At 45.5% G+C, this 57,671-nt stretch carries 46 protein-coding genes; 20 read left to right on the forward strand and 26 right to left on the reverse strand.

Annotation, left to right across the window (positions count from 1 at the left end; translation table 11 throughout):
* Positions 1 to 1,588 (forward strand): Calx-beta domain-containing protein (locus NDI35_RS21065; RefSeq protein WP_445314437.1); only part of this gene is annotated, 1,588 nt, incomplete at its 5' end.
* 74 nt (positions 1,589 to 1,662) lie between these two features.
* Here NDI35_RS21065 and NDI35_RS21070 read toward each other — a convergent pair.
* The 8 genes from NDI35_RS21070 to NDI35_RS21105 all read right to left on the reverse strand — a co-directional run bounded on the left by NDI35_RS21070 (position 1,663) and on the right by NDI35_RS21105 (position 10,946).
* The gene (locus NDI35_RS21070) at positions 1,663 to 2,091 is read right to left on the reverse strand and encodes a hypothetical protein (RefSeq protein ID WP_445314438.1); all 429 of its coding nucleotides are present in this window, start codon (positions 2,089 to 2,091) and stop codon (positions 1,663 to 1,665) included.
* Between the two features lie 43 nt (positions 2,092 to 2,134).
* A complete protein-coding gene (locus NDI35_RS21075) occupies positions 2,135 to 4,138 on the reverse strand; it encodes an iron uptake porin (protein WP_445314439.1) in 2,004 nt (667 codons plus the stop codon).
* A 167-nt stretch (positions 4,139 to 4,305) separates the two neighbouring features.
* Positions 4,306 to 4,440, reverse strand: a complete 135-nt coding sequence (locus NDI35_RS21080) for a hypothetical protein (protein ID WP_445314440.1) — start codon at positions 4,438 to 4,440, stop codon at positions 4,306 to 4,308.
* A gap of 250 nt (positions 4,441 to 4,690) precedes the next feature.
* Positions 4,691 to 5,893 carry a catalase family protein gene (locus NDI35_RS21085; RefSeq protein WP_445314441.1) on the reverse strand — a complete coding sequence of 401 codons (1,203 nt, stop codon included), beginning with the start codon at positions 5,891 to 5,893 and terminating at the stop codon, positions 4,691 to 4,693.
* 13 nt (positions 5,894 to 5,906) lie between these two features.
* Entirely contained in the window at positions 5,907 to 6,029 is a 123-nt protein-coding gene (locus tag NDI35_RS21090; RefSeq protein ID WP_445314442.1) for a hypothetical protein, read from the reverse strand.
* Between the two features lie 62 nt (positions 6,030 to 6,091).
* Positions 6,092 to 7,711 carry a peroxidase family protein gene (locus tag NDI35_RS21095; RefSeq protein WP_445314443.1) on the reverse strand — a complete coding sequence of 540 codons (1,620 nt, stop codon included), beginning with the start codon at positions 7,709 to 7,711 and terminating at the stop codon, positions 6,092 to 6,094.
* A gap of 111 nt (positions 7,712 to 7,822) precedes the next feature.
* Positions 7,823 to 8,866: a T6SS phospholipase effector Tle1-like catalytic domain-containing protein gene (locus NDI35_RS21100; RefSeq protein ID WP_445314444.1), complete on the reverse strand. Its 1,044-nt coding sequence runs from the start codon at positions 8,864 to 8,866 to the stop codon at positions 7,823 to 7,825.
* A 637-nt stretch (positions 8,867 to 9,503) separates the two neighbouring features.
* The gene (locus tag NDI35_RS21105; RefSeq protein ID WP_445314489.1) at positions 9,504 to 10,946 is read right to left on the reverse strand and encodes an MFS transporter; all 1,443 of its coding nucleotides are present in this window, start codon (positions 10,944 to 10,946) and stop codon (positions 9,504 to 9,506) included.
* A gap of 810 nt (positions 10,947 to 11,756) precedes the next feature.
* Here NDI35_RS21105 and cbiD point away from each other — a divergent pair.
* The 4 genes from cbiD to NDI35_RS21125 all read left to right on the forward strand — a co-directional run bounded on the left by cbiD (position 11,757) and on the right by NDI35_RS21125 (position 16,478).
* A complete protein-coding gene (gene cbiD / locus NDI35_RS21110) occupies positions 11,757 to 12,878 on the forward strand; it encodes a cobalt-precorrin-5B (C(1))-methyltransferase CbiD (protein ID WP_445314445.1) in 1,122 nt (373 codons plus the stop codon).
* A gap of 347 nt (positions 12,879 to 13,225) precedes the next feature.
* Positions 13,226 to 14,827, forward strand: coding sequence for a glutamine-hydrolyzing GMP synthase (gene guaA / locus NDI35_RS21115; protein WP_445314490.1), 1,602 nt, complete (start codon positions 13,226 to 13,228; stop codon positions 14,825 to 14,827).
* Between the two features lie 383 nt (positions 14,828 to 15,210).
* Positions 15,211 to 15,426, forward strand: coding sequence for a hypothetical protein (locus NDI35_RS21120; protein WP_006631949.1), 216 nt, complete (start codon positions 15,211 to 15,213; stop codon positions 15,424 to 15,426).
* A gap of 155 nt (positions 15,427 to 15,581) precedes the next feature.
* Positions 15,582 to 16,478: a pirin family protein gene (locus NDI35_RS21125; RefSeq protein ID WP_445314446.1), complete on the forward strand. Its 897-nt coding sequence runs from the start codon at positions 15,582 to 15,584 to the stop codon at positions 16,476 to 16,478.
* A gap of 216 nt (positions 16,479 to 16,694) precedes the next feature.
* Here NDI35_RS21125 and NDI35_RS21130 read toward each other — a convergent pair whose 3' ends face one another.
* From NDI35_RS21130 to NDI35_RS21140, 3 genes are all read right to left on the reverse strand, one after another.
* Positions 16,695 to 17,273, reverse strand: a complete 579-nt coding sequence (locus NDI35_RS21130; RefSeq protein ID WP_445314447.1) for a TIGR04376 family protein — start codon at positions 17,271 to 17,273, stop codon at positions 16,695 to 16,697.
* 335 nt (positions 17,274 to 17,608) lie between these two features.
* Positions 17,609 to 18,835, reverse strand: a complete 1,227-nt coding sequence (locus NDI35_RS21135; RefSeq protein WP_445314448.1) for a hypothetical protein — start codon at positions 18,833 to 18,835, stop codon at positions 17,609 to 17,611.
* A gap of 684 nt (positions 18,836 to 19,519) precedes the next feature.
* A complete protein-coding gene (locus NDI35_RS21140) occupies positions 19,520 to 21,442 on the reverse strand; it encodes an ABC-F family ATP-binding cassette domain-containing protein (RefSeq protein WP_445314449.1) in 1,923 nt (640 codons plus the stop codon).
* 199 nt (positions 21,443 to 21,641) lie between these two features.
* Between NDI35_RS21140 and NDI35_RS21145 the strand changes: the two genes are divergently transcribed.
* Positions 21,642 to 22,799, forward strand: coding sequence for a PIN domain-containing protein (locus tag NDI35_RS21145; RefSeq protein ID WP_445314450.1), 1,158 nt, complete (start codon positions 21,642 to 21,644; stop codon positions 22,797 to 22,799).
* Positions 22,796 to 22,921: a hypothetical protein gene (locus NDI35_RS21150; RefSeq protein WP_445314451.1), complete on the forward strand. Its 126-nt coding sequence runs from the start codon at positions 22,796 to 22,798 to the stop codon at positions 22,919 to 22,921. The genes NDI35_RS21145 and NDI35_RS21150 overlap by 4 nt, the downstream gene beginning before the upstream one ends.
* Before the next feature lie 89 nt (positions 22,922 to 23,010).
* On the opposite strand, the gene NDI35_RS21155 is transcribed toward NDI35_RS21150, so the two are convergent.
* On the reverse strand, positions 23,011 to 23,076 hold the full coding sequence (locus NDI35_RS21155; RefSeq protein ID WP_445314491.1) for a hypothetical protein: 66 nt from the start codon (positions 23,074 to 23,076) through the stop codon (positions 23,011 to 23,013).
* Positions 23,077 to 23,593: 517 nt separating this feature from the next.
* Between NDI35_RS21155 and NDI35_RS21160 the strand changes: the two genes are divergently transcribed.
* Complete coding sequence (locus tag NDI35_RS21160; RefSeq protein WP_445314452.1) at positions 23,594 to 23,965, forward strand: DUF4342 domain-containing protein; 372 nt, start codon at positions 23,594 to 23,596, stop codon at positions 23,963 to 23,965.
* 86 nt (positions 23,966 to 24,051) lie between these two features.
* Here NDI35_RS21160 and NDI35_RS21165 read toward each other — a convergent pair whose 3' ends face one another.
* From NDI35_RS21165 to NDI35_RS21175, 3 genes are all read right to left on the reverse strand, one after another.
* The gene (locus NDI35_RS21165; protein ID WP_445314453.1) at positions 24,052 to 25,383 is read right to left on the reverse strand and encodes a serine hydrolase; all 1,332 of its coding nucleotides are present in this window, start codon (positions 25,381 to 25,383) and stop codon (positions 24,052 to 24,054) included.
* A gap of 291 nt (positions 25,384 to 25,674) precedes the next feature.
* Positions 25,675 to 26,007, reverse strand: coding sequence for a hypothetical protein (locus tag NDI35_RS21170; RefSeq protein ID WP_445314454.1), 333 nt, complete (start codon positions 26,005 to 26,007; stop codon positions 25,675 to 25,677).
* A 44-nt stretch (positions 26,008 to 26,051) separates the two neighbouring features.
* The gene (locus NDI35_RS21175; protein WP_333252073.1) at positions 26,052 to 26,225 is read right to left on the reverse strand and encodes a hypothetical protein; all 174 of its coding nucleotides are present in this window, start codon (positions 26,223 to 26,225) and stop codon (positions 26,052 to 26,054) included.
* Positions 26,226 to 26,501: 276 nt separating this feature from the next.
* On the opposite strand from NDI35_RS21175, the gene NDI35_RS21180 reads away from it, so the two are divergent.
* Positions 26,502 to 28,367, forward strand: coding sequence for an AAA-like domain-containing protein (locus NDI35_RS21180; RefSeq protein ID WP_445314455.1), 1,866 nt, complete (start codon positions 26,502 to 26,504; stop codon positions 28,365 to 28,367).
* Positions 28,368 to 28,668: 301 nt separating this feature from the next.
* Entirely contained in the window at positions 28,669 to 29,268 is a 600-nt protein-coding gene (locus tag NDI35_RS21185; protein ID WP_445314456.1) for a Uma2 family endonuclease, read from the forward strand.
* Positions 29,269 to 29,281: 13 nt separating this feature from the next.
* Here the strand turns inward: NDI35_RS21185 and NDI35_RS21190 are convergent, their stop codons facing one another.
* On the reverse strand, positions 29,282 to 30,040 hold the full coding sequence (locus tag NDI35_RS21190; protein ID WP_445314457.1) for a 5-formyltetrahydrofolate cyclo-ligase: 759 nt from the start codon (positions 30,038 to 30,040) through the stop codon (positions 29,282 to 29,284).
* Between the two features lie 117 nt (positions 30,041 to 30,157).
* Between NDI35_RS21190 and NDI35_RS21195 the strand changes: the two genes are divergently transcribed.
* Positions 30,158 to 32,899 (forward strand): AAA-like domain-containing protein, encoded by a 2,742-nt coding sequence (locus tag NDI35_RS21195; RefSeq protein ID WP_445314458.1) that lies wholly within the window; start codon positions 30,158 to 30,160, stop codon positions 32,897 to 32,899.
* A gap of 72 nt (positions 32,900 to 32,971) precedes the next feature.
* On the opposite strand, the gene NDI35_RS21200 is transcribed toward NDI35_RS21195, so the two are convergent.
* The gene (locus NDI35_RS21200) at positions 32,972 to 33,436 is read right to left on the reverse strand and encodes a COP23 domain-containing protein (protein WP_445314459.1); all 465 of its coding nucleotides are present in this window, start codon (positions 33,434 to 33,436) and stop codon (positions 32,972 to 32,974) included.
* 344 nt (positions 33,437 to 33,780) lie between these two features.
* Between NDI35_RS21200 and NDI35_RS21205 the strand changes: the two genes are divergently transcribed.
* The 5 genes from NDI35_RS21205 to NDI35_RS21225 all read left to right on the forward strand — a co-directional run bounded on the left by NDI35_RS21205 (position 33,781) and on the right by NDI35_RS21225 (position 42,423).
* Positions 33,781 to 34,278 carry an HNH endonuclease gene (locus tag NDI35_RS21205; protein ID WP_006633674.1) on the forward strand — a complete coding sequence of 166 codons (498 nt, stop codon included), beginning with the start codon at positions 33,781 to 33,783 and terminating at the stop codon, positions 34,276 to 34,278.
* Between the two features lie 238 nt (positions 34,279 to 34,516).
* Positions 34,517 to 35,791: a DHH family phosphoesterase gene (locus NDI35_RS21210; RefSeq protein WP_445314460.1), complete on the forward strand. Its 1,275-nt coding sequence runs from the start codon at positions 34,517 to 34,519 to the stop codon at positions 35,789 to 35,791.
* A 1,048-nt stretch (positions 35,792 to 36,839) separates the two neighbouring features.
* Positions 36,840 to 40,481 carry a diguanylate cyclase domain-containing protein gene (locus NDI35_RS21215; protein ID WP_445314461.1) on the forward strand — a complete coding sequence of 1,214 codons (3,642 nt, stop codon included), beginning with the start codon at positions 36,840 to 36,842 and terminating at the stop codon, positions 40,479 to 40,481.
* Between the two features lie 67 nt (positions 40,482 to 40,548).
* Positions 40,549 to 41,043, forward strand: a complete 495-nt coding sequence (sixA, locus tag NDI35_RS21220) for a phosphohistidine phosphatase SixA (protein ID WP_333370599.1) — start codon at positions 40,549 to 40,551, stop codon at positions 41,041 to 41,043.
* Positions 41,044 to 41,277: 234 nt separating this feature from the next.
* Complete coding sequence (locus tag NDI35_RS21225; RefSeq protein ID WP_445314462.1) at positions 41,278 to 42,423, forward strand: citrate synthase; 1,146 nt, start codon at positions 41,278 to 41,280, stop codon at positions 42,421 to 42,423.
* 421 nt (positions 42,424 to 42,844) lie between these two features.
* On the opposite strand, the gene NDI35_RS21230 is transcribed toward NDI35_RS21225, so the two are convergent.
* From NDI35_RS21230 to NDI35_RS21245, 4 genes are all read right to left on the reverse strand, one after another.
* Positions 42,845 to 43,351: a DUF29 family protein gene (locus tag NDI35_RS21230; protein WP_445314463.1), complete on the reverse strand. Its 507-nt coding sequence runs from the start codon at positions 43,349 to 43,351 to the stop codon at positions 42,845 to 42,847.
* Between the two features lie 207 nt (positions 43,352 to 43,558).
* Positions 43,559 to 45,673, reverse strand: a complete 2,115-nt coding sequence (gene argZ / locus NDI35_RS21235; protein ID WP_445314464.1) for a bifunctional arginine dihydrolase/ornithine cyclodeaminase — start codon at positions 45,671 to 45,673, stop codon at positions 43,559 to 43,561.
* 378 nt (positions 45,674 to 46,051) lie between these two features.
* Complete coding sequence (locus NDI35_RS21240; RefSeq protein WP_445314465.1) at positions 46,052 to 49,204, reverse strand: PAS domain-containing protein; 3,153 nt, start codon at positions 49,202 to 49,204, stop codon at positions 46,052 to 46,054.
* 572 nt (positions 49,205 to 49,776) lie between these two features.
* Complete coding sequence (locus NDI35_RS21245) at positions 49,777 to 50,715, reverse strand: glycosyltransferase family 2 protein (RefSeq protein ID WP_445314466.1); 939 nt, start codon at positions 50,713 to 50,715, stop codon at positions 49,777 to 49,779.
* Positions 50,716 to 51,025: 310 nt separating this feature from the next.
* Between NDI35_RS21245 and NDI35_RS21250 the strand changes: the two genes are divergently transcribed.
* Positions 51,026 to 52,234, forward strand: a complete 1,209-nt coding sequence (locus tag NDI35_RS21250) for an argininosuccinate synthase (RefSeq protein WP_333285323.1) — start codon at positions 51,026 to 51,028, stop codon at positions 52,232 to 52,234.
* Between the two features lie 356 nt (positions 52,235 to 52,590).
* On the opposite strand, the gene NDI35_RS21255 is transcribed toward NDI35_RS21250, so the two are convergent.
* Entirely contained in the window at positions 52,591 to 54,039 is a 1,449-nt protein-coding gene (locus tag NDI35_RS21255) for a GTP-binding protein (RefSeq protein ID WP_445314467.1), read from the reverse strand.
* A gap of 175 nt (positions 54,040 to 54,214) precedes the next feature.
* On the opposite strand from NDI35_RS21255, the gene NDI35_RS21260 reads away from it, so the two are divergent.
* Positions 54,215 to 55,045, forward strand: coding sequence for a CPBP family intramembrane glutamic endopeptidase (locus NDI35_RS21260; protein WP_445314468.1), 831 nt, complete (start codon positions 54,215 to 54,217; stop codon positions 55,043 to 55,045).
* A gap of 81 nt (positions 55,046 to 55,126) precedes the next feature.
* A complete protein-coding gene (locus NDI35_RS21265; protein ID WP_445314469.1) occupies positions 55,127 to 55,501 on the forward strand; it encodes an S-layer protein in 375 nt (124 codons plus the stop codon).
* Between the two features lie 81 nt (positions 55,502 to 55,582).
* On the opposite strand, the gene NDI35_RS21270 is transcribed toward NDI35_RS21265, so the two are convergent.
* The 4 genes from NDI35_RS21270 to psbH all read right to left on the reverse strand — a co-directional run bounded on the left by NDI35_RS21270 (position 55,583) and on the right by psbH (position 57,124).
* On the reverse strand, positions 55,583 to 55,849 hold the full coding sequence (locus tag NDI35_RS21270; protein ID WP_006633689.1) for a DUF3146 family protein: 267 nt from the start codon (positions 55,847 to 55,849) through the stop codon (positions 55,583 to 55,585).
* On the reverse strand, positions 55,846 to 56,508 hold the full coding sequence (pth, locus tag NDI35_RS21275) for an aminoacyl-tRNA hydrolase (RefSeq protein WP_015176009.1): 663 nt from the start codon (positions 56,506 to 56,508) through the stop codon (positions 55,846 to 55,848). The genes NDI35_RS21270 and pth overlap by 4 nt, the downstream gene beginning before the upstream one ends.
* On the reverse strand, positions 56,509 to 56,769 hold the full coding sequence (locus tag NDI35_RS21280) for a TatA/E family twin arginine-targeting protein translocase (protein ID WP_172189683.1): 261 nt from the start codon (positions 56,767 to 56,769) through the stop codon (positions 56,509 to 56,511).
* A gap of 151 nt (positions 56,770 to 56,920) precedes the next feature.
* Positions 56,921 to 57,124: a photosystem II reaction center phosphoprotein PsbH gene (gene psbH / locus NDI35_RS21285; protein WP_015176007.1), complete on the reverse strand. Its 204-nt coding sequence runs from the start codon at positions 57,122 to 57,124 to the stop codon at positions 56,921 to 56,923.
* A 212-nt stretch (positions 57,125 to 57,336) separates the two neighbouring features.
* Between psbH and psbN the strand changes: the two genes are divergently transcribed.
* Positions 57,337 to 57,468: a photosystem II reaction center protein PsbN gene (gene psbN, locus NDI35_RS21290; RefSeq protein WP_006633693.1), complete on the forward strand. Its 132-nt coding sequence runs from the start codon at positions 57,337 to 57,339 to the stop codon at positions 57,466 to 57,468.
* The last annotated feature ends 203 nt before the right edge of the window (positions 57,469 to 57,671 follow it).

The following is a 57,671-nucleotide window of genomic DNA, read 5'->3' on the forward strand; positions in this document are numbered from 1 at the left end:
AGTTCCCGCAGGGTTCACTCGTGTTACTCCAGTTCAAGCTGTTACTGTCGTTGCTAATCAGCCCACTAACTTTGACATTGCTAATGTTCGAGTACCACCACCAAATGTCACGGGTAGTATTAGTGGTAGGAAATTTATTGATGTCAACAATGACAGGACTTTTACACCGGGAACCGATCAACCTCAGCCGAATGTCACCCTATTTTTAGATATCAATAACAACGGTCGACTGGATATTGGAGAATCACCAACTCAAACAGATAATTTAGGTGGTTATTCCTTCTCGAATTTACCCCCCGCTACCTATACTGTTCAAGAAATAGTTCCCGCAGGGTTCACTCGTGTTACTCCAGTTCAAGCTGTTACTGTCGTTGCTAATCAGCCCACTAACTTTGACATTGCTAATGTTCGAGTACCACCACCAACTGTCACTGGCAGTATTAGTGGCAGGAAATTTATTGATATCAATACTAACGGCATTCTTGATGCGGGAGAATCAGGACTGGGAGGATCTACCATTTACCTTGATCTCAACAGAAACAGCACCCTTGATACCAGTGAACCATCAACAATAACAGATGTCACAGGTTCCTATCAGTTCAATAACCTACAACCCGGTACTTACACAGTTCGGGAAGTCGAACAACCGGGTTTTGTAGCCACTCAGGTTCCTAATCCAGTTACAATTCCTCCTGGTAGGGGTTTCAATGCAGAAAATATCAATTTTGGAAATGCTCCAACAACGCCGCCCATTGGCATTCCTGGGATTTTGCAGTTTAGTAACCCCAGCTATTCAGTGAATGAAGATGGTACAACCAGTCTGGAAGTGATGGTGACTAGAACTGGAGGTAGTTTGGGAACAGTGGATGTGACTGTATTAGCGAGTGACGGCACTGCAAATGCAGGAACAGATTATAATGCTACACCGATTACTGTTTCGTTTATCGATGGGGATACCACACCCAAAACTATCCGAATTCCCATCATTAATGATTCTCTCTTTGAACCCAATGAAACTATTAATCTTTCCTTAGTTAATCCCACAAACGGAGCCACTTTAGGTGTACAGACTGCTGCAACCTTAATAATTAATCGTAGCGATAGTGGTCTCCCCTTAAATATAGATAATGTGGGTAATTTACAAAGTATTGCTAGAGATCCTTTAATTCGAGAATCGGGTTTTGACTTGTCTGCAAATGCTTTGGCAATTGTCAGTGCACAGCAAGGAGGAAGCGGTAATTTTATCGATCCTTTGATTAACCCCGGACAGGTTGCTCGTGGGATTACCTACGATGAAGGACAATCAATTATCATCAATTTAGCCAATGGATTTGATCAAAAATTCAGCTTCCGTTATGCTTCTCCATTTGCCGAGCATCAAGTAACGATTTATGATGGAGTGAATGGAACAGGAAATGTTTTAGCCTCAGTACAATTGCCTCGAACAACTGACTCTAATTTAACGCCCGGTGCTTATATTTTAGAAAGCAATCCTTCATCAAATCTGTTGTTTCAAGGGATTGGCAAATCAGTAATTCTAGGAAACCAACCTAATAAACTGGTGATCGGCGATATTACTTTTGGCTAAAGTCATTCTATTGTTTATCCTTGGAAAACTCACTTGGGGAACGCTCTGTTCCCCTTGAGTGTATGCGTAATCCCTTAATTACGTCCTCTTTGAGAGGGAATAATAACATTTGTTCGGTCAAACGTGGGAGATAAATTTAGTTGTCCAGGGCGCAACTGACCTGCTGCATTTTGTCCGTTAAACCCTACTTTTTGTAAAGAATCTACCGTTGTAGCCACTCCACCTGTCCCACTCAGGGGATCGGCAGTTCCCCCTAAAGCATCATTTAAAAATGTCTCCCTGAATCCCCTTCTTCTTCTTGCTTCTGGATCTTGTGTTTCTTCAAAAAAAGTAGGTCGGATACGTCGAGCTTGAGCAATAGTTTGAGTTTCTGAAATGGAGTGAGACGAGTTTAAACTTTCTGCTTGGCTATGTGAAGGAAAAAATCCTATTCCTCCTATGCTCAGAATCACAATAGCCAGGAAGGGATTCAGAAATTTTGAGTTGGGTAAATACTGATTCACGATTTTAATCTCCAAAACTTGTGTTCAATTGAGGACAAACTGTTTAGAACAGAAATGTTGTTCTGAGGACACCCATAAAAATTGTGTTATTATCAGCATTATGTTCAGGAGCCGTAATAACAAAGAAACCCGGAGTAACAAAAATATTATCAGATACACCCCAGCGATAAAATGTCTCAAAGTGTAGAGACGTATTTCGATCGGTTCCGTTAGGTAAATCCCGACCTGCAACTAATTTTGGGGGTTGACCAATGATGAAAGCCAATAAGTCTCCCTCACGACCAAAGGGATCGGAAATCCCGACAGAAGCCGCGTAAGTTGTTGTATTAGCATAGGCATTGCTATTAAGGAAGTTCCCCATTGTAACACCTCCCCATGCCCCCAAGGTAACTTGACGATTAATCCGCCATTGAAACGATGCACCTAGAGCATTAACCTGTATGGGTTTCTCCAAACCGCCAGAAGTATCGGCATTTAAGCTACCTGTAAAGGTATCGAGGCTGCCATTGGCAGAGTAGGCGTTAATGTAAGTTAGACCTGCTAAAGTATTGCCAGAGGGTTTAATTAAAAACTGAACTCCCAATGTACTGTGATCGGAGCCACTGATACCTTGATTAGGATCGCTGCTGTTTCTTGTTCCATAGGCAACTTGCAATCGCAGCCAATCTGTTACTAACCAATCGGCACCTGCTCCTGCATCTAAGCTACCGATTTTAAAGAGAGGACTGGCTTCACCAAATCGAGAAATAGCTCCCCGTCCCGTATCAAAGTAGGGAGAATTCGCGGTAAGTACGTTGCTAAGACTGAAGCCGACAGGTCTAGCCGTAAAGACTACGCGATTGTTAAATGCAGGAAATCTGTATTCTAATAGGTCTAAGGCGATTCTGTTATTGGTATCAGTCTGAGAAGATAGCAGGGCCATGTCACCAAATCCTGGTTTCTCAACTGTTCCGGCATAGCCTCGATTGGGCGAGTTTCCACTAACTAAGCCAATTCTTAAGCGATCTAAACCACTAAAAGATGAGACGGTTCCCACACGCACCAAATTATTAAAAACGGGTTGGTTATTACTTTGGTCTCCAGGGGGGTCGCCTCCTGTTGCTGTGGCTAACGCAAAAATGGCTTCTCCTCCCAAAACTGTAGTTGTGGAGAATCGGTTAGCTTCGAGTTCAGCAGTACGAGCTTCTAAAGTATCAACCCGACCTCGTAAGGTAGCTAATTCTGCGGCAAACTCTTCTTGCAGTCGCTGTACAACGGCTAAGTCTTCCTGGGTTATTTTATCGACAGCAGATGCACCAATCAGTTCATTTACTCGTTGCAAGCAAGCATTCAAACCCGCCGCAAACTCGTAACGAGTCATGGCTCGATTCCCTTTATAAGTGCCATCGGGATATCCGCTAATACAACCGTAGCGTTCAACTAAAGATTGTAAGGCTTGAAACGCCCAATCGGTAGGCTGTACGTCGGACAGTTGGGAAACAGATGTCACCTGACCTTGAACTTTTACAAAGTCATCTTTAACCTCCTGATGTTGTACGTCGGACGCTTGAGAAACAGATGTCTCCTGACCTTGAACTTTTACAAAGTCATCTTTAACCTCCTGATGTTGTACGTCGGACGCTTGAGAAACAGATGTCTCCTGACCTTGAACTTTTACAAAGTCATCTTTAACCTGCTGAGGCTGTACGTCGGACGCTTGAGAAACAGATGTCTCCTGACCTTGAACTTTTACAAAGTCATCTTTAACCTGCTGAGGCTGTACGTCGGACACTTGAGAAACAGATGTCTCCTGACCTTGAACTTTTACAAAGTCATCTTTAACCTGCTGAGGCTGTACGTCGGACAGTTGGGAAACAGATGTCACCTGACCTTGAACTTTTACAAAGTCATCTTTAACTTCCTCTTTGAGAGTCGGGGCAATATTTTGAGGTGCGGTTGGGGTGATCGCACTTGATGGTAATGAGTCTAGAGACTGGGCAAATGTAGTATCCTGAAACGTGAGTACAAGTAATATTGGGAAAATTGACAAAAAATACTTTATTCGCATAAACTCCTTTTCATAACATATTTTTGTAACAATATAATATGATTGATTCAGGATTTACGCAACTGGCACATGGTGATGAGTGCGTTAGCGAAGCCCTCGTACAGGATCGTCCCAACTGACTCAGGAGTGCGATCCTCTTCGAGGGCAGCGCTAACGACGGATGTGAACTATCCTAGACGGACGTTGGCGATCGGCAATAAACCTGGTTTAATCGAATTCGCGATCGCACATACGGGATTTTTGAGAAGGTGCGATCGGCAAACCAATTTTTCGCTTTGTTGATAGAAGAGTCGGGAGTTCAACTTGCTGATATACTCTTGGTTTTACTTTTAGGAAATACTCTAAGTAAATCCACCTAATTAAACCTAAGCTCGGAAGGGCTAAAAGCTGGCTTTACAAGCATTCTTCCTGCTTTATTCTTCCTTATACTTAACACCATCAAACCGTTCTAGCAATGGAATTTGTTGACCAGGGATTCCCTCAAAGTAATTAAAGCAAGACCAGTTAGTAAGGGAATTAGTTTGGTGTTCTTTTTGCAAGACATCTATTCCCTTAAAATGTTTCTTCTCCAGTTGGTTCTTGGTGGACAAGACCTCGCTTTTGAAGGCGATAATTCGCTACAACGGGGTAAACAACACCGCGTATCCGATTGATCGCACCTACTGGACGATGAACTGCTAAGCCGTTCCAGGGAGAATATCTCAGGTTTTCGTTGAAATCCGATTGTTTTTCATAATCAATAATCTGATGCTTCACGGTGAGACGACCTACTCTCAAGAAGGGTGATTCCTTTTCCTTCCAGACATTGATGCCATCGTCGATCGGCATTTTTAGGCTGGTTTGGAACTGAATGCCAAAATCCCAACAGTATTGGGCATCAGGTTTCGCCAGGGCTTGAATTAGATCGTCCCGGTAATAATTGTCTGGTTTATTGGGATCTAAACCCAAGGCTTTAGCGCGATCGACAAAAGGAATTTTAGGAATTCCCGGTCGAGATTGTTCTGGAATTATCTCGTGGGGTGGTTTGCATGAAACCGGAGTAAACCCATACTTAATTACTGCGGGATATTCGACAGGAACTAGACCAGGCTGGGAGGGATCGAAATCGGGATAGAGACCCAAAGCAGAGGGTGAACCGCTCCAATATTTGGCTGTTAGCAAACTCTTCGGAGTCCGGCTACCCGTAAGCGTTGAGACAGCTAGAAAGTGTCTGGGATGTCGTATTAGCCACTTTTTCAATGCCTCTGGTGATTCAACCAGAGCAGAAAAAAAGCCGTAGTAGTCTTTGATGGTTTGGCTCACAAATAGCTCTGAATTGTGAACAATGATATCCTGGGTTTTTAACTCGTGGCTTTGCGCGAGTCGTTCCCCTTCCACCCCCATCACTTTCAGTGATATTGAGCGCGAATCTTTTTGGTAATCAGGGTATACTTTGGTAGCCCCGTTAGCAAATCGCAACCAAACAGGATATTCTTTGGGTTTTGCTAGCAAACCTTGCTTAAGGGAAATAGCATTGAGTCGGGAAGAAGTTAACGAAGCGCGTGTGCCCAATTCCCGTTTAATCGCTTCCTCATCAAAGTCAAAAATTTCCAGAGTTCCTTTAACGCAGGCATGAGCTTTGGCGTGAGTATCTCGCAGCGCCCGCTCCTTATTGCCGTAAAGATTATCCATCCGAAGCTTGGCCTGCTCAACCAAAAGATCGTAGTATTTGCGTTCGTCCTGTTCCGGATATTCGGTAAATAACTTCTTGCTCATAAATAACCTTCGGTTAATCGCTAAAAAAGGTTCTACACAAACCGTTGCCTCTGTTAAATAGTATAGCTGCTGGTGCAATTGCTCCCGAATTGCCGTAGGCGAGCGCTTGCCAAAATATCGCCTTTTTATTCCTCATTTTTGAGGGCGCAGGTGTCTTTGCAACCCCAACTAATTTGAGTCTTAGTTGTCAGCTACAGCTTAAAGATCGAAGGAGACTTTGTACTTGGGATCGCTTGGAGGAACATTACGATTCACTAAATCAGAGACTGTTTTGGTATTTTGGATAATTTCCCAACCAACCTCGGAAAAAGTTTCCTTATTGAAGACTTTAGGCGATAACAAAGGATTAGTTAAAGCTTGCGAGAAAGCATCAATGCCAATTATCCGTGCTACTAAAGGCGGAATTGCGGAATTTTTCCGGACATCTTCAGCGTACAATCCGACAAATAGTTCAATCTTATCAACATGACCGTACAACTCTTTTAATTTCTGTTGAGCGTATTCGTCACCCGTAATTTGATTGAAATCAGTCACCCTGGGATAACCACACATTTCGCGGTAATCGTTATAACTGGCTAACTGCGCCTGCCGTCCGAGTTTAACAGATGCTAGTTCGGTAGCATCAATAAATGTATAGGGTGTTCCTGCGATATTAAAATCAGGTGTGTTAAACAAACCAATTCTAGTGCCTGGTTGGGAACAACTTTCTTCCATCAATGCACCCAACCCTTTATCGATTAACATCTGATTATTCCAGAGGGAATCGTACATGGATGTTTCTTTGCCGTCATAGGTAAAGGTTTCCGGAAGCGCACTATGCCAGCGATAGACAAAACTAAACTCAATCGCCATCCAATTTTCTCGATACCAACTTTCCTTGGTAAAAGCTTCAGGATCGGCAAAGAACCTAAAATTATAGGGCGTAATGTGGAAAATGTACTCTTCCATAATGATATTGAGAACAATCACCAGGAGAATATTTCTCGCAGTTTGGAAGAGCCTCTCATCGTCCCATTCCGGATAGCTTTTGGACAAAACATCACAAATTCGATTATGCTCCCTGATACATAAAGTGTTGAGCATGACATAGCCAATTTGGACGTTTGCCCGTTCAACTCCCATTGCAAATAGCTTGCCTTTCTTTTCGGGGGGTTGTCTTTTCTCATCATTAAGGGGTGCATGAAGACCTTCAAATTGAGGATCGATAATACCCTGCTCAGGATCTGCATAATAAAAGAGTGGATACTCTTCTTCTACGCCATCTTTTCGCTTGAGTTTTTGGGTTTTAAATTTACCGTCTTTGAAAGCTCTGAGCATATTTGTTTGTTTGCGGGTCAACCCGTAAACATTACACATATCAATCTGATGGTTGGAGGTATTTTTGAAGCGGTTTTGCTGATCTATCCGGAGAAAACTATCTGTAAACCACTGCACCCAATAGGGAAATAGCAGAGTCGATTTTTCCGAATAAATGGTTTTTCCGTCTCTTTTTTGGAATAAGGTCTTTACTTTGTCTAGTGGTGGTAAATTTCCTTCTTTGTTAAATTCCGGGTCGGGAGGTAAATGTCGCCCAGTATAAGTCTTGTCTGTAAGTGAATCCCAAGAGATGTAGGTATCAGTTTTCTTGGGAATATCTGTTCCTGGAATTTTGGTATCTAAGCCCATTAAGCTATAGGGAAGCGGGCGAGTCGGAAGTTTGTAAATGATGCTATTGAGAAAAAATTTGTTTAGTTTACGTTTCAGAGGCTCGTAACTTTGAACTAAGTTCCAAATTGGTTTGAAATGAGTCAACGTATATGCTAAAGCTTTGTTGCTCAATCCATCTCTCGATGTATCTCTTGTCATGATTCCTTTTCCTTTCGATTGTTGTAGATTAGGTAGATTAGAAAATTTTCTGATGTTCGGTTCTGAGAGTTTGATAAATTTTTATCATTTTTCTCGATTTTCAATTACTTTGGAGAGAATCTTTTGCAGATTCTTAGGCCGATAGTCTTGGCTTTTTTCCAATCGCTCGATCACGCTTTCATGAAGATCCTCAATGGTCTCCCCCACCTCGCGCCACTTGATTCCTGCCAATTTGAAGAACCCAGGATCGTTTTTAAATGGAGCCTTATAATCAGGCTGGATATCCTTAATGGCCTCTGGCTCGAATTCAAGCTTCAATTCAAAGTCAGTGATTTGATCCAACATCCACTTCAAGACAGTATCTGATAACCCGCGGGATGCTGGCGTACCGCCGCCGATGCAGCCATGCTCGCCTGGAAACCAAACTTGACGAAGCTTCTGGTTCGGGGCATCAGGATTTTTCTTCATCGGGGTAACATCAAAGACTTCGCGAATTTCGTCGATCGCAACGGCGTGCAACGCATTCTCAATATCCTTATTTAAAGTGGTGTCGTGGAATTTGTACCTTGTTTTGATCTGTCCCTCAAACTTCTTCAAGGCGGGTACAAGAGGAATACCAAGGGCTCCAACGGTGTCGAAACAACCAAGCAAGGTAATCGGGACGCGCTCGCCCCGATCTTTGCCGTTTTCTTTGCGGAACCTCTTTGCTTCCTCATCATTTGGTTTAATGCTTCGGTTACGGTAAAGCTCGTAAGCTTCTGATGCCTTGGTAACATAACGGCGGGATAGGAGACCGGAGCAATAGATCATCCCCGCTAGACTCCTGACTGTGTAAGCACCGCGACTGAACCCGAATAGATAGATTTCGTCACCCCGATCGTAGTTGAAAGAAAGAAAACGATAGGCATCTTGTATATTTTTATCGATTCCCAGCCCAGTGACTCCGCCCACAATCTTGTTACTGTCCACTCCAATTCCCTCGTCATAAAACACGATCTGCGGAACCCCGTCACTGGCTGTCCGTTTCACGGCCTGGGCAAGCCGAACCACATTAGTTGGGCACTGAGTATCTAGTTTGTTCCAAGTTCCATCACAGCAAACTATCAGACGTTTCCCTGGTTTCGTCATTTTTATATTCTCTCTTTGAATCTGAAAATTTGATAGCGACCTGTAATTGCTAATCGGTTACTTGAGAATTACCACTTCCCGTTTTTCTGTCGCCTCACGCGATCCCTCCTAATTTCTTGGTAGACCAAATTATGATCTGGCTTGGCAATCTTGAGTTATTTGGATTCTCAGGATAGTAGTCTCAAAACACCATCTAGTCTAGTTAACTGTATTAAAATGTTAATTTTATTTATATTTCTTAAATTAAAAACTTTACAGCCTGAAATAGTAGCTTTGGTTCTGGGAAAAGGCTCGATTCTCTTAAAACGTAAAAAATGTAGAGCGTGAAATAGTAGCTTTGGTTATGGAAAAATGCTCGATTCTCCTAACAGGAGTAGCGCTCCGACGCCATAGCTAACAAACATTTAAACACATTTACGCTCTGCCTGGTCAGTTTTTAGAACAGCTATATCTTATCGATTTGTCAGTTAGCTGCAAGATAATGGTGACGTATTGGCAGAACAAATAGCAGATTTTGACTATGTTTTGGATTAAAATTTGTTTCAAGCACTCTCAGGTTTTGTGTGATGTGCTTGAAGTTTTTAACAATTTGTGAGCTTTTCTGGTTTCTCGATCGGCAAATTTGTGCGAAAATTTCCTAGCCCCGGTTAAATTTGAAACGTCCCAAAGTGGGGACGATCGACCGCAGCGACTGGCTACGAGGTTCTCGCACCAAAACCAAAGGCAGAAGAGCAATCAAGCGAACACCAGCCGAGAGGGCAAACACTGCTCCCAAACTCATGCCCGGAAGTTCGGCAAGAAAGCCGCCGGCGGTAGTTCCCAAAGCCCCAGCTAATCCCGCAACTGCTGCGGCGATCGCAAAATAAGTCGAAGGTTGCTCGATCGACGCTATCTCCATTTGAATATTGTTAGTACACAGCGCGATCGCGCCTAAAGTCGTTCCCCCCAACAAGTGCAGCAGCGGCAGCCACACCCATAGAGCAAAAGGGTAATTGCCCGTACCCAACCACAGCAAAGGCGTTATCGCCACCACCAGCCCCACCGCAATTAGCAGGGGGCGATTTCCCCAGCGATCGGCCAACTTACCCCAAAACATCAGCAGCAGTAGATTTGCGCCGGAACTTAAGCTCGTGTAAATCGTTACCAAACTCACATCCAAGCTTAAATTTTTCAGCAAGTAGATATTAAAAAAAGGCGCGCTGAGATTCACAGCAAATGTCCACACACTGAAGTAAAGAATAAACATTAAAAAATTAGAATCTTTCAACACAGAAGGCACAAAATCTGTTATTTGCTTTTCTTTTTTCTCTGTAAGGCGATCGCTCTGTGCATTTTTTTTGTATACCTGGGGATTCACATCTACCATGAAGGATTGACACCCCAAACTAATCATTCCCGCCAAAACACCCACCAATAAAACAATACCATAGCCAAAAATTGGACCGCCCTCCCAAGTTGACACTCCCAATCCCATCAGCGGCACTCCCAGCAAAGTGATGAGGCTAACAGCACTGTTGCGAAAGCCAAAATAGCGTCCCCGCAAGCGCTGAGGAACCACAGCAGCCATCCAACTGAACCAGCTAGAATTGGCCAAAGCTGCCAGCATGCTAGCTGCTACGACTGTTACCAGGGTCCATTGCAGCAGTAGGTGGGGGTCTGCGTGCTGGGAACCCCAAACAATTGCCACCGCCAGCGCCAGCCACAGCAGCCGCGACACGCCGAATACAAATAGGTTGTACCACCGGCGGCTGGTTGTGCGGTCTGCGATGTAGGCTCCTAGTGGTTGCAGGAGATTTACCACCATCGGAATAGCAAAAAATATACCTATTTCCACGCTGCTCGCGCCGAGTAGCAGCAAGAAATTGCTCAGCAGCACGCCGGTGGTCGCCGACTCGAAGATAGTGGCAAAAACGCCGTCTAGAGTTGAGGCTTTCAGGGTTGAGCGAACATCTTTTTTAGAAAATTTGAGAGCTGTTTTTGCAGAGAGAACGAGCTGAAATATTTTCGGGTCTACTATTTCTACTATTTCTGGAGTCGGAAGAGATAGAGGTTCATGTAACTCTGCAACTGGTTCCACCATAGTCAATCGATTTGAGATTGTAGATTTTAGATTAAAAACTGTCCAACCCAGGTTTGGTAATGGTTTGAGGCTGGCTGGCCATTAAATTATTTTTCACGCGCCGGTGTCAATAAAATTTAATCTTTCTGCTAAAAATTGCTGAGCTAGCCTGTTAAGATAAAACCAGCCCCGCCTTCAAGATGTGAGCTTGAAAGCTAGACTGGCACTTCCGGGTAATGGTTATTAATATAGATGGCAAGCGATCGCTGGGACATCAACCGCTTGGGAGATATAAGTTTGCTAATTGTCAAAAAGTAGGTTTTAGGGCTTAACAAGGAAGCGATCGCAGCATTTCTCCTGCCAAAAATTGCTCGAATTCTGCCTCAAACAAGTCGCCCCAAGGGCCAAAGCAAATTTCGCGCCCGATCCTCGACTCGGCTCTCAAACCTTTACGGCTAGCTAAATCTATAGAAGGAAGTAAGATCGACTTGCCGAGTATAGCTGCTAACGATTTGTACCTAATTCCTGGAATCGGTTTGTTCAGTCCCAGCGCTCACGATCGAGGTTCCGGGTTGTTTATGGAAATCCCCCGCACCTGCCCGTAAGGCTTCGGAGTGCGTTTTTGACGATCCTCTACGAGGGCTCCGCTAACGCACCTCAAAAAAATTGTGGCTGAGATCGGCAACTGCGAGGACAAAATTATTACTTGACAAAAATTACCCTAACTGCTGATAATAGCAAACCCTAAAATTAAGCTTAAATGTTTGAGGGGTATTATTGCTGCAGCCTGATGTCGAGCATCAGTAAATTTACGTATTTTTGCATTAGATTGTGACAAAAACTCAACCTTTATCCGGGTATACACTGCCAGTATTTGCCTGTGCGGCCGCACTTGCAGCTTTGCGGTGCTTGCGTGAGGGTATCCAGTCGGCTGATAGCGTATCAGTAAATTTACTGGAACCGCAAATAAGGGCAGAAATTCCGATCGAACAGGCGTCTGTACTCAAAACGGGTACCGCTTTAGGCGTGACTCGCTCCGATCCGGGGGACAATCTCGATCTGACTCGCAATACCCCCGTTTGGGCAATGGTGGAATTGGAGAGAGAAGGAGAGGGGGAACAAATACAGATTGTTGGCGGGGAGGGAATTGGACATCATAAAGCAGGTGGAGGAGCGGCAATCTATGATTATGCGATGCGGCTGTTGCGATCGAATCTGAGCCGAGAACTCGCACCATCCGAAAAAATTACTGTCACCCTGATTCTGCCGTCTGGCCGGCAACTAGCCACCCGCACTTCTAACGAAGCTTTCGGCGTGGTAGAAGGACTTTCGCTGCTGGGTACAACTGGCATTTCTCAACCGCTGAGTGCCCCTGGACAGTTGGAAGTTTACCGCGAACAACTGCAACAAAAAGCCGAACTGTTTGACTGTTTGGTTTTCTGCATCGGCGAAAACGGTTTGGATTTGGCGCGACAACTGGGGATTAATCCTGAGAGGCTAGTCAAAACCGCTAACTGGCTCGGCCCGCTGCTGGTAGAAGCCGGATATCAGGGCGTGCAGTCAATTTTGCTGTTTGGCTATCACGGGAAACTGATGAAATTGGCGGCGGGAATTTTTCACACTCACCACCACCTCGCTGACGGGCGCAGGGAAATTCTCACAGCTTACTGTGCTAAAGCTGGAATGCCCGCTGATGCGTGTTCCGCAATTTTTGCCGCAGCGACAGCCGAAGAGGCTCTCGGGCAACTGCGGGCTTTAGACGCGGAGTTTGGGAGCAATTGGGTCGATCGAATTTATGGCGACATCGCCCGACAAATAGACTTGCGGTCATCGGATTGCATTTTTACTCACACTAACTTGCACATCCCCGTGGGATCGGTGATGTTCGGGCGCGATCGCAAAATTATTGTTAAAAGTGATATAGGAGATACATTTTTGACCCAAATTTGTTAATGTAGTGTGAATATCCCTGAATTCTGTTTAAAACATCGGTCAGGGATAATATTTAACAAGTAATAATTCTCTGTCCCTAGACCTTAATTATACTAGGTTGCTTCAGTAAGCAATTTCTGAAGCAAGAATTCAATTAATTAGGGTAAGGATTGAAGTAAATCTATGCTTGCCCTGTGCCCTATTAATCGACTAACATCGCTGACTGCAATCTAGTATAAATAAGATTTATTCCTAGTGACCAATGGTTCCTCGCTTTCCTTAGAATTGTACTGAGACCGCGACAGATACCTGCGCTACTTTCTGCCCAATTAGCACTTAGCAATTACGCAATAACCGTGACTACTCAAATAGAAACTGAATCCGTTCTCACAAACTCTTTTCTGCAGCAGATTGATCGCCAGATCATCGTGATTCTCGACTTCGGTTCGCAATATTCCGAACTGATTGCTCGTCGAATTCGCGAAACTCAAGTATATTCAGAAGTTATTTCTTACCGCACTACTGCAGAACAGTTAAAAGCTATGAATCCTAAAGGAATTATTCTTTCAGGAGGTCCAAGTTCTGTATACGATGAAAAAGCACCCCACTGCGACCCAGAAATTTGGAATTTGGGAATACCAGTGTTGGGAGTGTGTTACGGGATGCAGTTGATGGTAAAGCAGCTCGGAGGCACGGTTGAGCGATCGAAATTAGCGGAATACGGCAAGGCATCGCTATTTATTGACGATCCTACGGATTTGCTGACAAATGTGGAAGAGGGCAGCACGATGTGGATGAGCCACGGAGACTCCTGTACTCAACTGCCGACGGGTTTTGAGATCCTCGCTCACACGGACAATACTCCGTCTGCTGCTGTTGCTCACCACGAGAAAAATTTGTACGGGGTTCAGTTCCATCCAGAAGTAGTTCACTCGATCGGGGGAATAGCTTTAATTCGCAATTTTGTTTACCACATTTGCGAGTGCGAACCGACTTGGACGACAGCTACTTTTGTGGAGGAATCGATTCGCGAAATTCGCGCGCAAGTGGGAGATAAACGAGTTTTGCTGGCTCTATCCGGTGGTGTAGATTCTTCTACTTTGGCTTTCTTGCTGCACAAGGCGATCGGCGACCAACTTACCTGTATGTTTATCGACCAAGGGTTTATGCGGAAGTATGAACCAGAACGGTTGGTAAAATTATTTAAAGAGCAATTCCACATTGACGTTGAATATGTTAATGCTCGCGAACGCTTTTTAGCTCAACTTGAAGGAATAACCGATCCTGAAGTAAAACGCAAGCGGATCGGTCACGAATTTATCAACGTATTTGAAGAAGAATCGAAACGTCTGGGCCCCTTCGACTACCTCGCCCAAGGCACTCTTTATCCTGATGTGATTGAGTCGGCTGACACTAATGCAGACCCGAAAAGCGGCGAACGAGTTGCTGTTAAAATTAAAAGCCACCACAACGTCGGCGGTTTGCCGAAAGATTTGCGATTTAAGCTGATCGAACCGCTGCGAAAACTGTTTAAGGATGAAGTGCGAAAAGTCGGCCGATCGATCGGGCTTCCCGAAGAAATCGTGAACCGGCAACCTTTCCCCGGCCCGGGATTGGCGATTCGGATTATAGGAGAAGTTACCGCAGAGAGACTAAATATTTTGCGGGATGCTGACTTCATTGTTCGCCAAGAAATTAACCGCCACGGATTGTACGGTGAACTTTGGCAAGCTTTTGCAGTTTTGCTGCCGATTCGCAGTGTAGGGGTGATGGGCGATCAGCGCACTTATGCTTACCCGATCGTTCTCCGGTTTATTAAGAGTGAAGACGGGATGACGGCTGACTGGGCGCGGGTTCCTTACGATTTGTTGGAACTGATCTCGAACCGGATTGTGAATGAAGTTAAGGGGGTGAACCGGGTGGTTTACGATATTACTTCTAAGCCACCGGGAACGATCGAGTGGGAGTGATTTGTAGTTAGAGATTAAGTAGGCGGACTAATTTTTTTGTCTGTCTACTTATTTTGATTTGGGATAAAAAGTCAACAGTCGTTACTTGTTGAGAATTGCTTGAAGAAGAGGTACTTCTTCCTATGAAGGTCTGAAACTTTTGCACAGCAGGAAGTTAAGACTCGTGAAAGACGAAAATTATCACGGTGTGATAGTCAAAGAGCGGAAGGTAGGTTGTAATTGTTCCACCGCTGCATTGGTTTCAATGTTGTGACTTCGATCACTGGTAACACGGACTTGGTTCACCCAATATTTTCAGTATTATCACGGAAAAAAACTAGCACCATCACTTGCTCTTAGAAGAAACCACGAGATGATTAAGGTGTCGAGTTCAAAATCATCCCATGTCTCCAGTTAATCTTCTCCCCGGCGCTATCAACGAATTAATTGCCACTGTCACCGATACTCACCGCGTTACCAAAGCTGACCGCTACGGCATGATGGCCGCCATCCTTGATGAGTCCATCAGTGAAGAAGAACGTGGCTCGCTCGATCGTCTGATTCGCTCGCTGGTCAAAGGTCGGATTCAAGTCAGTGATGAACTCTCCATCGTCTCGTAAGCAGAAAGCTCGTTGAGAACTCGACACTCTACAACAGCTTTCGATTGGGAAAGTTTAGACCCGTCACTGATATTGCGATCGCCGCCTACCAGGATAGCTTTTTGTATAATGCACTTTTGACATAAACGATTAGCGTTCCCAACTTCATAAACATTATGACGGATACCATCCAGCATCTCATTGAGCCACACATTCAAGATTTGGGTGGATTCCAAGCCCGCCGCTTGCTTCCCTCAGACGTTCTAGCATTGGTAGGCCCGTTCATCTTTTTTGACCATCTCGGCCCTGCGGTGTTTCCACCCGGCCGGGGCGTGGATGTCAGACCGCATCCGCACATAAACTTAGCAACCGTCACCTACCTGTTTGAAGGTGTTTTGCTGCATCGTGATAGTGTCGGCAGCGTTCAAGAAATCCGTCCTGGTGCGGTGAACTGGATGACGGCAGGGCGAGGCATTGTCCACTCTGAACGCACGCCTGACGACGATCGCAGCAAAGAAGCCATCCTGCATGGCATTCAAACATGGATAGCACTTCCCGATGAATACGAAGAAACCGACCCCTGGTTTCGGCATCATCCGGCTTCTGAGTTGCCTGTTTGGGAGGATGCAGGAGTTTCCTTCACCCTAATTGCGGGTGAGGCCTATGGTCGCACTTCCCCAGTTCAAATATTTTCACCCATGATTTATCTGGACGTGCAACTGACTGCTGGAAGAGAATTTACCTTACCGGGTCATTACAGCGAACAGGCGGTTTACAGCGTAACAGAGGGGCTTGTTATTGATGGAGTGCCTTTAGAACAACATCGGTTGGCTGTTCTCACTTCCGGCACGGAAGTAAACATTTCTGCTTCAGGCAAGGCTCGCTGTATTGTGATTGGCGGTGAACCTGTTGGTGAGCGCCATAAGTGGTGGAATTTTGTTTCGAGTCGCCACTCGCGCATTGAGCAAGCCAAACTCGATTGGAGAGAGGGACGGTTTGGTCAGGTTCCTCAAGAGACAGAGTTTATTCCGCTGCCAGAAGAGCCACCTTCTCAAGCAGAGCAACCGTTGTGAATAACCGCAGCGATTTAAATTAAAAAACAGTTTTTTGATTCAGAATTCGTCTTTTTCACCTGACGGGGTTGTCACCCCGTCAGATTGGTGGATTGACTGCCGAGACAAATCATAAGTTTTTTTACTTGATTAGAGCTTTTGTTTATACCATTAGTTGCACCAGGAATCCGAGTTCCGGGATGAACCCGTTCCTAAAGGATTGGGATGCTTTCGTAACTATCGGCCTATATTCCGCTTCATTTGATCGAGTTCTTCGTCTGCTTCCCAGCGTTGAAACTTTTGTTCTAAAGGGTCGGCAGCCGTAAAACTGCTATAATTTGAACTCTGATTCCAACCCTTTGTATCCCAATTCTGCTCTGTTTTAGTGGTGGTAGTTCGAGTTGCAGCTTCTGCGGCTTTTGCTCGGACTTCTTTTCGCCGTACTTGAATTTGGCGATACAGTTCTTTTGCTTTTTCAATCCGTTCTTTGCAGCCTTGCATTTGACCCCAGCGCTGATTTCCCTGACGCAACAAAGCGGCTTGCCGCTCTTGGGCGGCTTGAGCTAAATCGAGCCTTTGAGCAGCTTTAGCTTTGTTGATGCGATCGTTCCAGCGCTGAATTTCTTGAGCGGCGGAGAGAATTTCGGCTTGCAGTTTTTTCTCTTGTTTTTGGATATCGAGAATCAGCCGCAGAGTGTCTTCTTCTTGTTCCTTCAGTTGTTCTTCTATTGCCTGCAGTTCCAGATGGGGATTGCTACGCAAAAATTCTTCTAATCGGGTTTCTAGAAAGCGGCTGAAATCATCAAATAAGCCCATTTTTTATAATTCCTCAGTCATTAGTCCTGGGTCATTAGTCATTGGTCATTAGTTATTAGTCATTGGTTCTTAGTCACGGGAGATCGATTATTGATCCTGAGTTGTTAGTTATAGCAGAAGAAAGTTCGGCAACGAATTGGGGAACCGATTTAACGGATAGAAGCAAGAAGTAATAAGAGCAATGGTTTCAGCAATTAAGAACGTCTTGGCGGTTCCTATATTATAACTGTTTTCACTGCTCGTGATATACAGCCCGATCGCTGCCCATTACTGATTACCGATGACCTCACTCATAACTAATGACTGATGACTAATGACTGATAACTGATAACTGATTAGAATTTTTGGCCGACAAAAACCGATCGCACATCTCCTCCCTTGCGGATAACGGCTTCTTGATTTTTGATTTCTGCCAGCGTCCAACCGCTAGCGCCGATGCTTTCGCCGACATAAATTCTGCGGGCTACGCCGTCTACTTCAAACAAAGCAGCCGATCGATCGCCCAACTCCAAAATCCCTACCAGCGTGTGGGCCGAAGTCGGGGCGCTGCTGACGGCCGGTGCGGATTGCTCGGGCGCGGGCGCGGATTGCTGGGCTGCTGCTGAGGGCGCTGGTGCCGGTTCGGTTTCGCGAGCCAAAATCTTTGGCTGGGGAGACTCCGAGGGGGAAGGGGAAGCGGCGAGGGTATCTCGATCACCCGCAGCGGCGATCGCACGACCGGAGGCTGGAGCAGCCGGCGAGGGCGAAACTGCGCTGGTTTGAGGAGCAGCCGGAGCCGCAGCTACCGGAGCAGGCGGAGCCACAGTCACCTGAGCGGGGGGAGGGATGACTACGATTTGGGGTGCAGGTGCTCCCGGCTGCGCGCCGGCTTGTTCTAGGGCATCAGCAATTCGGTTGACTGCTGAAGACAGACCTGCGGTTGCCGGAGGCGCGCCGGAAATTGGAATGCTCGGCAGCGTCCCTGCGGTGGGGGCTGCGGGAACTCCTGCAAGTTGGGGGTTAGCTTGGGGTGCTTTTTTTTGTTCGATCGCTTCTAGGGATCGCTGCACATATTCGACAAACTGGGTATCTGGTGCTGTTTTGCCACTTGCTGCGGGTGTCTCTGGTGCAGGGGCGGCGGGCAAGCGCACGAGTCCCGACCTGCTTGCGAGCCATAACCCCATGACTAGCAGCAGCGACCCACATGCTGCTCCCAGCAGGATTCTGTCGAAGGATTGTTTGGACTGCTGTTTTTTGGCTGTTTCTAGGGCGACTTGGCGGGCGATCGCTTCTACGTCTTTTTCGCCCCCCTGCGGCTGGGGGGGCGCCAACTGCGACAAAACTATTTGAGGTACCGAGATCGACTTGAGCGCCACGAATTCAGGCTGCACTGGTTCCGATGGCAGTCCGCCACTGCCGTCGAATGCTCGATCGACTCCTTCAAACAGTTCGTCCATCAACCGATCGGCGTAGGACTCTACTGCCACTGCTTCGGCTGGCACTGTTTCCACCGTCGCCCTCACGGCGATCGGCTCTGACGCTGATTCCAAAGACATCTGTTTGGCGATTACTTTTTGAGGCATAGTTTTCTGTTTGCTCCCGCTCCTCGACAACCCTGAGATTCTCAACTTCAGACTTCTACAGGATAGTTGTGATGTTGACCAATTCTTGGTTAAGAACAGGTCAATTGTATCTCACCCATCACCATATTTTTAGTCCTCGGCCAACTTAACTTTGCCCGATCGACTTTTGTTTTACCTGTTTTGTGCCTTTTCGCCCCTGTTTTCTGCTGCCCGTCTTATTTGCTTACCCTGACTTTTACTGCATATTCTACTGCTGTTGTCAACCCCACCCTCCGGGGCTTCGCAGTTTTGGACACACAGCTTTACTTGAGGCGATCGCAAAAAAAGCGGGTTTTTTGTCGCTGTTTCCGATCTCTTTGCAGCTTTGACAAGGATTTCAGAGTTTTACCCGTCTTAAGTTTGTTGGTCAATTTGGTTGACAGTAGTAACAGGTGACTTATTTTATAACTTTAATCCAACATAGCTTCATCACACTTAGGTAATAAATTGTCAAAGGTTGCCAAACCGTCGGCTAAATAAGAATTATTCCTAATATTTTTTTGCAAGACTATTTGTAATATGAAAATAAAAAACTCTTGAAATTTGTCAATATATATTCGTTTCAGCATGGGGTTTTTTCCGCCATAATTCCTGTAGCTCCTGCCATTGTTAGCAGGAGCTAAACACCACATTCGGATAGCCCAATTAACCAACCCGTTCGGCTAACTCCAACCAGCGCTCAGTCGCATGATCGATCTGCTGCGTCAACTGAGCTAAACGATCCGATAACTTCTTTACCTCCGCAAACCCGCTCGGAGCATTGTTAGACAACCTCTTCTCAATCTCTTGTTTCTCAGCTTCCATCTTCGGAATTTGACTTTCTAATTGTTCATATTCTCGCTTATCATTGAAGGAAACTTTGGTAGATTTTTGAGTGGAGTTTTGGGGTTTTGAATTATTAGATTCAGCCGTGCGTGTAAGTTTTTCTTTGTCTTTTTGTCCTTTGATTTCCTTAGCTTCTTCGGCTTTCTTGTAGTCTAAATACACCGAATAATTGCCGGGATACAAGCGCAAATTGCCGCCCGGTTCCAAGGCGAAAACCATGTCGATCGTGCGATCGAGAAAATAGCGATCGTGGGACACCACAATCACGCAGCCGTTAAAATCTTCGAGATAATCCTCCAAAACCGCCAAAGTCTGCACGTCTAGGTCGTTTGTTGGTTCGTCCAAAATCAGCACGTTCGGCGCACTCATCAGCACTTTCAACAGAAATAAGCGGCGCTTTTCCCCGCCCGAAAGTTTGTTAATTGGTGCATACTGTTGGTTCGGTGGAAACAGAAACTTTTCCAACATTTGAGAAGCGGTAATGATTTCCCCATCCGCCGTTTGCACCAATTCCGCCACACTTTTCAAGTATTCAATAACTCGCTGGTCTTCGTTCGGCGTCAAATCCTCTGAATGCTGGTCAAAATAACCGATATGAATGGTTGTGCCAATTTCGACAGTACCCGAATCCGGCTGAATGCGTCCGGTGATGATATCCATCAGCGTCGATTTTCCCGCACCGTTGCAGCCAATAATTCCAATCCGGTCTTCGGGAGTGAAATTGTAGGTAAAATCTTTAATTAAAGTGCGATCGCCGTAAGCTTTACTGATATTCAGTAACTCAATCACCTTCTTACCAATCCGGCGGCCCGCTGTCGCAATTTCGACTTTGCCGTTGGCTGTTTTGAACTCCTGGGCTCGCATATCTTTAATGCGATCGATCCGAGCTTTTTGCTTGGTACTCCGCGCCTTCGGCCCGCGTTTGAGCCATTCCAATTCGCGCCGCAATACACCCGCGTGTTTGCGAACTGTGCTGGCGGCGGATTCTTCAGCTAAGGCTTTTTTCTCCAAGTAATAAGCGTAATTGCCAGCATAATTGTAAAGGTCGCCGCGATCGATCTCCAGGATGCGATTGGTAACGCGATCGAGAAAATAGCGATCGTGGGTAATCAGTAGCAAAGCACCGCGATAGCCGTTCAAATAGTTCTGCAACCACTCCACAGACAGCGCATCCAAGTGGTTTGTCGGTTCATCCATCAGCAACACATCGGGCTCGGACAACAAGGCCGTTGCTAAGGCAATTCGCTTGCGGTAGCCGCCCGACAAGTCGGCAATTTTCGCATCAAAATCCTCAATCCCCAACTTGGTCAAAATCAATTTCGCCTTCGTTTCCAAATCCCACGCATCCACCTCATCAATGCGTTCAGACACCGCAGACAGACGCGCCATCAACTTGTCTGTATCGCCTTTGCCGTGAGACATTTGTGCGGAAATTTCCTCGTATTCTCGCACCAAAGCCATTTGTTCGCCGCTGTCAGCAAATACTTGCTCTAAGACAGTGTGATTTTCGTCTAAATCCGGCTGTTGGGGGAGATAGACAATTGTAGACCCTGGATTGACCCAGCGATCGCCAGAGTCGATCGACTCCATACCCGCAATCATTTTCAGCAGGGTTGATTTGCCGGAACCGTTTGTGCCGATGAGTCCGACTTTATCGCCTTCATCGAGGCTGAAACTGGCATCTGTCAAGAGTTCCTTGATGCCGAAGTCTTTTTTGATCGATCGCAGAGTAAAAATAGTCATGAGTATAGAAAGTCATTTACCTGACTTAGTTTAACGCAAGTTCGATCGAGTCCGGCTGCATGGATATGGTCTGTCGTTCCGATGAAACTTCTTCAAGACAAGGGCGAACTCGATTTTTATGGCTATATAAATCTTGATAAATGTTAAGAATATTGTAAAATATTTATATTAATATCTTATATCTGCGTGACTTAAATATATGGAACTAAATGAACTTAAGGAGCTTGTCAGAAGGGGAGAGGTTGGAGCAATTAGTTTGGATACATCAATTTTTGATGCTCAAGGGTTAAAGCTAGAGTCGGGGCTGCTTAAGCAATTAGAGCAATTTCTAGATAGTTCTACACAGTTGATTATCTCCGAGGTGGTTAAAGAGGAAGTATTATCGCACTTAACTAAAAAAATCAAAGAGGCACAAAGCAACATTGATAAATCCCTCAAAGACGCTAAGGATTATTTGCAAGTTGAGGATAGTGATATTGAAAATATAAAAAACTTAGTTTCCGGTGGACGTGAAGCACAAAAAGTTGCATCTGAGCGATTTAGTCAGTTTATAGAGGCTACATCTCTGGAGATTATCAAAGCTCAAGATTATTTAATAGTCAGCGAACTCATACAAAAATATTTTAGAGCCCAACCCCCTTTTTCTGAAAATGGTAAGAAAAAAAACGAGTTTCCTGATGCAATTGCTTTAATTTCTCTTGAGGCCTGGGCTAATAAAAATCAAACAAAAATTATTGTTGTTACATCTGACAATGACTGGAAAAATTTCTGCAAAGGCTCTGAACTACTTTGCTATAGCGATGATTTGGCAGGGGTTTTAGGACTGTTTCAAAATGCTGATGATCTATGTAGACATTTATCCCAACAATATGAAAATGGCGTTCTTGAAGATGTAAAACAAGCTGTGTTTAATGCTTTAAAAAATAAAATTTTTGAAAGGGATATTTATCCAGAGGCTAACTCTTGTTTTAATTATCAACACGAAGTAACACAAATCAACGTCACGGGATTTGAATTTGAATTGCTTGAGTCTCCTAACATAATATTTAGACCAGTTAATTTTGATGATAATAGCTTGATAGTTGAATCAAAATTAAGTGTTGATGTCAATGTGGAGTGCCGTTTTTCATTTTATGTCTACGATCATATCGACAAAGATAATGTTGGAATAGGAGGCTGTAGCGTAAATACTCAAGACAATTTGGAGGTGGAGGTTTTAATTACATTTGTAGGTGATTTTAACAGGGTTGGTGCACAGGTCGAAGTAGATGAGGTTGAAGTGGAGATGAAAACACCTGCCTGGATTGATTTGGGGGATATTGCTCCAGATTGGGAAGACGAAGATTATGACGAGTGAAAAGCGACATAACAAACTGCGTACTGTACAAAACCTCGATCGCTCAATTCGATCGCGCAGGCTATCGGTGTCATGCCCGTAAATTGCCGAAACTGTGTGCTGCGAATGACTGTGGCTATTGAACCCACACCAATACGGCAATGTACATAATCGCTCTCGAAAGTTTCAACAATTGCTTTGCCCGTTTTACCCGTTGGGCGATCGAATATGGTTAGGGAGATGTGCCGCTCGACTGCTTCAACAGATGGCTGAAATGAAATTGACTCATGCCCAGCAATTGAGCTAAATCTGCAAGCTTAATAGCTTGATTCAGATGTTCATTGATGTACTCGGTTTGCGTTTCTGATTTTATTGTACTTCGCCAGTGCGATCGCTATCTCTGGGATGCTTTTGAGAACTGGCATTGCAAGCCATAGCTTGATTGTGCCTAGATAGCAATCACTTTTGAAGTCATTGTAGAAATATAAAATTTTAATTTTAATAATTTTCCCTGACTTTACTTCGCTTGGTGTCCAACTTAAAGATTCAACAGACAGCAGCCACCTTGGCATAGCTGGCAATACGCACCTTACTTGTATCTAGAGACGGGTTGTTTAAACAATATTTTCTCTATCTTTAGGAAGAGATAAACCCGCCCTATCTAACGCCACAAAAATAATGTTGTGAGTAAAAAGACGGGGGTGGAAAGTACGAATGCAGATTGTAGGGTTTCCTTGCCTGTCATTCCCAAGTGCGATCGCCGAAGATAAGAGTATAGAAATTAAACGGCTGGTTTTCACCCGCCCTTACACAAAATGAACTCACAAATAGAACAACAAGTAACAATTCTACAAGACGAAACAGCAGCGGCCGGGAATTCAGCCAACCCAACAGTTGAAACTCATGTATTCGCCTCAGAATTTGTAACCGAGGAAAAAGTCAGAGTGGAAGAATTTAAGATTAGCGGCGACAGCCTAATTGGCAAAGTCAAAGAACTAATTCAGCAAGGAAAACTCCGCCGCCTCGTCATCAAAAACTCGCAAGGGCGGACTTTGGCAGACATTCCGCTGATGGCGGGATTGGTAGGTGGCGTTGCAGGCTCAGTAGTCTTTCCAATTGCTGCTGTACTGGCTACAGTTGGGGCAGTTGCGGCTCATTTGACTGTAGCAATCGAGCGCAAAGAATAGTCCTTAGTAATTAAAAATCTTCTCTTCAAGTCCGCGAAGGCGGACTTTGTTTGTTTAGTAGCGATTTCAATCGCCGAATTGTCTGATCAACGCAAATTATCCGGTACTGTCGCCGCAGGTTGGTCTAAATAATTGTAAACAATCCGCGAAATTCGACGGACAAAATCTCTCACAATCGGGTCATTGTAAGGACGTTTGACAAAGATTGCCGCTAAATAACGCTTACCGTTGGGCATATCAATAATTCCCGCATCGCCAACCACAAAGCCGATATCTCCGGTTTTGTCAGCAATCACGGCTCCTGGGCCCAAACCGGAAGGCAAAAGCGTTCTAGTTGTAGTATGCCGCAGTAATTCTAAAGCTTGTTCCCGGCTCGATTCAGAAACTAATTTATCGCGAGACAGCATCGCCAGCAACTTTACCATATCCACAGAACTTGTTGTATTTGTTCCTTGAAAATCGCCGAGCCAATTGCGAATTCTCGTATCAGTTAATCCCCAAGTGCGAAAACGCTCGTTGAGTTTAGCAATTCCCCCCAAACGTTCAATAATCATGTTGGTGGCTGTATTGTCGCTGATGGTAATCATTTTATCTACGGTTTCTCTGATGCTAAACCGAGTGCCATTTGGTCTGTCTTGCATAGTGCCAGAACCGCTGGCTACTAAGTCGGACTTCATAACTAATGTTTCGTCTAGGCTAACTTTGCCTGCGTCTACATCTTGATAAAAAGCAATCAGAATTGGTAGTTTGATGGTACTCGCGGCCGGAAATACTCGATCGCCCTTGATATCCAAATAGTTTCCTGTATCTAAATCCAGAAAAAACATTCCGGCGCTCAGGGATCTATACTGTGCGATCGCACTTTCGATTTGAGGCTTGATGGCTGTCATTTCCAAGCCTGTTGACATCCCCAAATCAGCGGAATAGTTTCTCTGATTTCCCGGCGGAACAGTAGGCGTAACTTGACCTGCTGCTTGTTCTATGCGGGTAATAGCTGTTGGGATCAAAGACTCGTTCCCCGCTATTTGCTCGGGATTTGGTAACTGAAATGACCAGCGCGTGGCAGATTCTCTAATGACTCGGACTTTTTGCGGGTCTAACTTATAACCGGGAGTTAATTGTATCACTAACCTGGTAGTTCCGGTGTCAAATTGCCCGACTCTAATTTGTTGAATAGCTGAGTTGTAGCTTTGAGGAGTTTCGGGATATTCCAAAACAATTCCCGGTAAATCAATTACTAAGCGGGTGGGATTAGCAATTAGTTTAACTTCCGGCTGAACTCCTGAATCTGTTGTTAAATTGAGCTGATTTTTGCTCGCCTCGAAGTGCCAAGATGTTAGTGTATCAGCTTTTGCGGGCAGGGCGATAGAGAAAAGACTAAGGGCGGCCGGCAACAGCCATCGCAGTTTTAGAGTCATGTTTAAAGAGAAAGAGTTTAACGGCTGCAACGAGAAAGCGGCTGGAAAAACGTTCTCAACCGCTTTCGAGGCGAAGCACATAGCATCCTACAGTCAACTCTTGCTCCCAGCCGTATTTTTTTTATTTTCTTTGAGAGTATCCCGTTTCCGGGACTCATATCAAATCCGGTTCTATTACGCCTTTTTCTTCCTGTCTCGCGCAGGCGGACGAAAGTTTGTACAGTCGTGGATTTTCTAGGCAGAATTCTTGTTTTGTAGACCCAAATTTTATTCACCTGAGATGAATTCAAGTTAGGCGACTTCCCGATTTCTAGCATCTTCGAGCGAGTCGATCGCGGCTTTGAGAAAAACTTTTCCTTTAGCAACAAATCGGCGATCGCTCAAAGGATCGTAAGCTTCCCAATTACCGCTAACTTCGCGATCGCGCCACAAAAACCAGCAGCGGTAGATTTCCCCGCTATCTATATCATCGCACAAAGCCAGCCAATCGTCCCCCGTGAGAGCGCTGGCATCTAATGCTACCAATTCCACCCACGCAAGTGCAGTGCAGGCATCGATCGCATCAGCGTCAACGGAGTCAGATTTGGTAGCTATAGGTTGTGGCGAACACAGTGTAGACTTCATAATTTCTCCTTAATTCAATTAAATCAATCAATCAATGAATTGCCCTATTTATGGGACTGACCCGGTACACCAAGTGGAAAAATTGTGTTTTGATAAATTTCGGGTTGGTCAAATTTACCAGCGGCTGATGCTTCTGTTAAATTGTTAAGTGTATTAATTGTGAAAATGGCGGCGGTTCCCAAAGCGGCCATTGCCAGTCTGTGTAAGATTTTACTCATTTGGCTGCTCCTTTTTTGCTTGGTGTATCTACTCTAAAAAGTTAAGCGGTGATTAGCGGCGGAGATTGGGGAGTTAAGAAAAACTTTTTCTCGTCAAATATATTCAACTGTTGAAGCCGTTATCAGGACAGAGTTTGAGGAGTCGATCGCCCAAAAAACCTCTGACCGTAAAATTTCTTAAATTCCGCCTCGCGGACTATCTCCCTTAAAATCCCCCAAAATAGGAACTTAAGGCGTTAAAATTTCTAGATTCGTTCCCCTTTCACTGCAAGCGAAGTGCTCAAGTCAAAACGCGATCGCGGTCGCATTCTCACTGCCTCTGGCTTAAAGAAACTTAACGAGGCGCTCCAAGAATGGTCTGACCGAAATAACATTAGAGGTACTCTGACTGAAATCGAGGCTGAATCTGGCGTTGGTGCCGATACAGTCAGCAAAATTAAGCAGGGTAGAGAAGGTGCGGATTTGAGTAAAATTCGACAGTTGTTCGCGGCTTTTGAAATGACTCTGGCTGCTAGCGACCACCGATCGGCTAAACTTGAGGAACCGGAAAATTTAGACGAGCTGGACAATTCGCCTGCCGCGGAAGATACAGCCAGCAGCAGAATTGTTAAAGTATTTGTCAGTTATCGCAGCGCCGAACCCGATCGCGAGTTAGGAAAACAGTTAGAAATAGCCTTAAGCGCGATCGGTCATACAGTTTTCACAGCAGAAAATAACATTAGATTAGGAGATAATTGGTTCGATCGCATTAATTTATTCCTCCAAGAATGCGATTATTTGCTGCTACTGTTGCCACCCACGGGAAACCAAAGCGAACTACTAACATATCAAGTTCAGCAAGCAAAAGAACTACAAGACTCCCGCCCTGACAGAAAACCAATAATTCTCCCCATCCGCGTCGGCTTTCCCCTGAACGCGCCTCTAAATCACGACTTGCGGGGCTATCTGTACCGCATCAAACAGAGGGAATGGAAAACCACCGCCGACACTCCAATTATTATCGAAGAAGTTCTGAATTTGCTAGCAGAACAACCCGCACCCGTCACAGAACAAACGGAAGATTTAACACAAAAACAGCTATTAGAAATTAGCAGCGACGAAATACCTCTACCCGCCGCCGAACCAGAATTACCGGGAGGACAAGTCGATGTCGCTTCTCAATTTTATGTAGAACGCCCGCCCATCGAAGAACGCTGCTATCAAACTATTGTGCAGCCCAGCGCGTTAATTAGAATCAAAGCACCGCGACAAATGGGCAAAACTTCCTTGATGGCAAGAATTTTGCATCACGGAGCCCGTCAAGGCTATTGCACCGTGCCACTAACTTTTCAGTTAGTAGATAAAGCCGTATTTGCCAACTTAGATAAATTCTTAAAGTGGTTTTGCGCTTACGTCGGCCGCGAGTTGCACTTACCCAATCAATTAGATGATTATTGGGACGAAATTTTTGGCAGCAAAGTCAACTGCAAAGATTACTTTGAAAAATACATTTTGCCGCAAATCGACAGTCCTTTAATTTTAGGATTAGACGAGATCGATCGCGTTTTTCAATATCCCGACATTGCCGAAGACTTTTTAGGACTGCTGCGGGCGTGGCACGAAGAATCGAAGCGGCGCGATATCTGGAAAAAACTGCGATTAATTGTAGTTCACTCCACCGAAGTTTACATCCCGATGAACATCAATCAATCGCCTTTCAACGTCGGATTGCCCGTTGATTTACCGGAATTCAACCATCAGCAAGTACAAGAGTTAGCAGCGCGGCACAACTTGAATTGGTCGGAGGCAGAAGTTGAGGAATTGATGGCAGTTGTCGGCGGACATCCGTATTTAGTGCGAGTTGCATTATATCACATTTCGCGCTCAGGTTTGACACTCGATGAATTAAAAGAAAGTGCGATCGCAGATGCGGGAATTTACAGCGACCATTTGCGCCGGCAGTTGTGGAATTTGGAAGAATATCCTGAGTTAGCGCAGGGGATGAGAGAGATTGTGACTGCGGATTGTCCGGTGCCATTAAAGGCGATGCAGGCTTTTAAGTTGGACAGTTTGGGGTTGGTGAGATTGCAGGGGAACGAGTGCGTGCCAAGGTGCGAACTGTATCGACAATATTTTCGATCGCACTTGAGCGCGATCGTGTAAAATTTTGTGCGTAAGTGCGGTAAGTAATAATTAGGTGAATGATACCGATGAACGATATTTTTTTGATAACATCCGATAATTGGCTAGATTGGATAACCGTGTTTGGTTATCTAGGTTTTACTGCTTTCATTGCATGGCGCGTGTTCACCACAAAGTAGATATATTATGAAATTACCTTCTGCCTCTTCTTCTTCCTTCTTACTTCGCGTCCTAGCGCTTACGCGCGGCTTCGCCTAACGCGCCTTCGCGGTTCGTTAAATAAATAGTAAAATAAGAAAACAATCAACTCGCCCATACAGTTATGTCGCCCGTCGAAAGTGTTGCAGCAATTCCGAACGATCTGATTTTGCGCTTGAGCATCGAGCAGTATCATGCGATAATTCAAGCTGGCATTCTCACGGATGATGACTCTGTAGAATTGCTGGAAGGTTGGCTGGTTTTCAAAATGCCAAAAAATCCACCGCATCGAGTCACGACTCGTCTTGTCAGAACAGCTTTAGAGAATATTTTACCCCGTGGTTGGTATGTCGATTCTCAAGAACCGATCACGCTATCCAACAGCGAACCTGAACCTGATATAGTGGTTGTTCGAGGGGATACGCGACAGTATCTCGATCGGCATCCGGGGGCTGAAGATATTGCCCTGATTATTGAAGTATCCGATACGACGCTTCAGCGCGATCGAACTGTAAAAAAACAGATTTATGCCCGCGCTGGAATTGCGATTTATTGGATTGTGAATCTTGTTGAAGGACTCGTTGAGGTGTACTCTCAACCTCTTGTTGAAGTTGAGCAGGCAGATTACAGTCAAAGGTTGGATTTCGGGCGATCGGGTGTTATACCGATTATTATTGAAGGGATAGAAATTGGGGCGATCGCTGTAGGTGCTCTTTTGCCTTGATTTTGATTGAAAGCTATGGGTTATTGGTTAATTGCTCTCTCAACTTTCGCAAAATCGGAATTTGTTCCAACTGTTCCGACCGTATACAATCCCAGTTTAACCCAATTGGACGCGGATAACTTGTATTAGTCTCAATTACCTCCTCAGCAGTAACAATCCAATTCAGCGCCCAATCGTGAGGCTGCATTGGTAAACGCGACTCTTCGACTATTTGCAAAGGATGCACTGTTGTCACAATTGGCGTATCGATTTGTACTAACCCGAATTCCTTCAACATAGCCAATTCCAAATCGGCAAAACCTGCACCTTTCCCGGTTCTTCCACCGCCCGGCCCTGCTGCTACGCAGCCGACTATTACTAAATCTATTGGCTCCATTTCTGCAAAACTTACCAATTTTCCGCAAGTCAGTGCTTTGCGGGCGATCGCACTTTCGGCAATAGATATATTTTGCCGCTGCAAATCTTCACCAGTTAACTCTACAAAACAGCGATCGTTTGTCAATCGCGGTACTGCCATATACAGGCGTTTTCCATCTTGCAAAGCTCGCATCCGCACCGGAATTTGGGCCGAATCGGGATTGCACTTAATCGTTTTTGCTTGTTGCCATATTGCTAAAGTTGCCAATCTTTCGGCCGCCAACTCAGCACCGACAAAGTTGGGAATATGACCGAAGGGATTGCCAATAGATGCGGCTTGGTGCTTCAGCAAAGACCAAATTTCAGATCTTAAGTAGTCTTTGTCTTGGTGATATCCACTCCAATCAGTTTTCATGCTGTATTGTGCTACAATTTATCATACAGAATTATGGTTTAATACCGCCTCACTTCTTCAGTCCGCAAAGGCGGATTTTGTTTGTGTACTAGCGGCTTCAACCGCCGAATAACTTATATGAATTTTACCACAAAGCCCAGTTACTATCAAGTCGGCGGCAGTCTCACCAATAACGCTCCCAATTATGTGAAGCGGCAAGCCGACGACGACCTTTATAACGGATTGAAAGCCGGGGAATTTTGCTATGTTTTGAATTCCAGGCAAATGGGCAAATCTAGCTTGCAGGTGCGGACAATTCAGAGGCTGAGAAATGAAGGAATTGCTTGTGCTGCGATCGACATTTCGGAAATTGGCAACCGCGGCGTCACTCCCGAACAGTGGTATGCTGGTTTGCTACGCATTCTCGAAAATAACTTTAACCTGTCGGATATTGTCAACGTGCGGACTTGGTGGCGCGATCGCAATTTTTTAACCCCGGTTCAAAGATTGAGCGAATTCATCGAAACCGTACTGTTACCCAACATTTCCAGCAATATTGTCATTTTTATTGACGAAATCGACAGCATTCTCGCCCTAGATTTTCCCGCCGACGATTTTTTAGCCTTAATTCGCTCGTGCTACAACAAGCGCGCCAACAATTCAGAGTTCGATCGCCTAACTTGGGCCCTCTTAGGTGTAGCATCGCCGACGGATTTGTGCCGCGAGCAAAATGCCAGCAGCAATACCCCTTTTAATATTGGCAAGGCGATCGAATTAACTGGTTTTGACGAAACCGAAGCTCAACCGCTAGCAGCGGGGTTGGCAGAGCTGACAGACAGCCCTAATGAAGTTTTGAGAGAGGTTTTGTATTGGACGGGCGGGCAGCCGTTCCTGACTCAAAAGCTGTGCAAACTATTGTTGGAAAATGCCGAATTAATCCCGAATTTACCCACCCCAGTTCCCCCTTCCCAAGGGGAGGCAAAAGATAAAATTAACACTTCTAAAAAGTGGGTGGAGAAAGTAGTGCGCTTGAAAATCGTGGAAAATTGGGAAACTCAAGATGTGCCCGAACATTTGTCCACAATTCGCGATCGGCTTTTCAAAGAAAACCAGCGCATTGTCAGGAGACTGGGATTGTATCAACAAATTTTAGAACAAACTGAAATGATCCCCGATGGTAGTGCCGAACAAATGGAGTTGCGATTAAGCGGATTAATCATTAAGCGCGGGGAAAGATTAACAATTTCTAATCCTATTTATCAAGCTGTATTTAACAAAGAATTAATTGAAGAAAAATTAGAAAAACTCTCGCCTTACTCGGAAGCGATCAAACTATGGCTAAATTCTAGCTGTGAAGATGATTCCCAACTGTTGCGAGGGGAGGATTTGCAGTCAGCATTAGTTTGGGCGGCAGGAAAAAGTTTGAGAAACGAAGATTTTCAATTTTTGACGGCCAGCCAGAAAGTTATTTTGAGCGACCAAAATCAACTGCTGCATTCAGCTACATTAGAAACCAAAAAAGCTGTCTGCGATGCCGAAAAAGCTTGGAGTGAAGCTGACTCTGCCAAACAAAAAGCCAAACAGTGGATCGGCATCGGTTCTGCGGTACTGGCAGCATCGTTAGTGACAGCGATCGGCTTTTCAACTCTCGCTTACCAGCGGTTTAAACTAGCACAAGCAAGTATTGAAATCGAACAAAATGGCAGCGATGCTTTATTGTTAGCTGTTTCTCAAAAGACCGAAAATCGCGAAGCTTTATCAGAAGCTTTACTGAGGGCGATCGCCTCCGGAAAAAAATTAAAAACCTTGGTTGAAAACACACATAAGCTAGAACAATACCCGGCAACTAGACCGCTGTTAGCCTTACAAATAATTCTCGATAAAATTAGTGAATCCCAGCAGGTCAAAGCCTCATTAAGTCCGCAAAGAAAGATCATGTGGCAAGCTCATAAAGGTGCAGTTACCAGCGTCACTTTTAGCCCAAATAGGCAAATTTTAGCAACCGCCGGAATAGACGATACAGTTAGGGTGTGGAACTTTTCTGGGAAAAAAATTGCTGAATGGAAAGCTTTACAGCGGTCAGTTAATATGGTAAATTTTAGCCCAAACGGTAATTTTTTAGCGACAGCCGGAAGGGATAGCACTGTTAAAATATGGAATTTATCAGGTAAAAATATTTCTACTTTAAAAGGAATTCAAGGCTCTGTTACCAGCATCAGTTTTAGTCCCGAAGGAAAGTTATTAGCGGCGGCAGGGATAGACAGCTATGCTGCAATTTGGGATTTGTCTAAACTGCCACAATTAGTATCCTCTAGCCTAAAACTCCCAGGTCACAACGGCTTAGTGAGAAGCGTAAATTTTAGCCCAAACGGCGATTTCATAACGACTTTAGATGGCAAATCTACAGTGCGACTTTGGAATTTGTCGGGCAAGCTGAAAAAAACACTGCCTATTCAGGCAATTGGGCTCAGTTTCACTCCGGCTCAACACCAGTATCGCTTTGCGACAGTAACATTAAATGGCAAAGTAGGGCTGTGGAATCTGTCCGAAAAAGAATTAGTTAAGGAATTTCAAACCTTGCATTTTGATGCGAAATCAATTAGTTTTAGTCCCGACGGAGAACGGCTGGCTACAGTGGGAATTGACAAGACTGTACGGCTGTGGAATTTAGCGGGGCGGCAGGTTGCTCAATTTGAGTTCGAGGAGAATGTTGTTAGTGTCAGTTGGAGTCGAGACGGAAAGCAAATTGCTGTGGCTGGAAGCAACGGCACTGTATGGCTGAGGCAGGTTGAAGTGTTAGAAGAATTGCTGAAGCAAAGCTGCAATTTTTTCACCACTCAACCGAAGTATTTTACCAGAGTTTCAACTATCTGCAAGTAGGGTGTTTACATGACTTTAGCACGTAGGACACAGCATTGCCATGTCCTACCCGTAGCTAATTAGTTATGACTATCAATTTACTTTAACAGGCGAAACACTTACATTAGGACTTGTGACTCTTTTTAAGAGTTCTTGTCGGGCTTGTTCGGGATTTTGCCCTTTGGGTACTTGATATAATAATCTACAGGAACCGTCTTGAGGATTAGCTGCACAAATAATTAGTTGACCGGTGGACGATGCACCTGCTGTGACAATATTATCCCAGCTTCCTTGGGGTTGCGAGTTGTTGAGAATTCCTGAGACTCTGGTACATCGAGTAATCGCATCTTCTCCTGATTCATTGAAATAGTTATCAGCTAGCCACAAAATAACGGGAATATTTTTGCCTTGTTGGACAGCAATTGTAGCGGGGCGGCCGCCAGCAGCGCCGCAGAAGAATGAAGGCGCTTGGGCAAAGGCTGGACTGTTTGCTAAAATCTGAGCAGCAAGGGCAATAATTGACGCGCTAAAAGCTGACTTTAAGAGCCGAAATTTCATGAGCAGTAATAAGCTTTTTCATTTAAGGTTACTAATAGTCTAAAAAGTTAAACTGTTTGTTGCCGGGAAGATTAGGCATTTAGAGAAAAAAATAAAATTGATTCTGCAAATTTTGGCGATCGCACACACTGGCCTCATCTACGCCAAAACTCCGGGAAAAAAGCTCGCTGACAAACACCAAAGGCCGAAAATAGATGCAGCCGTAGGGGCGCAGACGCCAAGGTATAGGGTAAAGGAGTGGTTTTTCAGCGTTTTTTGCGCTCGCCTCGCTGTTCCTGATGCCGTCCCACCTAAAGGAGAACCTGTGTTAACATCGAAAAAAATATTCTCTTTAATAATCAACAATGGGCAATGTTCTGGTGCTGAACGCCTCCTACGAACCCCTTAACATCACCAATTGGCGAAGGGCGGTAGTTTTGTTGCTGAAAGGAAAAGCAGAACAGGTAGAACACAACGGGAAATTTATTGCGCCAAACTTCCCGCTACCAACTGTGATCCGACTGCGGCATTATGTCCGAGTTCCCTATAAGGATATTCCGCTGACCCGCCGGAACATCTTGCACCGGGATGCACACTCTTGTCAATACTGTAGTTATACGGGGGACGATTTAACCCTCGATCATGTAATTCCCCGATCGCGCGGAGGAGGCGACAGTTGGGAAAACCTCGTCACCGCCTGCGTGCGCTGCAATGTCAATAAAGGCAGTCGCACGCCGAAAGAAGCGGGAATGTCGCTGCGCTATCCGCCTAGGAAACCTCACAGCGGTCTTTATTTTGAAGTCACTAAACACGTTAAGAGCGGTATGCACAAAGAATGGCAAAAATATGTAATAGGCCTTTAAAACCCCTGTCAGCGCAAGCGCGGGGGTTTTTTGCGGGAGTTATTAGTTCTGAGATTGCTTCGTTCCTGGCAACACACACTCTCTGCATGGATTAAAAAATTAAAGAGAGAATTTACGCTCTTAAATCAGGTTTGTCGTAAAAAGTATGGGCTTGGACAAACAGGCATCTACAAAGAAACCGGGTTTAAGATCGAATGTCGTGCAAATCCTGAAATAGTTAAATAGTTAATTTTCAACGATGAAAGACCATTCCCCTAACAATTTCGATGAAACATCCGGCAACCGCGAAGCTGAACTTGAGGCCAGCAGCGAGGTTGTACCCGGAGTGAGTGCGCCGGGGAAACGGCGCAGCAAAGCCGAAGTTGCTTCCGAAGAGAATCGCGGCCGTCTCCGCGAGGAATTACACGATCGCAAAGTTGAGCAATTGCGCCAAATGTTCGATCGGCACAAAGGCAATCGCCAATTAATATTGCTGCAAGATTTTCCAGACCCCGACGCACTTTCAAGCGCTTGGACTTACAAATTAATTGCCGAACAGTACGATATCCAATGCGAGATTATCTACGCCGGCGCCCTCAGCCACCAAGAAAACATTGCCTTAGTTAAATTGACAGGGTTGCCGTTGCAGCGGTGGACGGTGGAAACATTAAAAACGAAGGATTTGTCAGTGTTTCAGGGCTGCGCTTTCATCGACAATCAAGGGACGACTTGTAATTTAACCGAGTATATTTTAGCGGCTGGAGTTCCGATCGCCGCCGTCATCGATCATCACAATTTGCAGGGGGAAATGAACGCAGAATTTATCGATTTGCGCCCTCAAATCCGCGCTACAGCCACGATTTTTGCCGAGTATTTACAGGCTGGACTTCTAACTCTCGATGCCAGCGTCAGTCTGCATATCAAATGTGCTACAGCTTTGATGCACGGTTTACGATCGGATACGATCGCCCTCAGACAAGCTCAGGAGGAAGACTTTCTAGCTGCGGCTTATTTGAGCCGATTTTACGACCCGCAGTTGCTGAATGCCGTGTTACAGTCGTCTCGTTCTAAGTGGGTGATGGACGCGATCGAGCGATCGCTCAAACACCGCACCGTCCAGAACAATTTTTCGATCGCCGGCATCGGCTACCTCCGCTATGACGATCGGGATTCTATTCCCCAAGCGGCGGACTTTTTAGTAACAGAAGAGAACGTACACACAGCCGTTGTCTACGCAATTGTTCACGACAAAGACGAAGAAATTGAAGTGGTAATTGGCTCCCTGCGAACTAATAAACTTACTCTCGACCCCGACGAATTCATTAAAGAAGCCTTCGGTCAAGATGCTCAAGGACGCTTTTTTGGGGGTGGCAGAAGTCAAGCCGGAGGTTTTGAAATTCCCGTGGGGTTTCTTTCCGGCGGGAATGAGAAGAGCGATTATGCAAGGCTGAAATGGGAAGTATTTGATGCTCAGATCAAGCAAAAATTGCTGAATTTAATTAGTCCTAAAGACAATCCTGTTTACGATCATTAACTCTGGAGTTTTTAGGTGCGGTCTTGATTCCAGCAACAGCCTGGGAATGCGATCGCTTTTTGACCTCCGGTTGCTACCAGGTGTTGCCGTGTTTTTTTCTCAGTCCGGGCAAAATCTTAACTTGATAATCAGTCCTGCCCGCACTTTAACTCTCATCAACCGGCTTTTTTAAGTCTTATTGAGGGTTTGAACTCACGCCTAGTACGCTTCTGCCATCAACAGGTTTTCCGGCCTGTTCCACAACAACTGTATTTTCTTGTGGGGAGTAGGGGTTGGGCAGGAGAATCCGCCCATAAAAAGTTTATTAAAAATCCTGCAAGATGCCACTTTTAACGAAGTAAGGAGGTTAAAAAACCCGGTTGACTTCTCCAGGACTAACACTAATAAATTTTATCCCCATTTCCCCAAAATACACACCCAAGAAACTGGGTATTTTAACTATTGTCAAGGGAGGCAACGAAGTATTTTGCTCAAAAAAACCAGGTGGCGGAGCAAATTTAGTTTTATCTAGTTTACAATACTTCGGACAGTTTTTTAACGACCCTGTAAGCCTTACAGAGAAAGCCCTGCCATTTTTAACGCATTTTAGGAAACTTAGGGCTGGACTTAAACCTTGAAATAATAGTCCACCATATAGCCAGTCTGGGTTTCGGACACTCGATTAGATATAAAACTGTCCGAAGTATTGTAGTTTACTAAATCCATAATAATTCTTGATTTTTAACAATTATACAAGGTTTATTTTTTGATATTTTAGTGTTTTTCGCTAAATCAAGCACAATTTGTTATAGTTGGTGCAGGCAACTTTAGATAATAATTAGTAAAAAAACGCTTGAAAAGAATCAAAATTGATACCAAACAACCTAAACCCTTGGCTAAATGACATAAAAAAAGGAATGGTAGCATTCAAAAAAGTTTTGCTTGTCACATAAAAATGGTTTTTTTCTAAGCCCAGGCAGCGATTCCTACAATTTCAAACAAATTATTATATTTATTTGCTGCGGGTTAGGATAGTAGAAAATAGCTAAAAAAAACAAGGAACACGGAGATGTCTACAAAACAGACTTTCTCTTGGTCGTTAGAGAAAAGCATAGAAAAAGTTTCAGAAATTGCACTTAAAATCAACGAGTTCGTGGCTCTGGAGACAATTTTGCAATGTGCGCTAGAAGAAACCAGGGTGCTGCTGCAAACCGATCGCGTAATTATTTATCGCTTCCTATCGCATAGAGATGGCGTAGTATTTGCAGAATCGGTTGATGCCCAGTGGCCGCCAACCCTAGGAAAACAGATTTATGATCCTTGCTTTGATGCCACCTGGGTAGATCGTTACAGCCAGGGACAAACGAGCAGCATTTCTGATATTCACGCTGGTGATTTTCAAGCTTGTGATGTCGAATTGCTCGCACACATCCAAGTTCAGGCCAATTTAGTTGCGCCAATCTTGCTAGATGGCCAACAGCAGCAATCTCCGAAGCTTTGGGGACTGTTGATTGCTCATCACTGCCGAAGTCCGCGTCAGTGGGAACCTCTCGAGGTTCAGATCCTGCAACAGGTTGCAATGCACATCGGGTTGAAGATGTGGCACTTGGAATCTTATCGCCCGGTGCTGGGGCCAAATCAACGGCCGGAACTCGAAACAGAACCGAATCAAACTGATCCCAATACAGAAAGCGCGCCCAGAGTCAATCATCAAAATTGTCTACAACCAGAGTTTGCCTCTTCCCTGAGCGGCGATATTGTCCACCTCAAAGCCTTTGACTTATTGCAAAACCCGATCTGGATATTTGATATTGAGCATTGGCAAATGCGGTGGGCAAACCAAGCATCTTTGTACCTGTGGGGTGCTTCCACGCGGCAGCAACTCGCGAGCCACAACTTTAGGGATATGTTATCAGAGTCTACTCGGATTCGCTTGCAGAGCTATCTCCAGCAGTTTGAGCAAGGCCAAACCTTGTCCGAACAGTGGACGTTTTACCCGGCCGGTGAGCCTGTTTCTGTCGGGTGTCGGTGCTCTGGCATCAGGATTGATAGCGGGCGTTTGGCAATCCTGGTCGAGGGTAAGGTCGAAACCGCTCCTCAAATCGAACCGGAAACCCTGCGATCGATCGAGGCAATCCGACACACCACGCTGATGGTTTCGCTATACACCCTCGAAGGTGTGCCGCTGCTGCAAAACCCGGCGGCCTTGCGCTGTTACGGGGAGGCGCTGCACCGTGGCTCTGCGACAGATAATGCTTTTGTGAGTCACTTTGTTGACTCTCAGGTAGCAGAGCGAGCAATGGCAGTTCTTCAGTCCGGTGAGGTATTTAGCACGGAGGCTCAAGTGATTACTCTGGCGGGAATTCGCTGGCATGGGATGGACGTGCGGTGTACCAACGACCCGGTAACAGGCAACCCGATGTTGCTCGTGAACGAAAAGGACATTACCGACCGCCAGCAGACAGAAACAGCCCTGCAAAAGAGTGAAACCCGGTTGTCAGAAGCCCAGCGGGTTGCCCACATCGGTAACTGGGAATGGGACGTAAATACGGGTAAAATTACCTGGTCTCCCGAACTCTTCGAGATTGTGGGACGCGACCGCGCCCTAGGCGAACCTACTTATGAAGAAAACCTGCGGCTTTACCATCCCGAAAGTGCCAAACAGCTACACCTGGTAGTTCAACGAGCGCTCACTCATGGGCAGCCTTATCTATTGCGCCTCAGAATCGTGCGCCCGAATGGTTCTATCCGCCATACCGAAGCCAGAGGACAGGTCCAACTCAATGCAGAGGGAAAAGTCATTCGGTTGTTTGGTACATCCCAAGACATTACGGATATTGTTCAGGCAGAAACAGAACTCAGAGAATTGAGTACAGCTCTTGCTAATGCAGTTGAGGGCATCTCGCGGCTGGATATTTTCGGACGGTACCTCACCGTTAATCAAGCCTACGCGAATATAGCAGGTTATCAGCCTGAAGAAATGGTTGGTATGAATTGGCAGAAAACAGTTCATCCCGAAGACTGCGACAGCATGATGGCGGCTTATCAAAAAATGCTAGCCGAGGGCAGAGTGGAGGTTGAGGCGCGGGGTATTCGGAAAGATGGCTCGATTTTTTACCACCAATGGGTGATGTTGGCAGCCTACGACTCGCAGGAGCGATTGATCGGGCATCACTGCTTTATGAAAAATATCACCGATCGCAAGCAAGCAGAAGCAGCACTGCAACTAGAGTTCGAGCGTCTGGCTGTGGTGATTGCCACCCAACAGGAAATTGCCACCCCCAATCCTAACCTGGATGCAGTGATGGCGGTGATTACCGATCGAACTCAAAAATCGCTCGGTGCCGATGGAGCAGTGATTGAAATGCTGGAAGGGGATGAGTTGGTGTATCGGGCAGCGAGCGGTATCGCCAGTGCCTATGTTGGATTACGGATCAAAGTAGAGACAAGTTTATCGGGAAAATGTATTGCGACAGGCCAAATCATGCTTTGCGATGATTCACAAACCGATGCACGGGTGGAGCAGTCTGCCTGTCAGCGCATTGGTATCCGGTCACTGGTGGTTGTTCCCTTGTTCTATCAGGACGATCGGGTTGGCGTCTTAAAAGTTGTTTCAGCTACACCCTGTGCCTTTACAGAGTCAGATATTCATACCTTACAACTGATGGCGGGGTTTTTGGCAAGCAGCCTGCATCTGGCTTCAGAGTTTGATGCTAAAAACATTCTCCTGAGTCAATTGCAGGAGAGCGAGGAACGGTATCGTTCTGTGATTACAACCATGACTGAAGGCGTCGTACTTCAGCTAGCAGACGGACAAATTACTACCTGTAATGCTAGTGCCGGAAGGATTCTCGGACTGACCCCCGAACAAATGATGGGGCGTACATCCATAGATTTAGACTGGCGAACCGTTCGGGAAGATGGCTCCCCCTTCCCTGGCGGACAGCATCCGGCAATGATCACCCTACGGACGGGAAAACCCGTATCAAATGTGGTGATGGGCATTCACAAATCGGATCAAACTCTGACTTGGATTTCGATTAATTCTCAACCGCTGTTCCATCTCAATCAGTCTCAACCCTATGCAGTAGTGACGACTTTTGCTGATATTACAGAACGCAGGCGGGCCGAGGAGATGTTAAGACACCGGGCGGAACAAGAAAGATTAATTGCTACGACAGATGGGTTAACACAAGTAGCAAACCGCCGCTGTTTTGATGAGCGATTGCAGTCGGAATGGCACCGACTGATGCAGGGGAAACAAAAGCTTTCGTTGATTATGTTGGATGTAGATTATTTCAAGCGATATAACGATTGCTACGGACATCAAGCTGGAGATACTTGTTTGGTGCAAGTGGCGAAAGCTGCTGCTGGCTCGGTTAAACGTTCTAGCGATTTGTTTGTGCGCTATGGGGGCGAAGAATTTGCTGCTATCCTGCCGAGTACGGATGCTGCGGGGGCGCTTGCGGTTGCTGAGTCGATGCGTCAGGCAATCCGAAATTTGGCAATCCCTCACGAGCAATCTGATGTGAGTGCGATCGTGACCGTTAGTATGGGAATTGCAACTGTGATTCCCACTGCGGAAACATCACCGGATGAACTCATTGCCCTCGCCGATCGAGCATTATATGATGCGAAACGACAAGGGCGCGATCGCTACAGAAGCGCAAACCCGATGACAACGCCAGATTTCAATACAGTTGTAGAATAGGCAAAAAGTAGGTATATCCTAGATTGCTCCTATAAAAACGGGATAAAATGCCTGGAAGTATTGATATATGGTTATTTATCTGATCCGCCACGGTATAGCAGCCGCACCCGAAGAATATGATACAGACTCAGAACGCCCGCTGACTAAAGAGGGCGATCGTAAAACCAGGAAAATTGCCCAACGCCTGTACGAACTCGAAATTCAGTTTGACCTGATTCTCACCAGTCCCCTACTGCGGGCGCAGCAAACCGCCCAAATCCTGCAAACAGTCGGTTTGAGTTCCCAAATAGAAGAATCCGCCACCCTTGCACCTTCAGGAGACATTGGGAACTGGCTGGAGTGGTACAAACAGTGGCAGGAAATAGGTAGCCGCAGCTTGGCCCTGGTGGGCCACCAACCAGACTTAGGCCACTGGGCAGAAACTTTGCTTTGGGCTCGATCGCAAGACGCCCTGATTCTCAAAAAAGCAGGTATCATCGGCTTAATCCTCCCCGAAACAGGCTCCCCAGTGGGCCGCAGCCAAATGTTTTGGCTAACTGCGCCCAAGTTTTTGCTGCACTAGAAACAGGGAACTGCCCCGACATTAACAGGACGCGCCAGCAGTCTTAAAACGGCATTCTGGGACGGCGAAACCGGGTTTGAGGGGCGACAATACGCAGCGGTGCGATCGGGCTGGCGTGTTGAAAAACCCGGTTTCTGAACCCCAATTAAATGATTATCTGTCAAGACTGTGACACTATCTTCGTTTCTGGTAATGTACTTTTAGTAGATTGAACTCACACAAAACGGTATCGCAATGGTCGTCGGCGAATTCAAACCAGGTTTAGAAGGTGTTCCCGCCACCTTGTCCAGCATTAGCTACGTCGATGGACAAAAAGGGTTGCTGGAATATCGCGGGATTAGCATCGAGGAACTGGCACTGAAAAGTTCCTTTCTCGAAACTTCGTATTTATTAATCTGGGGGGTACTTCCGACAAAGGAAGAACTCGAAGCTTTCGAGCATGAAATTCGCTATCACCGCCGGATCAAATATCGCATCCGGGACATGATGAAATGCTTTCCAGAAAGAGGACATCCCATGGACGCCCTGCAAGCTTCAGCGGCCGCCCTGGGCTTGTTCTACTCCCGCAGAGCTCTGGCTAACCCAGCATACATTCGAGAAGCTGTAGTGCGGCTGCTAGCTAAAATTCCCACAATGGTAGCAGCGTTCCAGCAAATGCGACGGGGAAATGACCCGGTGCGGCCGAGGGATGACTTGGACTACTCGGCTAACTTTCTTTATATGCTCAACGAGCAAGAACCCGATCCGCTGTTAGCTAGCATTTTTGACAGTTGTCTGACTCTCCACGCTGAACATACAATTAATGCCTCTACATTTTCGGCAATGGTAACAGCTTCGACGCTGACAGACCCTTACGGGGTAATTGCTTCAGCAGTTGGCACTTTGGCGGGGCCGCTGCACGGGGGAGCTAATGAAGAAGTGATTGATATGTTGGAGCAAATTGGTTCGGTAGAAAACGTGCGGCCTTTTGTCGAGAAGTGCGTTGCAAATAAGGACAAAATCATGGGTTTCGGTCACCGAGTTTACAAGGTGAAAGATCCGAGAGCAACTATTCTCCAAGGGTTAGCAGAACAGTTATTTGAGAACTTCGGTCACGACGATTATTACGACATAGCTGTCGAGTTGGAAGAAGTGGTTGAGGAGAAATTGGGTCACAAAGGAATTTATGCAAATGTAGATTTCTATTCGGGTCTGGTTTACCGAAAAATGGGAATTCCGATCGACTTATTTACACCGGTTTTTGCGATCGCCCGTGTTGCTGGCTGGTTGGCCCACTGGAAGGAACAGCTAGAGGCAAACCGCATTTACCGCCCGACTCAAATATATACGGGTACTCACGGTGAGCCTTATATTGCGATCGAGGACAGACTCCCATCCTAAAGCAACATGATCAACCCCGATCGGAAAATAGCGAGAATAATTGTTTTGCTTTCGTGAAGTGTTGAATTAAAAATTGCTTTCGCCTTCCGAGTCACGAAGCAATTTTTGTCTGCTACAAGCTGCCGTGCTGGGTTACACCCCTCTTGTATGTTGTGCTGTTTGTTGGCGACAATAATAAGAAGTGACGATTTTCAGGAACTCCGGTCCTCAGGCTTGCGGGTCTGAGGTTTTTTATTGCAATATCTAAAGTTGCAGCCGATTTAGGGGCGAATTCCCCAAATACGTAAACCAGCGCGAAATAGCCAGTAAACCCACCCCAGCCACGCTTTGATTTACGAATAGCTTTCTATAGGGTGCGATCGCACAAATCGTTTATTACCCTCACTCTTCTACAGCAATGCCTTTTCTATTTTTGACTTTCTCAACTCCACTCTTCACCCCCAGGCAACTGGGACAAATATTCGTCGATCGCATCCTCGAATTCACCTCTAGAATAAGTGTAGGTCAAAGACAGTAGCCCAGTTGCGATCGCCATAATTTGCTCTCTGTCCACTCTTTGATTGAGTTGAGCACGGCTTAACTTTCCTTCCAACACTTCCCGGCTAGCCTCACGAATAGCCGCTTCTAGTTCATCTTCTATAAAAGGCTCCCACTCCGAGGAATTGATATAGTAGGATGTTTTATTATCTTTGAGATTGAGCTTTTTAATACCTCGGACAGAATTTGCAATAGAAGCGGCCCAAGAATTTGTTAAACGCTGTTCTACTTGATTTTTAATTAGGTGGATTAGCAGAATCAGTAAAAAAGACCCGATATTTCGCAGAGTTGCTTGTTTGCTCATGCCCTCTAATTCATCGACAATTGCTAGAGCATCTTCCTTCCTGCCTTCTAAAATACAATTTCTGAGGTCTATTAATTCCTGTACCATTGCTGTTAGCCTCAACATTTATAGGAATTTCGTACTCTAACTCAGGGTTGTAGCCTAGTCTCAATCCCCCTAAATCCCCCTTAAAAAGGGGGACTTTGACTGCTTCCAGCCCCCCCTTATTAAGGGGGGTTAGGGGATCTCCGGGTCAAGAAAACACGCCCTAGGGGAGATTTCCGCCGGGTTTCAACCGCCGATTTCGCGCTACATCTAAACAGATTGAGTTACATGATGGCGGCTAGTCAACTTATCCAATTGATTCACTAACAAACTCAGGAACAATCCCACATCCGTAACAACTCCAATAGACTCGATCGAACCCCGATCGCTCAATTTCGTCACCACCGCCGGATTAATGTCCACACAGACCATCTTCACACCCGCCGGCGTCATATTTCCCACACCAATTGAGTGCAGCATAGACGACAGCATTAACACCATATCCGCACCGCGTAACAGCTCAGTATATTCTTCTTGAGCTTTAACTAAATCCATTTGCGTGTCAGGAAGCGGGCCGTCATCCCGGATCGAACCTGCTAGGGAAAACGGTATATTGTTCTTCACGCACTCGTACATCACACCGTTAGTAACCAAGCCTGCTTCTACAGCTTTTGCAATACTCCCGTAACGTCGCACACTGTTAATTATTTTCAAGTGATGTCGGTGTCCGCCGCGCACAGCAATACCGCGTTTCATGTCAACCCCTAAAGAGGTTCCCATATTCGATTGTTCCATGTCGTGAACCGCGATCGCATTTCCGCCTAACAGCGCTTGTACGTAACCTTCGCGAATCAAATGCGCTAAATGTTCGCCACCGCCGGTGTGGATAACAACAGGCCCCGCCGTAACTACAACTTTGCCACCGCGATCGCGAATTTGGCGCAATTCCCACGCTACTTGTTCCACCACCAATTCTACGCGGCGCTCGCTAGAAACGCTGCCCGACATAAAGCTGAATTCTTGAGAATTGCGCTGTTCCCGCGATTCTGTTTTGCGGATGGTGCGGATACCCACTACATCTACAACGACTTTTTCACCTACTTTTAAATCTCGCAGTAATTTGCATTTAGCCACTGGACCATCGGCAGTTTCAGTAATAGCAACTGCACCGTCCATCCGCTGATTTTGCACTTTCACCCACTGGTTATTTACCCGCACTTCTGTGGGATAAATCGTACTCACATAAAAGTCATCCGGGCCGACGCCATCTTGCACTACCGGTTCTAAAATAGCGTCGCAAATCTCTTGCGGCGGGGGCACTGCACCCAAGTCAATCAGCAGTCCCATGATTTCTTCCATCACATCATGGGAAGGAGCCGAAACTTTAACGTCCGCAGATGATGTGCTTTGCCGCTGCTCTCCTAAATTGAAATTGAGCACTTGGAAACTGCCGCCGTTTTCGATAATTAAGTCTAAAGCGCGGCTGATTAAACCAGCATCGAGCAAGTGACCTTCCATGCGAATTGTGCGGCTTTCTACCATCACGTTTGGCGCTCCATCTTCTTGCACAGGTTCCGTTACCCGTAGTGTCAAGCACTTACAGGCGCCGCCCGCTTTCAGAAATTCGCTCATCGGCGTTTCAATTACTTGAAAACCGACATTAGTGATGCGAGTTTTCAAGGCTTCGCTAACCTTGTTCATTACCACAATTTTGTCAATATTGACGGCATTGCAGGCAAAGTTAGCGGCATCTGCTTCTTCAATGGCAATGCGTTTTTCTGGTGGTACCCGCATTTCAATTAAGCGGTTTGAGTAGGAATCAAATGCGGCTGGGTAGTAGAGCAAATAGCCGCCTGTCAGAGGACAAAAACAGGTGTCTAGGTGATAGAAACGTTCGTCAACTAAACGCAGCGAAAGCACTTCAATGTTGAGCCATTTTGCTAGTAACGGGTGCGAGTCGAGTTCGGAACGGAAGCCGTATCCGGCCCACAACCAGCGTCCTTCGCGATCGAGCAAAGCATCGCCAGCGCCCTCAAACGGCAAGTCTTTCGGGAGTTCGTGCACGGTGAAACCTTTGCTTTCAAACCATGCTTTGAAATAGGGTTCTTCGCCTTGGCGTTCTTTGTGATAGAAACGGCTGAGGACGAAGGTATTGCCTAAAAGTAAGCCTGCGTTGGCGGTGAAAACCATATCAGGCCAACCTTTTGCGGGCGGTACGAGGTCTACCACAGCGTTGTCTTTGAGGACGTGGTAAAGTTTTTCCCACTGTTCGACGGCGCGATCGCGCGATGATTTGTGTACGTTGCCCTCCATCCACGGATTAATCACGTAATCCACATCGTAGTGGTCGGGAGCACACATGAGGAAGCGAATTGAGTCAGTCATAATTCAGTTAAAATGTGGTAGACGCTACAGCAGACGTATGTTGACAGAGTTTGTATAATAGCAACTGTAATATTCACTACTAATTTTAGCAGCGCAACGTCTGGAGCCTCAAAAGGCTAACTCTTTACTATATCATGTTTAAGATGAGATTACACTAAATGACAGACAGTTCGCAGGAAATACTGGAGAAAATGTCAGGTTATGACGCACTCTAAAATAGGTTCTGATAAACGATTAATATGATATTCGTTGCAATTGCCCCCAGTCTTACGTTCGGGCCGGGTTTAGGCTCATCTCTGGCTTATATTATAGATGGTTGGTGAACCGGCCCCTACAAGAATTATGGTTAATTTACCCCCCATGATTTAACAGCTTATCCTAACTTTTAAGTTTCAACTTTTGCGAAATCGGCAGTTCGATCGCAAATTCTGTTCCCCGGCCAACTTCTGAATGACACTCCAACTTACCACCGTGGGTGTCTTTAATAATTTGGTAACTAATCGACAACCCCAAACCAGTGCCGGTGCCGATCGGTTTGGTAGTAAAAAATGGGTCAAACATCCTTGACTGAACTTCGGGACGGATACCGGGTCCGCTGTCAGAAATCCGCACACACACTTGATTTTCGCTGCTGACTTCAGTAACAATGCGAATCTGATGAACTTTGCAAGTACAGTTTGTTGATGACTCTTCCATAGCGTCGATCGCATTCACCAGCAAATTCATAAATACTTGGTTTAATTGAGCCGGATAACACTCGACTTTGGGCAGGTTCCCGTAATTTTTAATAACTTGAATTTCCCGACGTTTTGGCTGTGACTGGAATCGGTGCTGCAAAATCACCAAAGTGCTCTCTATCCCTTCATGAATGTCTATTACTTTGCACTCTTTTTCGTCGAGTCTCGAAAAGTTTCGCAAAGACAGCACTATCTGCTTAATTCGGTTAGCACCTTCTTGCATTGAAGCCAGGATTTTTGGGAAATCTTCAGCGATAAAATCCACCTCGACTTCTGCCAATTCTTGGGCTATTTCAGGAACTGGTTCGGGATAGTATTGCTGGTAGAGCTGGAGCAATTTTACCAACTCGCGAGCGTACTGTGCGGCGGGAATAATATTGCCGTAGATGAAGCTGATCGGGTTATTAATTTCATGGGCTACTCCCGCTACCATTTGCCCGATACTTGACATTTTTTCTGCTTGAATAAGCTGAGATTGAGCCTTTTTTAAGTCTGCCAGAGTTTGTTCTAACTGTTGCGCTTTTTCTCGTTCTCGCTGTTCGCTAAATTGCAACTCTACTTCGGCTTGTTTGCGATCGCTAATATCAATATGCGTGCCCGTCATCCGTAAAGGATTTCCCGAAGCGTCGTGTTCCATCACCTTTGCTTGAGCTAAAATCCACTTCCACTCACCGGATTTTGTCAGCATCCTAAATTCCACTTCGTAAGTAGGATTTTGGCCTTCTAGGTGAGCAGTTAGCGCTGCTTTAGCCGGAGACAAATCCTCTGGATGTACCAGTTTCTCCCAGGATGCAAAACTATTGGCTATTTCTTCTACTTCATATCCCAGCATCGTTTTCCAGCGCGGATTAAAATAGACTTCTCCCGTGGCCAGATTCCAATCCCACAATCCCATCGCACTGCCTTCAAATGCCAGATAAAAACGTTCTTCGCTAATTTGCAAAGCTGCTTCAGCTTGTTTTCGATCGCTAATATCCATCACTGTTCCCAACAGTTTTAATACTTCCCCGGTTTCGCTAAAAACAGCTTCTCCCCTTCCTTCCACGTATATAATTTGACCGCTAGGATGCAAAAAACGAAACTCTCTTTTGTAGGCAATGCCTTGTGAGATAGTTAGGCTGACTGTTTGTTGCAATAATTCTCTGTCGTCGGGATGACACATCTTTAAAAGTTTGGCAGATGTCGGTTCAGTTGCACTTGAGTCAAGACCAAAAATGCGGAATACTTCTTCTGACCAAGTAATTTTATTGGTGACTAAATCAAATTCCCAACTGCCGATATGGGCAATTTTCTGGGCTGCTGCTAGACTAGCTTCGCTTTGTTGAAGTTTAAGTCGCTGTTGTTTATCTTGTTCGAGAAGATTGGCTTGAGCGATCGCAATTCCCATCTGTGCCGCCACAGCGCTCAATAATCTGATCTCATCCTGCGTCCAGTGGCGGGGGCGATCGTACTGATGCAAGCATATCATTCCGTTGGCTTTTCCCTGATAGGAAGTGCGGATGGATATCATCGACTTCAAACCTATTTGACAGCACAAATCTCGGACGTTTTCTAGCAGGGGTTCGGAAAAAACATCGTCAGAAGCTACAGCTTGATCTTGGGACAATAAAAACTCAACGTGAGGATTGCCCTGTATGGGAATTTCTAAATCTAAAAACGATTGAGAGGCTGTTTTTCTGTACTCAGCGACATTAGAAATTCTGGGAACTGGGTCTTCTGTATAGGTGTGAATCAAGCAGCAATCGGCATTAAAAATTCGACCTATTTGAGCAGTCGCTGTTTGAAAAATTTGCTCTTGATTTAAGCTGTATCGAATTTCGAGAGTAATTGTTTCTAGCAGAAATCTTTGTTTTATTTGCCGTTCCAAAGCAGTTAAAGCTGTTTTAAGTTCTAGTTCTGCTTGTTTGCGATCGCTAATTTCAGTAGCCGTTCCCAAAATTTTCCAAGGTTTGTCGTCGGCTGTTCTGGCAAACACTGTATCCACGCTAACAAACCAGCGATATTCACCATTTTTGTGCTGAATTCGGTACTCAAAATCAAAGCTTTCACCGTCTTTTGCTGCCTCAATCCTCCTCATGTGTTCTGAGAATCCTGGCAAATCTTCAGGATGTATTAAGTTAGGAAGAAATCCTCCTGCCATCTGCGGGATTTCTTCAAAAGAATAGCCAATATCGCTATAGATTTCGCGGTTGATATACAGAGTTCGCTGTTCAATCAAATCGGAAACGTACAAAAGATTAGGATGTGTTTGAATTACTGCCGACAGCCAGCGTTGGCTGTCTCGGAGCTCTGCTTCGATCCGCTTGCGTTCTTCTATCTCTGCTTGAAGCCGCGCATTTTGTGCTAAAATTTGTTTATAAAGGCGGCTCAGAAGTAGTTGATTTTCGACGCGGCTCACCACTTCTTCTGTTTGAAATGGTTTACTAATGTAGTCTACACCCCCCACAGAAAAAGCTTTGACTTTATCAAAAACTTCATTTAAAGAGCTAATAAAAATCACAGGAATATCTTTGGTTTGCGGACAAGCTTTTAGCTGTTCGCAGACTTGATAGCCATCCATACCGGGCATCATGATGTCCAGCAAAATCAAATCTGGTGGATTCGACAGAGCAAAGTTAAGAGCCAATTTACCATCTCGTGTCGGCCGCACTTTATATCCCCGCTTAGACAAAAGCTGGGATAAAAGCCGCAAGCTTTCTGGATGGTCGTCCACCATTAAAATATTTTCTTGTAAGACAGTGTTTTGAAGTCTAAGTGTTTCTAGTCTTGGATTTCTATTGTCAGTTGTATTCACAGCAGACCCTCAAACTATTCAAGTTGTATATGTGGGAATATTTTTAAAGTCATTAACCGCTTGTAGCTAACACTCTCAGATAAACCAGCACAACTATTGGCTCTCTAGCACACTCCTAAATTATCTGTCATTATATCAAAAATAATGCTCATTTGAAAATCTTGGTGGCTCAAATTATCGGAGCCGAGTGAGAAAACAGCCTAGATGCCTCAAATCACAGGCTAAGCAAGGGATTTTGATTAAAGGTAAAGCTTGTCCACTTTCTATAACCCGGTTTTACCTGCCTTTATCTGGTGGCTTTTTTTGTGTTTTTTTCAGTAGATATCCTCACTGGAAAGGTTAATTAAAACAGGCCGGAACATGGGTGTCAACTTAAGACTAAAATTTTTTGTTTTTCTGGTTTGTATCCAAGTCTTGAGTTCCCTAAATCCCCCTTTTTTAGCAGCGCTAGGGGCAGTGTAGGCATAATTGTCAAACAGTATGCCGTTACTACATTTGAGCTTAAGTTGACACCAATGAACCCTGAAATACTCCTACAATATCTTATATTTTATTTGCGCTGTCGGGCTGATTTATGGTATCTTTGTCTCGATCTGCAATTCCCCGCAAGCGGCGTACACGGCTTTCACGTTATACCAATTCAGAAAAATCCGAGCAATTTCTAGAGCTAATTGCGGCTTGCCTTGGTCAATCAACCACTGCAAAAAAGGAGTCATAGTTCGCTCGTTCAGCATTCCACCTAATGATAAAACTCCCCACAGTATTTGGTGCAAAAAAGTCATTTGAATCATCATCCGCACTTCCCAACTTGGGTGTTTTTGATAAAACAAAACTCCCATTCTCCCGCGCTGAATTTCGCGGTCAATCATGCCCGGAATTTGCTCTAAACTAAAAGGTGGATGCCAGTGATAGCCGACTGCAGCCGGACATTTAATTAGTTTCAAACCTAAATTTTTTAACCTGACTCCCAACTCTAAATCTTCCCATCCGTACAGTTGAAAGCGAGTGTCAAAAAGTCCAGCAGCCAGCAGCCAGTGGCGGGCGATCGCCACATTTCCCGTAGCAAAATAAGCCGCCGAAAAATCTGTTATTTTGTAAGGTTCCGAAGTAGGATTATCGAAATTGCAAGTATTAATCACGCTGCCGTAAGTAAAAACCGCATCAGTATCTTTGTAACCCTGTAGTAAAGCATCGGCGTGTGCTTGCAAAAAATTCTCTGTTACCACCAAATCGCTGTCAATAAAAATAATGGTATCGCCCTTAGCATCTTCAACGCCCAAATTTCGGGCAGCCGCCGGGCCCTGGTGAGATTGACAGATCGATCGCACATGAGGCAACAAGTCAGCATTTGCCTCCAGCCACTCCAGCGTCCCGTCCGTCGATCCGTCGTCCACGACAATTACTTCATACTCTCTGACAATCTCACCGAACTGCTGATTTTCCAAAGCCAGTAGACATTTTGCCAAAATCGGTTTACGATTGTACGTCGGAATCACAACACTAAAAAACACGGTTTTTCCCCATCGCCACAGTTACCGTATCCCACGGTAGCAGATTTTCCGCAGCAACTCCCCCGGTAAATAGCCAAGTTTAGCAAAAAAAGAATATATAAATCTGTACTATTTCTGACAAGAATCGATCTCAATTAGGTGCATAATGAAAAGTCGGTTAAATCGGATATCTTGCACCATTCTCAAGAACAGGCTTTCCGGCCTGTTCCACAAAAATGATATTTTTTTGTGGGGTGGGCCGGAGAGCCCGCCCTGAAAAGCTTAGTGACAATGGTGCAAGATGTCAGTTAAATTCAGGATGTAAATAGCAATGAGTCGCGCTAAAAAAGTTGTGCTAGCATATTCGGGCGGAGTCGATACCTCCGTCTGCATTCCTTACCTCAAAAACGAGTGGGGTGTGGAAGAGGTAATTACTCTGGCTGCGGATTTGGGACAGGGAGACGAATTAGAACCGATCCGCAAAAAAGCTTTAGCATCCGGTGCTTCGGAATCTTTAGTTATTGATGCTACCGAAGAATTTGTCAAAGACTATGCGTTTCCAGCGATTCAAGCTAACGCACTTTACGAAAACCGTTATCCCCTTTCGACTGCCCTCGCTCGCCCGCTGATTGCTAAATTGTTAGTAGAAGCTGCGGAAAAATACGGTGCAGATGCGATCGCCCACGGTTGCACAGGTAAAGGAAACGATCAGGTACGGTTTGATGTGTCGATCGGCGCGCTCAACCCCAAGATTAAAATCTTAGCACCAGCGCGGGAGTGGAAAATGAGCCGCGAGGAAACGATCGCATACGGCGAGAAATGCGGCATTCCGTCGCCTGTGAAAAAGTCTTCGCCTTACAGTATCGATCGCAACTTATTGGGAATGGCAATTGAAGCCGGAATCCTCGAAGATCCTTGGGCGGAACCGCCAGAGGAAGTTTATTTGATGACAAAGGCGATCGAACAAACTCCCGACACACCCGAATACATAGAAATCGGTTTCGATTGCGGAAATCCTGTCACTTTAAACGGCAAAAATTTATCACCAGTCGCCTTAATTTCCCAGCTCAACGAAATAGTGGGAAACCACGGAGTCGGGCGCATAGACATGATTGAAAACCGCCTCGTCGGGATTAAATCGCGGGAAATTTACGAAACACCAGCGATTTTAGTTTTGATGCACGCGCACCGAGACTTAGAAAGTTTGACGCTGACAGCAGATGTGACGCGGTACAAGCGAGGCATCGAAGAAACCTACAGCCAAATGATTTATAACGGTCTTTGGTACAATCCTTTGAAAACAGCTTTAGACGCATTTATTCAGGACACGCAAAAGCGAGTAACGGGAACCGTGCGGCTCAAACTGTTCAAAGGAAATGCGACTATTGTCGGCCGCAAATCTGACAATTCTCTGTACAGTTTCGACTTAGCAACCTACGGCGCAGAGGACGAATTCGATCACAAAGCTGCCGAAGGATTTGTCTATGTTTGGGGACTACCAACCCGCATTTGGTCGGAGAAGAATAGAGGTTATAAATAGGAGCGAATTAGGGTTAAAAACTCGATGTTAGCCCACCGAATCGAATTCGGATTAACAATTCGATCTTAACCCGCCGAATCGAATTGGCTGCTACACAAACAAAGTCCGCCTTCGCGGAATTAGAGTAGGGTGTGCACAGCACACCTTATTTGCCACAATCGCCCAACCTCTGCCAATTGCCTAAGTCATGAGTTAGTAAGATACAGTAATAATTGGTAATTGGTAACAGGTTGTTATCCTAATAATTTGTTAAATTGTCTTCACACAAATTTAGCTTTGAGGTAGGGGTTTAAACCCCTGCCGGATTGCGGCAGGGCTGCGCCAGGATTGGTGGGTCAACGTAAAACAGCCGATCGCTAAGATTGCTGTTTATCCACACTTCCCAAATCCAACTTAGCGCGCAACTCTTCCTTAATCCGATTTAAAATAGAATCCTCATCCAAAGAAGACAAAATCTTGCTCACAACAGCCTTTGGCCCATCATCTCCCCAAGAAGCACCATTAGCCAAATAAGCCTTAGTAACTTGACCGATACCATAGGAAGAAACCCCCGCGATCGCAGCTTGCGTCACTGCCACAGACAAATAAGGCCCTAAAGCCAAGCCCCCCGTCGCTGGCGTCGCCAAACCCAACAATCCTTTCAAAGAACTCAAACCAAAATTAGCCAACAATTCGCCGGCCGTAATCCCGCCCATACTAATCGCAATCTTTTGCAGCAATTCCACCGCGCCCGCTTCTGTCATCGCAATGCCGTAAACTTTAGATAAAGTTAATATCATCACCACATCAATTACCGCACCGCTAAGAATATCAACTACAGTAATTGGATTAAGTGCGATCGCCACCGCTTTAGTCATTACCCCGTTCCAGATAATTCGATTAGCCGCCTCATCTCGAATCTCCATTTTTCGCTGCACCAACTGCTCGTTAATATCCCCCGCACAGAGCATCGTATTCAGCGCGACCAAAGATTTGCCTTCCCGGTCTAAAATCTCCAAAATCTTTAATTTTAAATCTTGCACTTGTGGCAAACTGCGAGTCATTTGCACGCCCATACTTCCGTCGGGACGGCGCACCGCCCTCGCCGTCAAAGGCGAAGCCGCCGCCATCACAATTTCATCGGGAGACAACAATTCTCTTACGCGATCGTCTCGAATTTTATGATAAATTGCCAGCCTGTCTGCATCGGGATACTGGTCAATTTTATTAAACACTAATAACATCGGTTTTCCGGCTTCCCGCAACTGCGAAAGTGCTGCGTATTCCACCTTTGTAATGTCGCCAGCAACTACAAACAAAATCAAATCTGCTTGTTGAGCAACGCGGCGCGCCAACATTTCGCGAGTTTCGCCGTCAACTTCATCGATTCCCGGAGTGTCGATTAATTCAACTTGCGACAAACGGTAAATAACTGGCGAAAGTCGATCAGGCAAATTCTCATCAATTCCCTCTCCGACATCCCACTGGCCAATAGTCGTGGTGCGAGTCACCCCGTGAGTCGGGCCAGTTTCAAACACATTTTGACCTAGCAGCGCGTTCAAAACCGAAGATTTTCCCCTTCCCACCATCCCAAACACAGCTATTTGCACGCAAGCGCGCTCTAGCTTGTCGAGCATTTTCTCCAACCCGCCAATTTCCGGTTCCAGTCCAGTTCGCTCTTGAACTGTCAAGTCGAGATTTTCTACTATATCTCGCAGAGCATCTTTAGCGTGGCGCAGGTTGAGTTCTGCCTGAATGTCTGCGAAGCTTAAAATTGTGTCATCTAATTCTCGATCGACATTTGAAAAATTCGAGGCTTCAGTCATTGTTACCTTATGTTATAGCTTTGCTTCACTTAAAGTTTCAACAGATACCATGCCATTCTAGCTTTTTCCGTCTGCTTTGTACATTAGGGGTCAATGGTGTGTTTAGAAGCCGGGTAGGGAGACAGCAATGCTGTGTCCCTACAGATATCATGTAAAACCTGTTTAATTTACAACAATGATTAACCCCATCAAAATCGCCTGTTATCCATTTCCTTTACGTGTGATAATTTTCCTATTAATATTGCTAACAATTTGGCTGCCACTAGCAGCACCAATTTATCTTTTAGTTAAAGATAGTAACCTAGCAACTATTCTGACAATGGGATTGTTGTTTACTGAGTTTCTGTTCCTAGTGCCGCGCTGGGGGAAACAGGTTTACGGACAAACCCAATTACTCAAAAGTTACGGTTTAATCAATACGCGAAAAAACGGTTTTGAGCTTTTAATCGGATTGGCGATCGGGCTTTTGCTCACTTTTAGCTTATTTGCGGTGCAAGGGCTGTTCGGCTTAGTCGCGTGGCAAAATTCTGATAATTTGCCGAGAATCATCGCAGAAGGGCTGTTAAGCGCCCTTGGAGTCGGTTTGGCGGAGGAGTTGGTATTCCGTGGTTGGTTGCTGGACGAGTTGCAGCGGGATTACAATTATAAAATATCTCTGTGGGCGAATAGCCTGGTGTTTGCCCTATCTCATTTTATCAAACCTGTCGCGGCAATGCTGGAGAGTTGGCCGCAGTTTCCAGGGTTGTTGTTGCTGGGTTTGATTCTGGTTTGGGGAAAAAGATCGCGCCAAAATCGCCTCGGTTTGTCGATCGGGCTTCATGCAGGTTTAGTCTGGGGATATTATATGATTAACATCGGGCAGTTAGTGCGATATTCGGGATCTGTTCCCGACTGGGTGACAGGAGTTAACGGCAATCCGCTAGCTGGGGCGATCGGGCTGTTGTTTTTGAGTGTCTTGGCCTTGGGAATGCGAAAAATGTCTGAACATTCCAAAGGTTTCGAGTAAGGACGAAGAGTCCTTATTTGCCACAACTTTGAGGACTAAAGTCCTCACTACCACCCAACTTCTTGAGAAATTTATAAACTTATGAAACTCAGCATCTTTGGCACTGCTACACTGTTAATGTATACAGGTTTTTTAGCTCCGGCAAACGCACAAAATACAGCACAAATCAAGCCAAATAATTTTTTAGTTCAAGTGCAACAAACGCAAGAACAAGTTCTCAATGCTTGCATCCAGAATCGGGTTGAAACCCTGCCAAATCCTTTTACCGATGTACCTTCCAATCACTGGGCTTACAAAGCTGTTTTGACAATGTATTATTGCGGTGCTTACCGAGAAGGGACGCCACCTGCTTTAATTAAAGAATCACTGGAATCGGGACCTCCTACTAGAGAAAGTTTGCCTTCCCGATCACGGTTTCCAAATTTTCCATTAGAGCCATTTCCCGTGATTAATTAAAGAATTACTGGAAGCGGGATATCCTACTAAAAGAAGTTTTTATTCCCGATTACCTTTGCCACATTTCCCATTACTAAGATTTTAAAACTGAGCCCGAACCGTAAACGAATAATCGCCACCAGGTTCAAGCTGATAATCCCATTTTTCCAGAAAACGGTGCAGCGGTTCCTGAATCAATGCCCTACCCTGAGAAGGCTCAAGTATCAGTGTTTTTTCTGACGTGAAACGCCACTGAAACTGCCACTCAAAATTGCCGGCAGTCACTTCACCCTCAATCGTGCCTTTTTGCCAAGATTGGCCAGTAACCCGGACATATGCAGTTGTTTCAGGCAAACGTCTCGAACTCACCTTTTTGTTTCCGCGTTTGTTTCTGCAATTGTGCGACTATTGTAAAGACTCATGGCTTTTTCTACTCCTTGGTGCAGACTTAGTTCCACAGCTTCTACAACCAGTTTAAGCACTTTCTCTACTAACTGACTTTCCTCTGAGGAAAATTTTCCTAAAACGAAGGAAATGGTATCTTTCTCATTTTTAGCAGCATCGTTTTGAGGTTTGCCGATGCCAATCCGCAAGCGGGGAAATTTGTCTGTGCCCAAATGAGAAATTGTCGATTTCATGCCGTTGTGTCCGCCGGCAGAACCGGCAAGCCGCATTCTCAATTTCCCGATCGGCAAATCCATATCATCGTATACTATTAATACCGACTCCGCAGGTATTTTGTACCAATCCGTCGCCGCCCGAATCGCTTGGCCGGAGAGATTCATGTAAGTAAGCGGTTTCAGCAAGCGGATTTTCTGTCCCCGCGGCCGGTTTCCCTCGCCAAATATGCCTTGAAATTTGCGATTTTCCGACAGCGAAATCTGCCACGATTTAGCCAAGGCATCGACAGCATTAAAGCCTATGTTGTGTCGGGTGCGATCGTATTTAGGTTCGGGATTTCCCAACCCAACAATTAGCTGGGGAATCACTAACTCCGCTGGTGTTTCCGACTTCTGAGTGTTGTTCATTTAACTGTCTGTGCTATCTTCCTTGGGAGTAGCCGCCGCGAGTTTTTCAGTTTCCGGTTTGCTGCTAGTTGCTACTGCTTCTTCTAACTGCTTAGCTTCCCGCGTGAACTCCGACTCAAAATCCCGCGAAGCATCTTGAAAGCCACGAATTGCCTTCCCCATACTCCGGCCGATTTCAGGTAATTTTTTCGGGCCAAATACCAATAGGGCGATCGTAAAAATAACGGCCATTTCGGGCAAACCAATGCCAAAAATATTCATGGTTTTTCTCCAGCAATTTGTTTAGTTACTTTTTGTTTATTTATGGCAAAAGTAATCGGAAAGGGTAAGGAAAAACGGGAAAACTTAGCTTTTGCCCTTTCTCCTCAACCCTCAGCTTTTACTTTTAGCCTTACTGTTTTGTGATCAATTTTTAGCGGCCGAGACTCGACCAATCCATATCCACACTCTCCAGAATCAGAGAAGAGTTGTAGATTTGCAAAATAATCAACAAGAACACGAAAAACAGTCCAATGAACACGCTCATCAACAGCGTGGTTCCCCAGCCGGGGGCTACCTTGCCGTATTCCGAGTTAAGGGGTTTGAGTATATCTCCTAACCAAGTCCGTTGTGCCATAAGTCACCTGCAATGAATCTCTACAGAAAAGTTTGACATATTTCTACCGCTAATTGCGATCGCAATTTCTCAGAAATGCTGCCGGGGGACTCGCAAAACGGGGAGTGGGGGTTGGCTGCCATACCGTACAGCGCCTAAAATCACTAGACTTTGAGACGGATTGTTATTTTTTGTAATATTATAGAGTGGAGCACTCATAATCGATCAAAAATATGGAACCCGCAGCAGTTCTAGGCATTTCACTGGGCGTGTGTCTGGTGGCAATCACCGGATTCTCGATCTACACGGCTTTCGGTCCCCCTTCTAAGGAATTGAGAGATCCTTTTGAAGAACACGAAGACTAAAGAAGAAGGAAGTTCGGCAACGGATTTTGTAACGGATGTAACGGATGTCAGGAAGAAGGAAGAAGGAAGAAGGAAGAAGGAATAGAAAGAAACTATGCCCCATGCCCCATGCCCAATTCCCCATTCCCCTCTCCCTCTCTCCCTGGTAGATATTCTTCTAGGGGTGGGAAGGGAGTGATGCTGTGGGGCGATCGCCTGTCGCC

The sequence above is a fragment of the Microcoleus vaginatus FACHB-2002 genome, from assembly GCF_040004035.1.
GTDB lineage: Bacteria > Cyanobacteriota > Cyanobacteriia > Cyanobacteriales > Microcoleaceae > Microcoleus > Microcoleus vaginatus_C.

Coding starts and splice junctions, on each gene's coding strand:
- NDI35_RS21075 (WP_445314439.1), bottom strand. CDS start 4,138: ATGCGAATAAAGTATTTTTTGTCAATTTTCCCAATATTACTTGTACTC.
- NDI35_RS21085 (WP_445314441.1), bottom strand. CDS start 5,893: ATGAGCAAGAAGTTATTTACCGAATATCCGGAACAGGACGAACGCAAA.
- NDI35_RS21090 (WP_445314442.1), bottom strand. CDS start 6,029: ATGAGGAATAAAAAGGCGATATTTTGGCAAGCGCTCGCCTACGGCAAT.
- NDI35_RS21100 (WP_445314444.1), bottom strand. CDS start 8,866: ATGACGAAACCAGGGAAACGTCTGATAGTTTGCTGTGATGGAACTTGG.
- NDI35_RS21105 (WP_445314489.1), bottom strand. CDS start 10,946: ATGGTGGAACCAGTTGCAGAGTTACATGAACCTCTATCTCTTCCGACT.
- NDI35_RS21120 (WP_006631949.1), top strand. CDS start 15,211: ATGTCTCCAGTTAATCTTCTCCCCGGCGCTATCAACGAATTAATTGCC.
- NDI35_RS21125 (WP_445314446.1), top strand. CDS start 15,582: ATGACGGATACCATCCAGCATCTCATTGAGCCACACATTCAAGATTTG.
- NDI35_RS21130 (WP_445314447.1), bottom strand. CDS start 17,273: ATGGGCTTATTTGATGATTTCAGCCGCTTTCTAGAAACCCGATTAGAA.
- NDI35_RS21135 (WP_445314448.1), bottom strand. CDS start 18,835: ATGCCTCAAAAAGTAATCGCCAAACAGATGTCTTTGGAATCAGCGTCA.
- NDI35_RS21140 (WP_445314449.1), bottom strand. CDS start 21,442: ATGACTATTTTTACTCTGCGATCGATCAAAAAAGACTTCGGCATCAAG.
- NDI35_RS21145 (WP_445314450.1), top strand. CDS start 21,642: ATGGAACTAAATGAACTTAAGGAGCTTGTCAGAAGGGGAGAGGTTGGA.
- NDI35_RS21160 (WP_445314452.1), top strand. CDS start 23,594: ATGAACTCACAAATAGAACAACAAGTAACAATTCTACAAGACGAAACA.
- NDI35_RS21165 (WP_445314453.1), bottom strand. CDS start 25,383: ATGACTCTAAAACTGCGATGGCTGTTGCCGGCCGCCCTTAGTCTTTTC.
- NDI35_RS21170 (WP_445314454.1), bottom strand. CDS start 26,007: ATGAAGTCTACACTGTGTTCGCCACAACCTATAGCTACCAAATCTGAC.
- NDI35_RS21175 (WP_333252073.1), bottom strand. CDS start 26,225: ATGAGTAAAATCTTACACAGACTGGCAATGGCCGCTTTGGGAACCGCC.
- NDI35_RS21185 (WP_445314456.1), top strand. CDS start 28,669: ATGTCGCCCGTCGAAAGTGTTGCAGCAATTCCGAACGATCTGATTTTG.
- NDI35_RS21190 (WP_445314457.1), bottom strand. CDS start 30,040: ATGAAAACTGATTGGAGTGGATATCACCAAGACAAAGACTACTTAAGA.
- NDI35_RS21195 (WP_445314458.1), top strand. CDS start 30,158: ATGAATTTTACCACAAAGCCCAGTTACTATCAAGTCGGCGGCAGTCTC.
- NDI35_RS21200 (WP_445314459.1), bottom strand. CDS start 33,436: ATGAAATTTCGGCTCTTAAAGTCAGCTTTTAGCGCGTCAATTATTGCC.
- NDI35_RS21205 (WP_006633674.1), top strand. CDS start 33,781: ATGGGCAATGTTCTGGTGCTGAACGCCTCCTACGAACCCCTTAACATC.
- NDI35_RS21210 (WP_445314460.1), top strand. CDS start 34,517: ATGAAAGACCATTCCCCTAACAATTTCGATGAAACATCCGGCAACCGC.
- NDI35_RS21215 (WP_445314461.1), top strand. CDS start 36,840: ATGTCTACAAAACAGACTTTCTCTTGGTCGTTAGAGAAAAGCATAGAA.
- sixA (WP_333370599.1), top strand. CDS start 40,549: ATGGTTATTTATCTGATCCGCCACGGTATAGCAGCCGCACCCGAAGAA.
- NDI35_RS21225 (WP_445314462.1), top strand. CDS start 41,278: ATGGTCGTCGGCGAATTCAAACCAGGTTTAGAAGGTGTTCCCGCCACC.
- NDI35_RS21230 (WP_445314463.1), bottom strand. CDS start 43,351: ATGGTACAGGAATTAATAGACCTCAGAAATTGTATTTTAGAAGGCAGG.
- argZ (WP_445314464.1), bottom strand. CDS start 45,673: ATGACTGACTCAATTCGCTTCCTCATGTGTGCTCCCGACCACTACGAT.
- NDI35_RS21250 (WP_333285323.1), top strand. CDS start 51,026: ATGAGTCGCGCTAAAAAAGTTGTGCTAGCATATTCGGGCGGAGTCGAT.
- NDI35_RS21255 (WP_445314467.1), bottom strand. CDS start 54,039: ATGACTGAAGCCTCGAATTTTTCAAATGTCGATCGAGAATTAGATGAC.
- NDI35_RS21260 (WP_445314468.1), top strand. CDS start 54,215: ATGATTAACCCCATCAAAATCGCCTGTTATCCATTTCCTTTACGTGTG.
- NDI35_RS21265 (WP_445314469.1), top strand. CDS start 55,127: ATGAAACTCAGCATCTTTGGCACTGCTACACTGTTAATGTATACAGGT.
- pth (WP_015176009.1), bottom strand. CDS start 56,508: ATGAACAACACTCAGAAGTCGGAAACACCAGCGGAGTTAGTGATTCCC.
- NDI35_RS21280 (WP_172189683.1), bottom strand. CDS start 56,769: ATGAATATTTTTGGCATTGGTTTGCCCGAAATGGCCGTTATTTTTACG.
- psbH (WP_015176007.1), bottom strand. CDS start 57,124: ATGGCACAACGGACTTGGTTAGGAGATATACTCAAACCCCTTAACTCG.
- psbN (WP_006633693.1), top strand. CDS start 57,337: ATGGAACCCGCAGCAGTTCTAGGCATTTCACTGGGCGTGTGTCTGGTG.